Annotated in this window: 49 protein-coding genes and 2 pseudogenes (1 of these 51 only partly in view); 33 read left to right on the top strand and 18 right to left on the bottom strand. The window is 73.4% G+C overall.

All coding sequences use genetic code 11. The features are described 5' to 3' along the window. Positions 1 to 632, top strand: the final stretch of a protein-coding gene (locus tag ACVUH9_RS19275) for an MDR family MFS transporter (protein WP_475759887.1). 988 nt of this gene lie to the left of the window's left edge; 632 of the gene's 1620 nt are visible here — the last part of the coding sequence; its start codon lies beyond the left edge, outside the window; the stop codon is at positions 630 to 632. Between the two features lie 214 nt (positions 633 to 846). After that, positions 847 to 3129 (top strand): WD40/YVTN/BNR-like repeat-containing protein, encoded by a 2283-nt coding sequence (locus ACVUH9_RS19270; RefSeq protein WP_475759885.1) that lies wholly within the window; start codon positions 847 to 849, stop codon positions 3127 to 3129. A gap of 132 nt (positions 3130 to 3261) precedes the next feature. On the opposite strand, the gene ACVUH9_RS19265 is transcribed toward ACVUH9_RS19270, so the two are convergent. Then, complete coding sequence (locus tag ACVUH9_RS19265) at positions 3262 to 5175, bottom strand: hypothetical protein (RefSeq protein WP_475759883.1); 1914 nt, start codon at positions 5173 to 5175, stop codon at positions 3262 to 3264. A 449-nt stretch (positions 5176 to 5624) separates the two neighbouring features. On the opposite strand from ACVUH9_RS19265, the gene groES reads away from it, so the two are divergent. After that, positions 5625 to 5924, top strand: coding sequence for a co-chaperone GroES (groES, locus tag ACVUH9_RS19260; protein ID WP_475759881.1), 300 nt, complete (start codon positions 5625 to 5627; stop codon positions 5922 to 5924). Positions 5925 to 5962: 38 nt separating this feature from the next. Beyond that, positions 5963 to 7588: a chaperonin GroEL gene (groL, locus tag ACVUH9_RS19255; protein ID WP_475759879.1), complete on the top strand. Its 1626-nt coding sequence runs from the start codon at positions 5963 to 5965 to the stop codon at positions 7586 to 7588. Between the two features lie 175 nt (positions 7589 to 7763). On the opposite strand, the gene ACVUH9_RS19250 is transcribed toward groL, so the two are convergent. Then, positions 7764 to 8651: a LysR family transcriptional regulator gene (locus ACVUH9_RS19250; RefSeq protein ID WP_475759877.1), complete on the bottom strand. Its 888-nt coding sequence runs from the start codon at positions 8649 to 8651 to the stop codon at positions 7764 to 7766. Positions 8652 to 8722: 71 nt separating this feature from the next. Between ACVUH9_RS19250 and ACVUH9_RS19245 the strand changes: the two genes are divergently transcribed. Then, entirely contained in the window at positions 8723 to 10300 is a 1578-nt protein-coding gene (locus ACVUH9_RS19245; protein ID WP_475759875.1) for an MFS transporter, read from the top strand. A gap of 9 nt (positions 10301 to 10309) precedes the next feature. On the opposite strand, the gene ACVUH9_RS19240 is transcribed toward ACVUH9_RS19245, so the two are convergent. The 4 genes and pseudogenes from ACVUH9_RS19240 to ACVUH9_RS19225 form a co-directional block, all read right to left on the bottom strand. Next, on the bottom strand, positions 10310 to 12025 hold the full coding sequence (locus ACVUH9_RS19240; RefSeq protein ID WP_475759873.1) for an ATP-binding cassette domain-containing protein: 1716 nt from the start codon (positions 12023 to 12025) through the stop codon (positions 10310 to 10312). A gap of 60 nt (positions 12026 to 12085) precedes the next feature. Then, a pseudogene (locus ACVUH9_RS19235) lies at positions 12086 to 12185 on the bottom strand (recombinase family protein); the annotation flags it as partial. 53 nt (positions 12186 to 12238) lie between these two features. Further along, entirely contained in the window at positions 12239 to 13195 is a 957-nt protein-coding gene (locus ACVUH9_RS19230; protein ID WP_475759871.1) for a hypothetical protein, read from the bottom strand. Further along, positions 13192 to 13743: an RNA polymerase sigma factor gene (locus tag ACVUH9_RS19225; protein ID WP_475759869.1), complete on the bottom strand. Its 552-nt coding sequence runs from the start codon at positions 13741 to 13743 to the stop codon at positions 13192 to 13194. Before ACVUH9_RS19225 ends, ACVUH9_RS19230 begins: the two co-directional genes overlap by 4 nt. 195 nt (positions 13744 to 13938) lie before the next feature. Between ACVUH9_RS19225 and ACVUH9_RS19220 the strand changes: the two genes are divergently transcribed. From ACVUH9_RS19220 to ACVUH9_RS19200, 5 genes are read left to right on the top strand one after another with little or no spacing between them, the layout of a single operon-like run. Then, positions 13939 to 14619, top strand: a complete 681-nt coding sequence (locus ACVUH9_RS19220; protein WP_475759867.1) for a FadR/GntR family transcriptional regulator — start codon at positions 13939 to 13941, stop codon at positions 14617 to 14619. After that, positions 14616 to 15077 (top strand): hypothetical protein, encoded by a 462-nt coding sequence (locus tag ACVUH9_RS19215; RefSeq protein WP_475759865.1) that lies wholly within the window; start codon positions 14616 to 14618, stop codon positions 15075 to 15077. The genes ACVUH9_RS19220 and ACVUH9_RS19215 overlap by 4 nt, the downstream gene beginning before the upstream one ends. Further along, positions 15074 to 16645, top strand: coding sequence for a GMC family oxidoreductase N-terminal domain-containing protein (locus ACVUH9_RS19210; protein ID WP_475759863.1), 1572 nt, complete (start codon positions 15074 to 15076; stop codon positions 16643 to 16645). The genes ACVUH9_RS19215 and ACVUH9_RS19210 overlap by 4 nt, the downstream gene beginning before the upstream one ends. Positions 16646 to 16655: 10 nt before the next feature. Then, positions 16656 to 16985, top strand: coding sequence for a hypothetical protein (locus tag ACVUH9_RS19205; RefSeq protein ID WP_475759861.1), 330 nt, complete (start codon positions 16656 to 16658; stop codon positions 16983 to 16985). Positions 16986 to 16989: 4 nt separating this feature from the next. Further along, complete coding sequence (locus tag ACVUH9_RS19200; RefSeq protein ID WP_475759859.1) at positions 16990 to 18024, top strand: hypothetical protein; 1035 nt, start codon at positions 16990 to 16992, stop codon at positions 18022 to 18024. A gap of 116 nt (positions 18025 to 18140) precedes the next feature. Here ACVUH9_RS19200 and ACVUH9_RS19195 read toward each other — a convergent pair whose 3' ends face one another. Next, on the bottom strand, positions 18141 to 18494 hold the full coding sequence (locus ACVUH9_RS19195; protein ID WP_475759857.1) for a nuclear transport factor 2 family protein: 354 nt from the start codon (positions 18492 to 18494) through the stop codon (positions 18141 to 18143). Positions 18495 to 18720: 226 nt separating this feature from the next. Here ACVUH9_RS19195 and ACVUH9_RS19190 point away from each other — a divergent pair, with 226 nt between their 5' ends. Further along, positions 18721 to 19521, top strand: a complete 801-nt coding sequence (locus ACVUH9_RS19190) for a helix-turn-helix domain-containing protein (protein WP_475759855.1) — start codon at positions 18721 to 18723, stop codon at positions 19519 to 19521. A 213-nt stretch (positions 19522 to 19734) separates the two neighbouring features. Beyond that, a complete protein-coding gene (locus ACVUH9_RS19185) occupies positions 19735 to 21168 on the top strand; it encodes a gamma-aminobutyraldehyde dehydrogenase (RefSeq protein WP_475759853.1) in 1434 nt (477 codons plus the stop codon). 535 nt (positions 21169 to 21703) lie between these two features. On the opposite strand, the gene ACVUH9_RS19180 is transcribed toward ACVUH9_RS19185, so the two are convergent. Continuing rightward, positions 21704 to 22786 carry a citrate synthase 2 gene (locus tag ACVUH9_RS19180; protein WP_475759944.1) on the bottom strand — a complete coding sequence of 361 codons (1083 nt, stop codon included), beginning with the start codon at positions 22784 to 22786 and terminating at the stop codon, positions 21704 to 21706. A 99-nt stretch (positions 22787 to 22885) separates the two neighbouring features. On the opposite strand from ACVUH9_RS19180, the gene ACVUH9_RS19175 reads away from it, so the two are divergent. Both ACVUH9_RS19175 and ACVUH9_RS19170 read left to right on the top strand, forming a co-directional pair. Next, the gene (locus ACVUH9_RS19175; protein WP_475759851.1) at positions 22886 to 24355 is read left to right on the top strand and encodes an amidase; all 1470 of its coding nucleotides are present in this window, start codon (positions 22886 to 22888) and stop codon (positions 24353 to 24355) included. 208 nt (positions 24356 to 24563) lie between these two features. Further along, a complete protein-coding gene (locus ACVUH9_RS19170; RefSeq protein ID WP_475759848.1) occupies positions 24564 to 24953 on the top strand; it encodes a VOC family protein in 390 nt (129 codons plus the stop codon). 105 nt (positions 24954 to 25058) lie between these two features. On the opposite strand, the gene ACVUH9_RS19165 is transcribed toward ACVUH9_RS19170, so the two are convergent. The 5 genes from ACVUH9_RS19165 to ACVUH9_RS19145 all read right to left on the bottom strand — a co-directional run bounded on the left by ACVUH9_RS19165 (position 25059) and on the right by ACVUH9_RS19145 (position 30045). Next, a complete protein-coding gene (locus ACVUH9_RS19165) occupies positions 25059 to 25940 on the bottom strand; it encodes an NAD(P)H-binding protein (protein WP_475759846.1) in 882 nt (293 codons plus the stop codon). A 9-nt stretch (positions 25941 to 25949) separates the two neighbouring features. Next, the gene (locus tag ACVUH9_RS19160) at positions 25950 to 26993 is read right to left on the bottom strand and encodes a LacI family DNA-binding transcriptional regulator (RefSeq protein ID WP_475759844.1); all 1044 of its coding nucleotides are present in this window, start codon (positions 26991 to 26993) and stop codon (positions 25950 to 25952) included. Between the two features lie 134 nt (positions 26994 to 27127). After that, positions 27128 to 28105, bottom strand: coding sequence for a C-terminal binding protein (locus tag ACVUH9_RS19155; RefSeq protein ID WP_475759842.1), 978 nt, complete (start codon positions 28103 to 28105; stop codon positions 27128 to 27130). After that, positions 28102 to 29148: a LacI family DNA-binding transcriptional regulator gene (locus tag ACVUH9_RS19150; protein WP_475759840.1), complete on the bottom strand. Its 1047-nt coding sequence runs from the start codon at positions 29146 to 29148 to the stop codon at positions 28102 to 28104. Before ACVUH9_RS19150 ends, ACVUH9_RS19155 begins: the two co-directional genes overlap by 4 nt. Positions 29149 to 29178: 30 nt before the next feature. Further along, positions 29179 to 30045: a sugar phosphate isomerase/epimerase family protein gene (locus ACVUH9_RS19145; protein WP_475759838.1), complete on the bottom strand. Its 867-nt coding sequence runs from the start codon at positions 30043 to 30045 to the stop codon at positions 29179 to 29181. A 214-nt stretch (positions 30046 to 30259) separates the two neighbouring features. Between ACVUH9_RS19145 and ACVUH9_RS19140 the strand changes: the two genes are divergently transcribed. The 4 genes from ACVUH9_RS19140 to ACVUH9_RS19125 are packed head-to-tail and all read left to right on the top strand — an operon-like array spanning position 30260 to position 34960. Then, positions 30260 to 31336 (top strand): sugar ABC transporter substrate-binding protein, encoded by a 1077-nt coding sequence (locus ACVUH9_RS19140; RefSeq protein ID WP_475759836.1) that lies wholly within the window; start codon positions 30260 to 30262, stop codon positions 31334 to 31336. A 28-nt stretch (positions 31337 to 31364) separates the two neighbouring features. Beyond that, positions 31365 to 32849, top strand: coding sequence for a sugar ABC transporter ATP-binding protein (locus ACVUH9_RS19135; RefSeq protein ID WP_475759834.1), 1485 nt, complete (start codon positions 31365 to 31367; stop codon positions 32847 to 32849). 28 nt (positions 32850 to 32877) lie between these two features. Further along, entirely contained in the window at positions 32878 to 33855 is a 978-nt protein-coding gene (locus ACVUH9_RS19130) for an ABC transporter permease (protein WP_475759832.1), read from the top strand. Positions 33856 to 33859: 4 nt separating this feature from the next. Next, on the top strand, positions 33860 to 34960 hold the full coding sequence (locus tag ACVUH9_RS19125) for a Gfo/Idh/MocA family protein (RefSeq protein ID WP_475759830.1): 1101 nt from the start codon (positions 33860 to 33862) through the stop codon (positions 34958 to 34960). Here ACVUH9_RS19125 and ACVUH9_RS19120 read toward each other — a convergent pair. Next, the gene (locus ACVUH9_RS19120) at positions 34957 to 35880 is read right to left on the bottom strand and encodes an HpcH/HpaI aldolase/citrate lyase family protein (protein WP_475759828.1); all 924 of its coding nucleotides are present in this window, start codon (positions 35878 to 35880) and stop codon (positions 34957 to 34959) included. The genes ACVUH9_RS19125 and ACVUH9_RS19120 overlap by 4 nt on opposite strands. Before the next feature lie 58 nt (positions 35881 to 35938). On the opposite strand from ACVUH9_RS19120, the gene ACVUH9_RS19115 reads away from it, so the two are divergent. The 7 genes from ACVUH9_RS19115 to ACVUH9_RS19085 are packed head-to-tail and all read left to right on the top strand — an operon-like array spanning position 35939 to position 42889. Then, positions 35939 to 37084, top strand: coding sequence for a mandelate racemase/muconate lactonizing enzyme family protein (locus ACVUH9_RS19115; RefSeq protein WP_475759826.1), 1146 nt, complete (start codon positions 35939 to 35941; stop codon positions 37082 to 37084). Continuing rightward, on the top strand, positions 37081 to 37839 hold the full coding sequence (locus ACVUH9_RS19110; RefSeq protein ID WP_475759824.1) for an SDR family NAD(P)-dependent oxidoreductase: 759 nt from the start codon (positions 37081 to 37083) through the stop codon (positions 37837 to 37839). The genes ACVUH9_RS19115 and ACVUH9_RS19110 overlap by 4 nt, the downstream gene beginning before the upstream one ends. 12 nt (positions 37840 to 37851) lie before the next feature. Further along, the gene (locus tag ACVUH9_RS19105; protein WP_475759822.1) at positions 37852 to 38589 is read left to right on the top strand and encodes an SDR family NAD(P)-dependent oxidoreductase; all 738 of its coding nucleotides are present in this window, start codon (positions 37852 to 37854) and stop codon (positions 38587 to 38589) included. Between the two features lie 53 nt (positions 38590 to 38642). Then, a complete protein-coding gene (locus ACVUH9_RS19100; protein WP_475759820.1) occupies positions 38643 to 39611 on the top strand; it encodes an alpha-ketoacid dehydrogenase subunit beta in 969 nt (322 codons plus the stop codon). Beyond that, on the top strand, positions 39608 to 40813 hold the full coding sequence (locus ACVUH9_RS19095; protein ID WP_475759818.1) for a dihydrolipoamide acetyltransferase family protein: 1206 nt from the start codon (positions 39608 to 39610) through the stop codon (positions 40811 to 40813). Before ACVUH9_RS19100 ends, ACVUH9_RS19095 begins: the two co-directional genes overlap by 4 nt. A gap of 7 nt (positions 40814 to 40820) precedes the next feature. After that, positions 40821 to 41834 (top strand): thiamine pyrophosphate-dependent dehydrogenase E1 component subunit alpha, encoded by a 1014-nt coding sequence (locus tag ACVUH9_RS19090; RefSeq protein WP_475759816.1) that lies wholly within the window; start codon positions 40821 to 40823, stop codon positions 41832 to 41834. A gap of 2 nt (positions 41835 to 41836) precedes the next feature. Continuing rightward, positions 41837 to 42889 carry an alcohol dehydrogenase catalytic domain-containing protein gene (locus ACVUH9_RS19085; RefSeq protein WP_475759814.1) on the top strand — a complete coding sequence of 351 codons (1053 nt, stop codon included), beginning with the start codon at positions 41837 to 41839 and terminating at the stop codon, positions 42887 to 42889. A 51-nt stretch (positions 42890 to 42940) separates the two neighbouring features. Here ACVUH9_RS19085 and ACVUH9_RS19080 read toward each other — a convergent pair whose 3' ends face one another. Beyond that, positions 42941 to 44356: a hypothetical protein gene (locus ACVUH9_RS19080; RefSeq protein WP_475759812.1), complete on the bottom strand. Its 1416-nt coding sequence runs from the start codon at positions 44354 to 44356 to the stop codon at positions 42941 to 42943. A gap of 87 nt (positions 44357 to 44443) precedes the next feature. Between ACVUH9_RS19080 and ACVUH9_RS19075 the strand changes: the two genes are divergently transcribed. The 8 genes from ACVUH9_RS19075 to lhgO all read left to right on the top strand — a co-directional run bounded on the left by ACVUH9_RS19075 (position 44444) and on the right by lhgO (position 53398). Beyond that, complete coding sequence (locus ACVUH9_RS19075) at positions 44444 to 45556, top strand: hypothetical protein (RefSeq protein WP_475759810.1); 1113 nt, start codon at positions 44444 to 44446, stop codon at positions 45554 to 45556. A 2-nt stretch (positions 45557 to 45558) separates the two neighbouring features. After that, a complete protein-coding gene (locus ACVUH9_RS19070; protein WP_475759808.1) occupies positions 45559 to 46791 on the top strand; it encodes a CaiB/BaiF CoA transferase family protein in 1233 nt (410 codons plus the stop codon). Then, positions 46788 to 47351 (top strand): MaoC family dehydratase, encoded by a 564-nt coding sequence (locus ACVUH9_RS19065; protein WP_475759806.1) that lies wholly within the window; start codon positions 46788 to 46790, stop codon positions 47349 to 47351. The genes ACVUH9_RS19070 and ACVUH9_RS19065 overlap by 4 nt, the downstream gene beginning before the upstream one ends. Beyond that, the gene (gene lpdA, locus ACVUH9_RS19060; protein WP_475759804.1) at positions 47348 to 48730 is read left to right on the top strand and encodes a dihydrolipoyl dehydrogenase; all 1383 of its coding nucleotides are present in this window, start codon (positions 47348 to 47350) and stop codon (positions 48728 to 48730) included. The genes ACVUH9_RS19065 and lpdA overlap by 4 nt, the downstream gene beginning before the upstream one ends. Continuing rightward, complete coding sequence (locus ACVUH9_RS19055; RefSeq protein WP_475759802.1) at positions 48727 to 49767, top strand: phosphotransferase family protein; 1041 nt, start codon at positions 48727 to 48729, stop codon at positions 49765 to 49767. The genes lpdA and ACVUH9_RS19055 overlap by 4 nt, the downstream gene beginning before the upstream one ends. Beyond that, a complete protein-coding gene (eno, locus tag ACVUH9_RS19050) occupies positions 49764 to 51071 on the top strand; it encodes a phosphopyruvate hydratase (RefSeq protein ID WP_475759800.1) in 1308 nt (435 codons plus the stop codon). Before ACVUH9_RS19055 ends, eno begins: the two co-directional genes overlap by 4 nt. 197 nt (positions 51072 to 51268) lie before the next feature. Further along, a complete protein-coding gene (locus ACVUH9_RS19045) occupies positions 51269 to 51532 on the top strand; it encodes a 4Fe-4S dicluster domain-containing protein (protein WP_475759798.1) in 264 nt (87 codons plus the stop codon). Between the two features lie 615 nt (positions 51533 to 52147). Beyond that, the gene (lhgO, locus tag ACVUH9_RS19040) at positions 52148 to 53398 is read left to right on the top strand and encodes an L-2-hydroxyglutarate oxidase (RefSeq protein WP_475759796.1); all 1251 of its coding nucleotides are present in this window, start codon (positions 52148 to 52150) and stop codon (positions 53396 to 53398) included. Between the two features lie 183 nt (positions 53399 to 53581). Here the strand turns inward: lhgO and ACVUH9_RS19035 are convergent, their stop codons facing one another. From ACVUH9_RS19035 to ACVUH9_RS19025, 3 genes and pseudogenes are all read right to left on the bottom strand, one after another. After that, on the bottom strand, positions 53582 to 54091 hold the full coding sequence (locus tag ACVUH9_RS19035; RefSeq protein ID WP_475759794.1) for a beta-class carbonic anhydrase: 510 nt from the start codon (positions 54089 to 54091) through the stop codon (positions 53582 to 53584). Positions 54092 to 54293: 202 nt separating this feature from the next. Further along, positions 54294 to 54791 (bottom strand): beta-class carbonic anhydrase, encoded by a 498-nt coding sequence (locus ACVUH9_RS19030; protein ID WP_475759792.1) that lies wholly within the window; start codon positions 54789 to 54791, stop codon positions 54294 to 54296. A gap of 341 nt (positions 54792 to 55132) precedes the next feature. Beyond that, positions 55133 to 55617 (bottom strand): annotated as a pseudogene (locus ACVUH9_RS19025) (hypothetical protein); the annotation flags it as partial.

Raw genomic sequence — 55617 nt, 5'->3', positions numbered from 1 at the left:
CGATCTCGGGTCGGCGGATCTCGGTCCACGGCCACTACAAGCGCTTCATGCTCGCCGGCACGGTCGCCTTGACCGTCGGCCTGGTCCTGATGGGCACGATCGACGAGCGCACCAGCCTGGTCGAGGTCGGTCTCTTCATGCTCGTGCTCGGCGCCGGGATCGGGATGGTCATGCAGAACCTGATCCTCGCCGTCCAGAACGTGATCCCGGCCAGCGAGATCGGCGCCGGCTCGGCCCTGATCGCCTTCTTCCGCAGCCTCGGCGGCGCGATCGGCGTCTCCGCGCTCGGGGCGATCCTCGGCAGCAAGGTCGGCTCCTCGGTCAGCGAGGGCCTGGCGGCCCGTGGCATCGACGGCGCGGCGGCGGGCGGCGGCAGCAACATCCCCGACCTCGCGACCCTCCCCGAGCCCGTCCGCGCGGTCGTCGAGCACGCCTACGGCACCGGCGTGGCCGAGATCTTCCTGGTCGCGGCCCCGCTCGGGCTGGTCGCCTTCGCCGCAGTCTGGTTCCTCCAGGAGCACGCGCTGGGGACCAAGAGCGGCGTCGAGCTGGCGCTCGAGGAGCAGGAGCGCGAGCGGGTCGCCACCGGCGACGAAGCTCGCCCGGGCGAGCGCCAGCCGGTCGCCACCTAGCCGCTTCGGGCACGCCGGTCGAGGCCGCTCGGGACGCGGCCGGCCGGACGCTCGCTCCCCCTCTCGAACCGGTCGCCCGCCGCCCGTGCCGCAACTTCGGCCCGGGCCGTGGGTTCTCCAAGGCATCGGTCGTGTCCCGCGACCGTGAGCCAGGAGATGACCTATGAGGTCGAGAAGCGTGTTCTCGGCTGCCGCAGTCCTGTGCGGCAGTCTCGTGTTGTTCCCAGCCGTGGCCGGAGCGGTCCCGTCCGCCGCCACGACCTGGTCCGGGTGGGAGGCCCCCGGGCCGATCGGGGTCGGGAAGCCGGCCCACGTCGCCGCCGCCGGATCGACCACCGCGGTGCTCGGTCGCGGCGACCGGGGCGAGGGGATCCCGATCGCCGTCACCAGCGCGGCAGGGTCGCGGGTCGGGCTCGTCACCGTCAACAAGGACGACGCCGGGTGGACGCGCCTCGCCCTCGCCGGGCCCGACCAGCTGCTGCTGGCCGACGACTGCCGGATCCGGCGCTCGACCGACCGTGGCCTGACCTGGGCCGGCGAGCCGCTCGCCGGGTGCTCCGGCAACACGCCGCAGCTGACCGTGCTCGACGATCGGGTCGTCTTCGCCTCGATCCCGACCCGGACCTGGCGTTCGCTCGACGGTGGCACGACCTGGACGGTCGTCAACGCGGGCGAAACGGGGCCGCAGGCGGCCCTCGACGTCAACACCGGCTTCCGGATCGTGGCCGCTGGTCCCGCAGCGGCAGCGCTCCAGCGGACGACCGACGGCGGAGTCTCGTGGCAGGGCCTGAAGCTGCCCGGCCCGACCCCGCCGGCGGACCCTGCCGCACCGGCCGTGCCGCCCGCGGAGACCGCGCCAGCCCCGCCGGCGACCCCCGGTGAGACCGTTCCGGCCCCGCCGACCACCCCGACCGTCCCGGCGCCGACGGCCAACCCGCTGCTCGACAGCCTGCCGCTGCTGGCCGGCCTCGCGCGGCGGGCCGACGGTGCCCTGCTCGTCGGGGCGGGCGACGCGCTGCTGGTCTCGACAGACCGCGGCGAGACGTTCGTCCGCCACGCCGTGCCCGTGCCCGACGATCTGCCGGGGGCGGGCGCGGTCGCGATCGACGCGATCGTCTGCGACCCGGCCGGGAGCTGCGTCGTCGGCGTGCACGCGGCCAAGGACGCCAACCGCCGCAGCGCGCTGCGGTTCGACGGTGCGGCCTTCGGGGCGCGCGTCGCCGCGTTGCCGCGGACCGAGGCCCAGGCGCCGGCCGCCGCCACGATCGTCGGGATGGAACCCACCGGCGACGGCAGGAGCGACGCGGTCCGGACGGCCGACCTCGGGGCGACGCGCTACCAGCCGATCGCCTCCGGGGGCGACCGTCCCGGTTCGCTCGGCGCCCACGGGCTGCTGGCGATCCCCAGCGTCGGTCGCCTGCACGTCTCGTCCGACCACGGTGCGAGCTGGCGGGACGTCCCGCTGCCCGAGGCGCCGGCCTTCCGCCGGGTCGTCTCCGTCGACGGGGCGCTGGTCGCGCTGGCCGACGACGGCACGCTGCGACGCTTCGCCGACGGCGCCTGGACCGTCTGGGCGGACCTCTCGGCGATCCGGCCTTCGGCGATCGCCGTCTCCGGCAACGTCCCGATCGTCGTCGGCCAGCGCGGCGTCGTCCGGCTTGCCGACCCGGCGAAGACCGAACCGGTCAGCGCCGGCGTGCTCCAGGGCCGCGGCTTCTCCGAGGTCGTCGCCCAGGGCCGGACCGTGATCGCGTCGAGCGGCAAGCTCGCGGTCCGCTCGACCGACGGCGGCCAGCACTGGGGACGGGCGACGCTGCCGCGGGGCACCGACGACCTGCAGCTGGTCACGGCCAAGGCCGGCTTCGCGCTGGTCGGCTCGACGCTCTACCGGACCACCGACGGGGGCAAGCGGTTCCAGCGGCGGGTGACGGTCCCGGCGCTCGGCGACGGCGGTCCCGGCGTCTCGGACGCGTCCGGCGAGGGAATCGAGTTCAGCAACGCCCAGGCCGGCGTGCTGCTGACCCGCTCGGGTGGCTTCGTCACCCGCGACGGTGGCCGGACGGTCGCCGTGCTGCCGACCCCGGGGGCCACGACCCCGGCGGTCGCCGCCCTGTTCGGCGGCGGCGCCGCCCTCCAGGATCCTGATCTGGGGGCGGTCTTCCGCTCGCCGCGGCTGCTGACCGGGCCGGCACCGTCGCTCCAGCTGCGGGCCGCCGGGCGCGTCAAGCGGCGCGCCGGGACCCGGACGCTGACGGTGGTCGGGGTGCTGCGCAAGGCGATCGCCGACGAGCCCGTCGCGATCGTCGCGACCCGGGGCTCCGGCGCCGCGCAGACGACCAGGCTCAAGCGGGTTGTGACCCCCAACGCCGACGGCAGCTTCCGGGTCTCGGTCAAGCTGGCCCGCGGTGAGCGGGGCGTCCAGGCGTGGTACCGCGGGGCGGTCCGGGGGGACCGAACGGTCCGCGGCGCCTCGAGCACGGTGTTGCCGGTTCGCTAGCCGCAGGCCGGCCGGGCGCGCGACAGATCGTCGCTCGCCCCGGCCGTCCCGCGGGTCATCCGCGGGCCGCCTGCGGCCGTCCGTCAGGCCGCGCCGCTCTCGCGACGCGGCCTGACGGCAACCGTCGCTGGTTCAGGAGCGGCGGGGCGGCTTCGGATCGGCCTTGATCCGGAACCCGACCGTCTGGCCCTTGCCGGCGCCGCCGACGCGGATCGTGGCCTTCAGGCTGCGCGGGGAGCGCCGCAGCGAGCGCACCGCGGAGGGCCGCAGGCGGACGCGAGCCTCGACCCAGCCCTGGCCGTCGCCGCGGACCGTGCCGATGATCCGCGAGCGCAGGCCGAGCCGCTTGGCGGTCGCGCGGCTCACCATCAGGTTGCCGCGCAGCTGGCAGCGCTCGGGGCAGCGCACGCGAATCGCGGCGCGACCGGCGAGCACGGTCTCGATTCGGCGGACCTGGCTCGAGCCGAGGTTGGCGCGCTCGACCGGGCTCGGGGCCGGGGCCGGGGCCGGAACGGGCTTCCGCGGCGGATCGGGGTTCGGCTGCGGGACCAGGATCGGCGGGACCGCGACCGGACCGGGCGTCGGAACGTAGGCGCCGGTGGCGGCGAGCAGACTCGCGCCCTTGTCGCCGCGGGGGCGGTAGGTCGCGGTGACCTCCGTGCCGGCGGCCAGCGACCCGGCGGGGGCGACCGCGTGGCCGGTGGCGTCGACCGGGACGACGGCCAGGGGCTTGTCGGGGGCGGAGGTGGCGGTCGTGAAGACGACGTCACCGCCGGTGGGCAGGCCGTCGCGACGCGTCACGTGGGCGTCGAGATCGCCGTTGGTGTCGAACGCGATCGTGGCCTGGTCGATCACCGAGACGGTGCCGTTGCCCGCGTTCGGCACGTAGATCGTGCCGGTGTTCTCGCGGGCGTCGATGGCGAGCGAGAACGGGAGGTCCCCGACCGCGATCTCCCGCGGCAGGTCGCTGCGGTCGTAGGCGACGGCCGGGTCGACGACGAGCAGCGAGCCGGGCGCGTCGCCACGCTCGAAGCTGACGTAGACCGTCCCGTCGGCGGCGACCGAGACGTCGCTCAGGTGGTCGTTCTTGGTCCGCGGGTCGCTGTCGGTCGGCTGCGACTGCACCGGGACGCTGGGCACCGGGGTCTGCGCGCGGAGCGCGACGCGAGCCGTCCGGGCGGCGTTCGATGCCCGCCCGACGCTCGGGGTGAGGTCGATCCGCGACAGCGTGTGGTCGCCGTCGTTGGTCACGTAGGCGACCTTGCGCGGGCGGTCGACGGCGATGCTCGAGGGCCCCGCGCCGACGGTGATCCGCGACGGGGTCGCGTTCAGCGGCGCGTTCGGCTCGATCACCGAGACGGTGCCCTCGCCCTCGTTGGTGACCAGGATCCGGCCGTCGGGGGCGATCGCGATGCCGCTCGGGCGGGAGCCGACCGCGATCGTCGGCGGTTCGCTGGCCGTGTACGACACCCCGGGGCTGATGACCGAGACGGTGTTGCTGCCGTGGTTGGCGACGTAGGCGGTGCCGTTGGCCGCGACGGCGATCGCGATCGGGCCGGCGTCGACCGGGATCGTGCGGGGGCGGTGCGCGTCGCTGTAGGTCTCGCCGGGCTCGATCACCGAGACGGCGCTGCTCGAACCGGCGTTGTGCGTGACGTAGGTCGTTCCGTCGGGCGCGATGCCGATCGCGCCGGGGTACCGCAGCTCGAGCGCGATCGCTCCGCTGGGTTCGCTCGCGCCGCGGGGGACGCGCATCAGGTTGCCACCGCGTACGGCGCCATCGACGGTCAGCAGCAGGTCGCCGGTGGCCGGGTCGACGGCGCTGTCCTGGAACCAGTAGAGGTCGAGGTTCGACCAGGGAGCGAGCGAGGGCCGGGCGACGACGCCCAGGTCGGTGCTCGGCAGCGGGGCGGGTGCCGCGCTGGCGCTGCTGGTGGCGATGGCGGTGGTCGCGGTGGCGACGAGCAGCGTCGCGGCGACGCGGGCGGCACGCCGACGCAGCTGGGTGGCTGGGCGGCTCCGCACGGGCGAGTGGGGCGTGGGCATAGGGCCTCTTCTGACGGGCGACCGGGAACCGCGGCCGGTCGGTTTGGGGGACTCGCGGACACCGTACCGAGCGCCGGTCGCTGACCTCGGCCAAACGCCCGTTCGGCTGGACGCATTTTGGACACTTGCTCTGTCAAGGCTTGTCCTCGGCGTGCGGGAGATGCCCGTGAAGGGCCCGGGGGACCGCGCTGCGCCCCTCGCGGAGCGCTGCGACGCTCGCTCACGGGGGCGCCGCCGGTCGCTCGTCGCCGCCGTGGCGATCGCCGCGGCCGGCGGGAACCGGCCGCGAGCAGGCAGTTCCCGGAGCCGTGTTGGCACTCACAGTGCAAGAGTGCCAACGAGGGTTGACGAGTGCACTCGAACCGTTAGACTCCGCTGCGGGTTGGCACTCTCGCGGTGAGAGTGCCGACGAGTTCTTGTTCGCAACACCGCCCGACGGAGGGACCCATATGTCCATCTCGCTTCAGCCGCTCGGCGATCGCCTGATCGTTCGCGCCATCGACGAGGAGCAGACCACGGCCAGCGGCCTGGTGCTCCCCGACACCGCCAAGGAGAAGCCCCAGAAGGGCGAGGTCCTCGCCGCCGGCAACGGCCGTTGGGACGAGGACGGCGAGAAGCGGATTCCGCTCGACGTCGCGGTCGGGGACAAGGTCCTCTACAGCAAGTACGGCGGCACCGAGATCAAGGTGGACGGCGAGGAGCTCCTCGTTCTCCGCGAGAGCGACGTCCTGGCCAAGGTCATCGGCTAACGCCGATACCTCCGAGACTGAGAAGAAGGAACACTCACATGGCTAAGCAGCTCAAGTTCGGTACGGAAGCGCGTCAGGCCCTCGAGGCCGGCGTCGACGCCGTCGCCAACGCCGTCAAGGTGACCCTGGGGCCGAAGGGCCGCTACGTCGTCCTCGACAAGAAGTTCGGCGCTCCGACGATCACGAACGACGGTGTCACGATCGCTCGTGAGATCGAGGTCGAGGACGTCTTCGAGAACCAGGGCGCGCAGCTCGTCCGCGAGGTCGCCACGGCGACCAACGACGTCGCCGGCGACGGCACGACGACGGCCACGGTGCTCGCCCAGGCGATCGTCAAGCAGGGCCTGAAGAACGTCACGGCCGGCGCCAACCCGCTCGCCCTCAAGCGCGGCATCGAGAAGGCCGTCGAGCAGATCGTCACCGCGATCGCCGAGCAGTCGACCGAGATCGCCGGCAAGGACGAGATCGCCCGCGTGGCGACCATCTCCTCGCGCGACTCGGAGATCGGTGACGTCATCGCCGACGCCATCGACAAGGTCGGCAAGGACGGCGTCGTCAACGTCGAAGAGGGCCAGACGTTCGGCATCGACCTCGAGTTCACCGAGGGCATGCAGTTCGACAAGGGCTACGTCTCGCCCTACATGGTCACGGATCAGGACCGCATGGAGGCCGTGCTGGAGGATCCCTACATCCTCATCGCGAACTCCAAGATCGGCGCCGTCCGCGACGTGCTGCCCGTCCTGGAGCAGGTCATCCAGGCCGGCAAGCCGATCCTGATCATCGCCGAGGACGTCGAGGGCGAGGCCCTGGCGACCCTGGTCGTCAACAAGCTCCGTGGCACCTTCACCGGCGTCGCGGTCAAGGCCCCGGGCTTCGGCGACCGCCGCAAGCGGATCCTCGAGGACATCGCGATCCTCACGGGCGCCGAGGTCATCACCGAGGATCTCGGGCTGAAGCTCGAGAACACCCAGATCAACCAGCTGGGTCGCGCTCGCCGCGTCGTCGTCGCCAAGGACAACACGACGATCGTCGACGGCAACGGTGACGCGGAGGCCATCAAGGGCCGCATCAGCCAGATCAAGTCCGAGGTCGAGAACACCGACTCCGACTTCGATCGCGAGAAGCTCCAGGAGCGCCTCGCCAAGCTCTCCGGCGGCGTCGCCGTCGTCAAGGTCGGCGCGGCCACCGAGACGGAGCTCAAGGAGAAGAAGCACCGTGTCGAGGACGCCCTCCAGGCGACCCGCGCAGCGCTCGAAGAGGGCATCGTCCCCGGCGGCGGCGTGGCGCTGCTGCAGGCCGGCCTGAAGGTCGACGTCTCCGACCTCGAGGACGACGAGAAGACCGGCGCGAAGATCGTGCTGCGCTCGCTCGAGGAGCCGCTCCGCCAGATCTCGTTCAACGCCGGGCTCGAGGGCTCCGTCGTGATCAACGAGGTCCGCAACGCGAAGCCGGGTGTCGGCCTCAACGCCTCCACCGGTGAGCTCGAGGACCTGGTCAAGGCCGGCGTCGTCGATCCGGCCAAGGTCACCCGCTCGGCGCTGCAGAACGCGGCCTCGATCGCCAAGAACATCCTGACCACCGAGGCCGTCGTCGCGGACCTGCCCGAGCCGGCCGGTGCCGGTGGTGGCATGCCCGACATGGGCGGCATGGGCGGCATGATGTAGCCAGCCCTCGGTCCCGCTCCGGGACCGTGGTTGGACCCGGTCGGTCGCCGCGCGCGATCGACCGGAGCAGTTCGAACGGCGGCCGTCCCTCGGGACGGCCGCCGTCGTTGGTGGTGGTGGCTCCGCGGGGCCGGTCGAGAGCTCGGCGGCCCGCCCGTCTTCTTCGACGGGCCTCCTAGGCCGGGACGCCGCCGACCGGGGAAGTCGACGGCGCGGGCGCGTCGGTCAGGAGCTGGCCGAGCTCGGCGGCCGCGGCGGTCCGCTCCCGGTCCGCCCAGAGCAACACGAAGGTCGCCTCGGGCAGCGGCGGCAGGCTCAGGCGCTCGCCGACGTCGACGATCCCCGGCCGCAGCTCGTCGTGCGGGATCGCGGTCACGCCGAGGCCGGCCTCCGTCGCCGCCCGCACGCCCTCCGCGTTGAGCGAGGTGAAGGCGATCCGCCACTGGATGCCCGCGTCGACCAGGGCGTCGAGGGCGACGGTGCGATGGACGCACGGCGCCGGCTGGAAGGCCAGCGACAGCGGCCCCTCGTCGGGACGCCGGAAGCCCGCGGTCGCCGCCCACACGAACTGGGTCCGGCGCAAGGCGACCTCGCCCGCCGCGATCACCGTCGAGAGCGTGACCGCGAGGTCCAGCTCGCCGGCGTGGACCATCGTCCGCAGGTCGAAGTAGCCGGCCACGGTCGCCTCCAGCCGCACCGCCGGATGGGTGCGGGCGAACCGGGCCAGCAGCCCGGGCAGCCGGTCGCCGAGGTAGTTGTCCGGCACGCCGAACCGCACGACGCCGGAGACGAGCGAGGGATTGAAGCGGCCGAGGAGCGCCTCGTGGGCGGCCAGCACGTGCTCGGCGTGGCAGAGGAACTCCTCGCCGTCCTCGGTCAACGAGAGCGTGCGCGTCGTCCGCGCCAGCAGCGGCCGCCCCGCCTGCTCCTCCAGCCGGCGGATCTGGTGGCTGACCGCCGACTGACTCAGGTGCAGCCGTTCGGCGGCGCGGGTGAAGCCGCCGTGCTCCACGACGGCGGCGAACGTCCGCAGGAGCGCCGGGTCGAAGTCTCGTTGATTCATGAGGCCGATCGATGGATGTTCGCCAATTGAATCATTTCCGTCTTGGATGGCCGGGCGGCACAATCCGTTCGATGAGTGAGCTCTCCCGCCGCGACGTCGTGGCTCTCCTCGGAATCTGCCTCGCGTCGCTCATGTTCGGGCTGGAGATCTCGAGCGTGCCGGTGTCGCTGTCGGCGATCGAGGACGACCTCGGCAGCGGGTTCTCCTCCCTGCAGTGGGTGATGAACGCGTACACCATCGCGGTGGTCTCGGTCCTGATGGCTGCCGGCACGATCGCCGACCGCTACGGCCGCCGTCGTACGCTCGTCGTCGCCGTGGTGGCGTTCGGCGCCGCGTCGCTGCTCTGCGGGCTGGCGTCCGACATGGCCGTGCTGATCGGCGCCCGGGCGCTGCAGGGCGCGAGTGGCGGGGTGATGCTGATCGGCCTGCTCGCCAACCTCTCGCAGCGGTTCCCCGACGGCCGGCCGCGGCGGACGGCGTTCGCCGCCTGGGGCGTCGTCTTCGGCGTCGGCCTCGGCTTCGGCCCGATCGTCGGGGCGGGGATCATCGCGCTGCTCGACTGGCGCTGGGTCTTCCTCGTCCACCTGCCGATCGCGATCCTGACCGTGCTCCTGGTCCGCGGGGGCGTCGAGGAGTCCCGCGACCCGGGGCGCATGCGGCTCGACCTGCCCGGCATGGCGCTGCTGTCGCTCGGCGTGCTCGGCGCGGCGTTCTTCATCACCCGCGCGCCGGCGGCCGGCGTCGACGACCCCCAGGCGCTGGTCGGGGCGCTCGCCGCGCTGCTCTGCCTGCCCGCCTTCGTCGTCGTCGAGCGCCGCAGCGCGGACCCGATGGTCGACTTCTCGGTCTTCCGCGTGCCGGCGTTCTCCGGCGCCCTGCTCGGCGCCGTCGGCATGAACTTCAGCTTCTGGCCGCTGATGATCTACCTGCCGCTGTTCTTCGAGCAGGGCCTGGGCTACAGCGGGCTCGCGGCCGGGGCCGCGCTGCTGTCGTACACCCTGCCGACGCTGCTGGTGCCGCCGCTGGCGGAGCGGCTGACGAACCGCTACCGGCCCGGCGTCGTGATCCCGCTCGGCCTCTTCACGATCGGGCTCGGATTCGTGCTGATGGCGATCGGCACCCAGGTCGACGGCGCGGGCTGGCTGACGCTGCTCCCCGGCTGCGTGATCGCCGGGACCGGGCTGGGGCTGACCAACACCCCGGTCTCGAACGCCACCACCGGCGCGCTGCCGGCCGCGCGGGCCGGGATGGCCTCGGGCATCGACATGAGCGCCCGCATGATCAGCCTGGCGGTCAACATCGCGCTGGTCGGCGCGGTCTTCGTCGCGGGCGTGACGTCGTCGCTGAAGGGCGCGCTGCCGGCCTCGTCGAGCGACGCGGAGCTGCACCGCCTGGCCGAGCGCCTGGCGGCCGGCGACACCGCGTTCCGGGCGGGCGGCTCGCCCGAAGCCGTCGCGCTGCGGGAGGGGACGACGGTCCGCGACGCGCTCTCCAGCGGCATCGACCTGGCCCTGGCCTACGGCACCGTGACGGTCTGGCTGCTGGCGCTCGGGGCCCTGCTGGTCTTCCGCCTTCCGAGCGCGCGAGCGCTGGCGGTCGTCCCCGTCCCGTTGCCGGCGACGGCCTGCGACGCCGCCGGCAGCCGCTGACGCCCGGCCCTACCGGGCCCCGACGCCGGCGGCCAGCGCCTCGATCGCCCGCTCGGGATCGGGGTAGCGTCGAACCGAGCCGTCGTGGGCGAGCAGCAGGAAGCGGTCGAGCCGGCGCAGGAACGCGCGGTCGTGCGAGACCGCGACGATCGTGCCCTCGAAGCCGTCGAGCGCCATCTCCAGCGCCTCGCACGAGTCGATGTCGAGGTTGTCGGTCGGCTCGTCGAGCAGCAGCAGGTTGCAGCCCTCGAGCTCCAGGCAGAGGATCTCCAGCCGCGCCTTCTGGCCGCCGGAGAGCGTCGCGTGGGTGCGGTCGCAGGCGGCGACCAGGCCGTAGCGGGCGAGCGCGCCCATCGCCTTGGCGCGATCGGGCAGTCGCCGCATGACGACGTCGAGCAGCGTGCCGTCGGCCAGCTCGGGGCGGGCGTTGGTCTGGGTGAAGACGCCGGTCACGACCCGCGGGCCGACGACCAGCTGGCCCTCGTAGGGCACCGGTGGGCCGCCGAGCGTGGCCGCGTGGCTGCTCGTCTCGCCGTTCGCCGCGGCCGCTCCGACCAGCTCGTCGCCGCGGCGCCCGTCCTCGTCGCTGGCCGAGGCCAACAGCCGCAGCAGGTGGGTCTTGCCCGAGCCGTTGGGGCCGACCAGACCGAGCCGCTCGCCGGCGTGGATCTCGTCGCTGATCGCCTCGGTCAGGTCGGGGATCCGCAGCGCCCGCAGGTCGAGCACCCGGCGGGCGGAGTCGCCCCCGCTGAGGCGCACGGTGATCGCGTGGTCGAGGACCGGTGGGGGCGGCGGGCCGGCGGCGACGAACCGCTCCCAGCGGGCCTCGGCGACGTCCGCCTTGCGGGCCATCACCTCGCTGACGCGGGCCTTGACCTTGAGGTCCTTGAAGTAGCGGAACAGCCGCCGCTCCTCCTCCTGCCAGCGCTTGAGCGCGTCGCCGAGGCGAGCGTTGCGGTCGTCGCGGGCCTGCGGGTAGTCGGCGTAGGAGCGTCCGTGGACCCAGGCCCCGGAGCCCTCGAGGGTGACGACGGTGTCCGAGGCACGGGCCAGCAGCTCGCGGTCGTGGCTGACGAACAGGATCGTCTTGCGGCTGGCGCGGATCGCGTCCTCCAGCCGGTGCTTGGCCGGCAGGTCGAGGAAGTTGTCCGGCTCGTCGAGCAGCACCACCGGGGCGTCGCCGGCCAGCAGCAGGTCGAGCACCAGGCCCTTGCGCTCGCCGCCGGAGAGCGAGGCCGCCGCACGGTCGCCGACCTCGCCGAGGCCGAGTCCGAGGACCCGGCGGCAGGCCGCGTCCCAGGTCCCCTCCAGCTGGTAGCCCCCGCCCGACGACCAGGCCTCGATCTCGTTCGCGAACGCCATCCCGGCCGCGGCGGCGCGCTCCGGGTCGGGATCGGTGGTGTCGAGCTCGGCGACCGCCATCCGCCGGCCGACCGCGGCCAGCGCGGGCGGGGCGACCGACAGCAGCAGCTCGCGGACGGTCTGCTCGTCGTCGCCGAGGCCGACGTCCTGGGCCATGTAGGCGATCTCGGCGTCGGTGCGGGCGTCGCCCTGGTCGGCCTCGAGCAACCCGGCGAGGACCTTGAGCAACGTGCTCTTGCCGACTCCGTTGGCGCCGACGAGCGCGGCGTGACGGCCGGCGGGAACGCGGAAGCCGACCTGCGAGAAGAGCAGGTCACCGCCGGGGTGGGCGTAGGCGAGGTCGTTGACGACGATCGTGGACACGGACCGTCGAGCGTGACACAGCTGGCGTGGTCGGCGCCCTGCGGGACCACCACGGTTTGGCGGTGCGGCCCTTGGCCTTGGCGACCTTCATGCCCTCCCGGGTGCGGGCACTGATGAGGTCGGGCTCGACCTCGGCGACGATCGCGAGGACGTTGAAGACCCGACGAGGCCCGGACGCGACCCGTCTGGGCCGCGTCCGGGTCGGGCCGTGGGTCAGTTGCCGGGAGCAGCGGCGTTGGCGGCCGAATCGTCGAACGGCGGCTCGATCGTCCGGGTGGCGCCCGGGTGGTCGCCGAGCTTCAGCAGCGGCCGCGTCGAGGCGTCGAGCGTGAGCTTCTGCACGTCGTCGTAGTCGGTCGTGAAGCCCGGGTCGTAGCCCGGCTGCTGGACGAGGCGGACCGGGAGGGCGTTGTCGTGGCGGACGTAGACGTCGCGAACGATCGTGATCGTCTTGGTGGGGGCGTCGCGCCACTCCTTCAGCGTGGGTCGGGTGCCGGACCCCGAGAGGTCGGTGACCTGGTCTCGGTCCTTCACCTGGATGTGCTCCACGTCGATGCCGCGGACCGTCGTACGACCCAGGTGCCGGACGTCGGGGTCGCTGCCGTCGAGGGCCAGTCGCAGCAACGTGGCCAGGTTGCCGACCTGGGACTTGCTGCCGTTGGCGACCGTGCCGAACGGGTCGCGCCGGTCCGCGAAGGTCTCCGGGTAGTTCTCCTTGGTCTGGACCAGGATCTCGTTGCGCTCCTTCGCGTAGTTCTCGAACGTTCCGCCGGCCTGGTCGTAGGCGCTCTCGGCCCCGGCACCGATGCCTTCGCGGTCGATCACGCGGGTGAGACGGCCGTCGGGCGTCTGCCACGTCTCGGTGCTCGACGTGGCTCCACCCTCGTAGGTGGTGCTCGCGGTGAAGTGCAGCAGCACGCCGGGCTGGGCGAGCTCGGCGGCCGCGCGAGCGAGACCGACGGGGCCGCTATCGGACGACGGCGCGAGCGCGATCGCGCCGGTGGCGACCATCGCGGTGACCCCGACGGCGACCAGCGGCCGGCGGTAGCGGTAGGCGCGGGAGGGGGCCGGCACGGGGCGGGCGAGGAGGATCCGCTCGAGCGTCAGTCCGTCGTCGGGGGTGGTGTCGAGCGGCGGGCGCAGCTCGGTCAGGAGATCGGTGGCCTTCATGAGGAGGTCCTTTCGGAGAGCGTGGGGCTGGTGGGGTGGGACGGGATGTCGAGCTCGGTGCGCAGCGCGGATTCGAGGCGTCGGCGGGCGCGCGAGAGACGGGCGCGAGCAGCGACCGGGGTGATGCCCAGGACGACGGCGACCTCGCCGGTCCTCAGGCCGTCCCAGACCGAGAGCAGCATCAGCTCGCGGTCGCCCGGACGCAGCTCGGCGAGGGCGTGGAGCACGGCGAGATGCTCGGCGCGCCGCTCGGCCTCGAGCGCCGCGGAAGTCGTCTCGAACTGGCTCACCTGCGTCAGGCGCCGGACGAGCTCGCCGGTGCTCTCGGTCTTCCGCCGGTCGTTGGCGAGCACCTTGGCGGCGACGTTCAGGAGCCAGGGAAGCGTGTGCGCCCTGCCTTCGCCGGCTCTCCGCCACGCCACCAGGAACGTCTCCGAGGTCAAGTCGTCGATCTGACTCGGGGGTGCGCGGGTGGCGAAGTAGCGCCTGATCGTCGGGCGATGCTCGTGGTAGAGGGCGCGAAACGCGTTCGGGTCTCGTCGGTCCATATAAGAGAGATGTTGCGTCGCCGGAATCTGTGACCCACCATGCTCGATCGCGCGACGCGACATCACGAGACTGCGGGTTCCGGGTCGGTCGCGGAGCGCTTCGTCGACGAGCAATCGCAGGATGACGCCGCGATCGACCGCGGCGGGGCGGGCGACCTCCTGGACAAGAGTTCGGAACTCTGGAACACTGGCGGCGTGGCCCGCCCCGACCCCCTGCCCGATCAGGTCTTCCGCGAGCTGGTGGAGTCGATCCTCGGCGGCCGCTACGCCCCGGGCGAGGCGCTGCCCGGTCAGCGGGCGCTGGCCGAGTCGTTCGGCGTCAATCTCGCCTCGCTGCGGACCGCGATCACCCGCCTGGAGTCGCTGGGCCTGGTCACGGTCCGTCACGGCGAGGGCACGGTCGTACGCGACTGGCGCGAGGCGGGCGTCGAGATCCTGGTCCACGCGGTCGTCCGACCGGAGGGCCCGGACCCCGAGCTGCTGCTCGGCCTGCTCGAGGCCCGCCGCCTGCTCCTGACCGACGCCGCCCGGCTGGCCGCCGAACGCGGCACCGCGGTGGCGATCGCGCGCGTCGTCGACCTGGCCGCACGGGTCCCGCGGGAGCAGGACGACCGCGAGGCGCAACGGCTCGACTTCGCCTTCTGGTCGGCGGTGGTCGAGGCCAGCGGCAACCTGGTCCTGGTCCTGATCCTCAACACGATCCGCCAGCTCTACCTGGCCCGCGGCGAGCTCTTCACCGGGATCGTCGCCGTCCGGGAGGAGCAGGCGGAGGGCTACGCCGCGGTCGCCGCGGCCCTGGAGCAGGGCGACGGCGACGCGGCCGCCGCCGCGGCCCGTGCGCTGGCGGTCGCGCAGGAGCAGGGGCTCTGGCGATGAGTCGCTTCGGCCGTCCCGGGGCTCCGATCCACCCGCTGGCGGGCGGCCATCCCGCTGCGCTCGGTCGCCACAGCGGCGCGGTGCTCGAGGCGCTGGCCGACGCCTTCGCGGCCCCGGCCGCACCGCTGCCGGCGCCGGTCGTCACGGGGATGCGGCGAGACGCCGGACGCTGGCTGGGGGCGACCCCGGTCGGGCAGCGGCTCGCGATCCGCGCGGCGCTCGCCGGCCTCGATCTCGTCGCCCGGGTCGCGCGCCCGCGGATCGGCTTCGCGGCGCGCTCGCGCTCGGCGCGGCTCGCGCTGCTGGAACGGCTGGCCCGGGTCGCTCCGCCGCTCGAGGCCGCGGTCGACGCGCTCGGCCGGATCGCCGTGCTCGCGTACTGGAGCGACGCCGGGGTCCGCTCGGCCCTCGCCCGGATCGACGCCGACGACGCGGCCCGGCCGGGGAGCGAACGATGACGAGCACGATCGACGCCGACGTCTGCGTGATCGGGACCGGACCCGGGGGCGCGCCGGTGGCCTGCCGGCTCGCGCAGGCCGGCCTCGACGTGGTGATCCTCGAGGAGGGCGCACGGGTCGACCTGGCGACCGCTGCCCCGCGACCGATCGACGCCTTCACCGACCTCTACCGTGACGGCGGGCAGACGCTGGCGGTCGGCACGCCGGCGATCCCGGTCCCGCTCGGCCGGGTCGTCGGCGGCACCAGCGCGATCAACTCCGGGACCTGCCTGCGCCCGGCCGACGCGGTGCTCGACGGTTGGGCCGACCGGCTCGGCCTCGAGCAGCTGCGCCCGCGGGAGCTGGCGCCCTACCTCGACGAGGCCGCCGCCGTGCTCGGCGTCGGGCGGGTGCCTCCGGAGATCGCCGGACGTAACGCGCACCTGGCCAAGCGCGGCGCCGACCGACTCGGCTGGGAAGGGCAGTGGCTGCCGCGCAACGCGCCCGGTTGCCAGGGGAGCGGACGCTGCGTCTTCGGCTGCCCGACCGGAGCCAAGCGCCACGCCGGCCTGGCCTGGATCGACGACGCGCTGGAGGCGGGAGCACGGCTGCTCGACCGCACCCGGGTCGTCCGGATCGAGGCCGCTGGACCGGGAACCCGCCGGACGCACGGTCGCGCCCGGCCAGGCGCCCCGCGCGGCGGACGTGGGGCCGCGGGCCCGGCCGTCGTCCACGCCCGCGGGGCCGACGGCGAGCGGCTGCGGATCCGGGCCAGCCGGGTGGTCGTCGGCGCCGGTGCGCTGCTGACGCCGGGCCTGCTGCGGCGGAGTGGCCTCGCCGCCGGGAACCCGCACCTCGGGCGGCACCTGGCGATCCACCCGGCAACGGCCGTCGCGGCCCGCTTCGACGACGAGCTGGTCGACGTCCACGACGGCGTCCCGCAGTCCTACGGGATCGAGCGCTTCGCCGATCGCGGAGTGGTCCTGGAGGGGATCGCGGGGCCGCCCGAGTACCTGGCCTTCACCCTGCCGCTGCGGGGCGAGGCCCACCACGCGGCGATGCGCGACCACCGCCACTGGGCGCAGTTCGGGCTGATGATCAGCGACCGCCCGGTCGGCCGCGTGCTCGACGTCGGTGCCGGTCCGCTGCGCCGCACGCTCGTCCGCTACGACCTCCACCCCGCCGACGTCGAGGCGGTTCGGTTCGGGATCGAACGGCTCGCCGAGCTGTGGTTCGCCGCCGGTGCCCGCGAGGTCGTGCTGCCCGTCGCCGGGCTGGCGCCGCTGCGGGACGGGGACCTGGAGCCGTTCCGCCGGCACCCGCTGACGGCGGCCGACCTGCGGCTGATGGCCTTCCACCCGCACGGCAGCGCGCGGCCCTCGGCGTCGCCCGCCGACGGCGTGCTCGACCCCGACCTGCGGATCCGCGGGACCGACGGGATCTACGTCTCCGACGCGAGCGCGCTCCCCGCGACGCTCGGGGTCAACCCGCAGCTCACGATCACCGCGCTCGCCCTGCGGCTGGCGCGCCACCTGCTCGACCAGCCGGCGCCGCGGGTTCCGGCTCCCACGACCACCACCACCTCCTGAGGAGCACACCGTGTCCTTCCTGATCGACGGTCCCGCCCTGTACCTCGCCGGTCGCCGCCTCACGCAGGCGACCGACGACGCCGATCTCGCGGAGGGCCTGGCGACCGTGACGGCCGCGGGCTTCCTCGCCATCAGCATCCCGCTCTACCTGAACCGCCCGTGGACGCGGCCGATCTGGCGGCTCTGCCGGGCCCGCAGCGGCCGCGACTGGATGATCAACTCCGGGGTCCTGCGGGTCGACGAGACCGCGGTCGGGCGGGTCGGTCACGGCCTGGCGGGGATCGCCTTCGCGACCTATCCGCTCTGGATCTGGCTCGGCCTCCGCCACGGCCGGCGGTGAGCGGGTGACCGCCGAGATCCTGCGCGTCCGCTGGCCGGAGGGGCCGGTCGGTCGCGCCCGCTACGAGTCGCTGTTCCTGCGCGCGGTCGACCCGGACGGCGGCGGCGCGGTCTGGCTGCGGCACACCGTCCAGCACCGTGCCGACGAGCGGCCGGCCGACGACCACGGGGCCGCCTGGTGCGTGGTCTGGGATGCCGACGGACGCCCGCACGCGGCCAAGCAGACCTGGAACGACCCGCAGCCGGGAGGCCCGGACGGTGCCTGGATCGGGGTCGGGGACGGGGGAGCCGGGGACGCCGGCTCGCGGCTCGGGCCGATCGGCTCACGCGGGGTGATCGCGACCCCGGTCGCGGCGGCCTGGGACCTGCGGTTCGCCGGCGGCGACCGGGACGGTCTCCGGCACCTGCCGTTCGAGCGGCTCTACACGGCACCGTTGCCGAAGACCAAGGTGACGTCGCCGCTGACCGGGCTGCGGGTCACCGGGACGGTCCGCGTCGGCGACACGGAGCTGGTGCTCGACGACGCGCCCGCGGTGCTCGGTCACAACTGGGGCGCGGAGCACGCGCACCGTTGGCTGTGGCTCAACGGGCTCGGCTTCGCCGGCCGCCCCGACAGCTGGTTCGACGTCGCGATGGCCCGGATCGCGGTCGGCCCGGCGGTCCTGCCGTGGGTCGGGATCGGCGCGCTGCAGCTCGACGGCCGCCGGATCCCGCTCGGGCTCTCGGCCCGCCGCGGTCCGGGACGGATCCGGGTCGACGTGCCCGGGCGCCTGGTCGCCGAGCTGCCCGCCCGCGACGGCCACCTGACCGTCGAGCTCGACGCACCGACGGCGTCGATGGTCGCCTGGCCCTACGCCCAGCCCGACGGAGGGCCGCTGCACCACGCGCTGAACTGCTCGCGGGCGGCGGTCCGGCTGACCTGGCGGCCACGGTCCGGCAGCCCGCTGGTGCTCGAGTCGCCGGTCGGCGGCGTGCTCGAGCAGGGCGTGCCGGCGAGCGAGGAGCACCCCGTCGCCGTGCTGCCCTTCACGGACGGCTGACGGGCGGGTCCGGTCGGTTGAGGTTGAGCGCGCTCAACGCACTCCACCTCAACCGGTCCCTGGCGTCCGGCGACCTCCGGCCGTCCCAATCGGCCGGCAGTCCAGCGCCTCGTGTCCTAGGGCTGCTCGAGGAAGCCGGTCACCGCCCGCAGGCGACCGTCCTCGGCGACGGTCGCGAAGTCGATCCCGACCGCGACCGGGCCGCTCTCGCCGACCAGGTTCCAGGAGAACCGGACCCGGTCGTTGTGGCTGTCCGGGCCGCTGGCGAGCACGAACCGGTGCCCGGGGAACTGCGCCTGGACGGCGCCGATCAGGCCGCTGATGCCCTCGTGGCCGGCGGCGCTGGCGAGCGGGTCGACGTAGTCGCCGTCCTCGGTCCAGGTTCGCGCCACCAGCGTCCGGCGCTCGCCGGCGTCGGTCGCGTTCCAGGCGGCCAGGTAGTCGTTGACGGTGGTGTCGATGGTGCTCATGCGGTGCTCCTCGTTCGGATGGCTCGGTGCGGGGGCGGTGGGCCGTGGTGGCCGCCGTCTCCCGATCCGGTTCCCGGAGCCTGCTCCACGTTCGGGGGCAGATCGATGACCTCGGAGGTCAAGGCGGCGCCGCGGCGCCGGCCTCCGTCGGGGCTCGGGAACGGCACGGCGGCCATGACCTCCGAGGTCATGGAGCTCGTTCCCGGGGGCGCTAGGGTCGGACGCGATGAGCGAGGTCGCCGCAGCCCCCACCGTCGGTGCCCTGCTCCGCGACTGGCGTCAGCGCCGGCGGATGAGCCAGATGGACCTGGCGCTGGAGGCGGAGGTCTCGACCCGCCACCTGAGCTTCGTCGAGACCGGCCGCAGCCGTCCGAGCGCCGAGATGGTGATCCACTTGTCCGAGCATCTCGACGTCCCGCTGCGCGACCGCAACGTGCTGCTGCTGGCCGCGGGGCACGCGCCGGTCTACGGCCAGCGCGGGCTCGACGAGCCGGAGATGGGCCCCGTCCGCGAGGCGCTCGACCAGGTCCTGCGTGGCCACGAGCCGTACCCGGCGGCGGTCGTCGACCGGCACTGGGGGCTGGTCGCCGGCAACCGCGCGATCGGCCTGCTGACCGCGGGCGTGGCCGCCGAGCTGCTGGAGCCGCCGGTCAACGTCCTGCGGCTGAGCCTCCACCCCGACGGGATGGCCCCACGGATCCTCAACCTCGGCGAGTGGCGCGCGCACCTGCTGGAGCGGCTCGGCCGCCAGGCGGTCACCAGCGGCGACCCTGCGCTTGCCGCGCTCCACGCCGAGCTGGCCGCGTACCCGGGGGCGGAGCCGGCGGCGGCGCGCGAGGACCGCTTCGGCACGATCGCCGTCCCGCTGCGGCTGCGGGTCGGGGACGACGAGCTGCGCTTCATCAGCACGGTCACGACCTTCGACACGGCGATCGACGTGACCGTCGCCGAGCTGGCGATCGAGTCGTTCTTCCCCGCCGATGCCCGCACCGCGGCGGCGGTCCGGGAGTACGTGCCGGACGCCTAGGACGCGGCTCGGGGCGGCTCGGGGCGGCTCGCGAGACCCCGGCGGGGATCCGGATCGCGCCTAGGACACAGGTGATTCGGCCGTTTCGCGAAGTCCTGGTGGGAACACCGAGAGCAGAGGCGTAGTGTGGTGCGGGGCACAGTTGATGGCCCCAGCACTTATGTGATCTAGTCGGCAGCACGTCGGCTGTACCCCCTGCGACCAAGAGGACCCATGAGCACGATCAAGCCTGTCCAGAACTTCATCGACGGCGAGCTCGTCGACGCCGCCAGCGGGGAGACCTCGTCGGTCGTCGATCCCTCGACCGGCCAGGAGATCGGTCGCGCTGCGGTCTCCGGGAAGGAGGACGTCGACCGCGCCGTCGCCGCCGCGACCCGGGCCTTCGAGACCTGGTCCAAGACGACCCCGGCCGAGCGCGCCGAGGTCCTGCTGGGGATGGCCGCCGTGCTCGAGGAGCACGGTGACGAGATCGCCGAGCTCGAGTCGCGCAACGCCGGCAAGCCGCTGCAGTCGGTCAAGGACGACGAGCTGCCGCCGATCATCGACGCCTTCCGGTTCTTCGCCGGCGCCGCCCGCAACCTCGAGGGCAAGGCGTCGGCCGAGTACCTGCCCGGCATGACCTCGATCATCCGCCGCGAGCCGATCGGCGTCGTCGGCCAGATCGCGCCCTGGAACTACCCGCTGATGATGGCCGCGTGGAAGCTCGGCCCGGCGCTCGCCGCCGGCTGCACCACCGTCCTCAAGCCGGCCCCGTCGACCCCGGTCTCGGTCGTCCGCTTCCTCGAGCTGGCCGCCGAGGTCGTGCCCAAGGGCGTCGTCAACATCATCGTCGGCGGCAACGAGGCCGGCCAGGCGATCGTCGAGCACGACGACATCGCGCTCGTCTCGCTGACCGGCTCGGTCGGCACCGGCCGCTGGATCGCCGAGCACGCCGGCCAGCGCCTCAAGCGGACCCATCTCGAGCTGGGTGGCAAGGCGCCGGTCGTGGTCTTCGACGACGTCGATCTCCAGGACGCGATCGAGAACATCGCCGGGTTCGGCTACTTCAACGCCGGCCAGGACTGCACCGCGGCGACCCGCGTGCTCGCCTCCCCGAAGGTCTACGACGACCTCGTCGCGGGCCTCGCCGACCAGGCCAAGAGCCTCGTGATCGGCGACACCACCGACCCGAACACGACCCTCGGCCCGGTCAACAACCCGAACCAGCTCGAGCGCGTGACCGGCTTCTTCGACCGGCTGCCGTCGCACGCCGAGACCGTCACGGGTGGCCGCAAGGCCGATCGCCCCGGGTTCTACGTCGAGCCGACCGTGATCGCCAACGTCAAGCAGGACGACGAGGTGATCCAGAGCGAGATCTTCGGTCCCGCGATCACCGTCCAGCGGTTCACGGACGAGGCGGAGGCGATCAAGTGGGCCAACGGCACCCCGTACGGCCTCTCCTCCAGCGTCTGGACCCGTGACGTCGGCCGCGCCCACCGCGTCGCCAACGCGCTCCGGTTCGGCTGCGTCTGGGTCAACACCCACGGCGGCCTTGCCAACGAGATGCCGCACGGCGGGATCAAGGACTCCGGCCACGGCAAGGACCTCTCCGCGTACTCGCTGGAGGACTACACGTACGTGAAGCACGTGATGGTCTCGCTGGACTAGGCGGTTGGTCTGCGGCGGCCGTATGCCGTCGCATCTCGGCCCGCGTGGACCTCGGCAGGCCTGGCGGCCAGCTCTCGATCCACGCGAGCCGACCTGCTTGGCCTACGACCACCTCAGACGCAACCGCTGCGGTTGGTCTGCGGCGGCCGTGGACGCGGCGCATCTCGGGCCCGTTGGCGCTCGGCAGGCCTGGCGGCCAGCTCTCGCACCACCCGACCCGACCTGCTTGGTCAGACGCAACCGCTGCGGTTCTGGGGTGAATTCGCGTCGGGCCGGCGGGCTGGGGTCGATCCGCGTCGCATAGCGGGGCGGAATGACCCCAGAGGCTGAGGGCCGGGGTGAAATGACCCAGGCCCTCCTCAACCCAAGACCTCGGCCCGCGATCCCCCCCCCAGACCTGCGACCCCGGGCCCTCGACCTCGGACCACGACCCCAGGCCCTCCTCAACCCAAGACCGCGACCTCGAGGCGCGCGACCTCGAGGCGCGCGACCTCGAGGCGCGCGACCTCGAGGCCCGCGACCTCCAGGCCCGCGACTACTGGACGGCCGAGACCGGCCGCGGGGCCTCGCCGACGTACTTCGCCGACGGGCGGATCAGGCGGGCCTCGCGCTTCTGCTCGAGGATGTGCGCCGACCAGCCGGCGACCCGGGCGGCGGTGAACATCGGCGTGAACAGCTGGGCCGGGACGTTGGCGCTGTCGAGGATCACCGCCGACCAGAACTCGACGTTGGTGGCCAGCACGCGGTCCGGCTTGCGCGCGTGCAGCTCGGCCAGCGCGGCCTTCTCGAGGGCCTCGGCGGCCTCGTAGCGGGACGCGCCGATCTCCTTCGCGGTCCGCCGCAGGACGCGGGCCCGCGGGTCCTCGGCGCGGTACACGCGGTGGCCGAAGCCCATCAGGCGCTCGCCCTTGTCGAGCGCGTCCTTGACCCACTTCTCGGCGTTGCCGGACTGCTCGACGCCGTCGAGCATCGCCAGCACGCGCGAGGGCGCACCGCCGTGGAGCGGGCCGGAGAGCGCACCGACCGCGCTCGACAGCGCGGCGGCGACGTCAGCACCGGTCGAGGTGACGACGCGAGCCGTGAACGTGGAGGCGTTCATCCCGTGCTCGGCCGCCGAGATCCAGTAGGCGTCGATCGCCTTCGCGTCGAGCGGGTTCAGCTCGCCGCGCCAGCGGATCAGGAACCGCTCGGCGACCGTCCTGCCTTGGGCGACCTCGGCCTGGGGCACGGGCGGCTGGCCGCCACCGCGGGCCGACTGGGCGACGAACGAGAGCGCCATCACCGAGGCACGGGCGAGCTGCTCGCGCGCCTCGTCGTCGGTGGTGTCGATGATCGGCTTGAAGCCCCACTCGGGGGCGAGCATCGCCAGCGCCGCCTGCACGTCGACGCGGGGGTCGCCGGAGCGGACCGCCAGCGGGTGCGGCTCGGCGAACGGCAGGCCGGGATCGAACGATCCGTCGACGAGCAGGCCCCAGACCTTCTCGTAGGGGACGTGGCCGACCAGATCCTCGATGTCGACGCCCCGGTAGCGCAGCGCGCCACCTTCCTTGTCGGGCTCCGCGATCGTGGTCGCGAAGGCTACGACGCCCTCAAGTCCGGAACGTACCTCGTCGGTCATCTGCTCGTCCTCGTTCGCATCGGTCTTGAACGTCACCACCATACGAGAGCCGAGCCGCATGGTGGTGGGGTGCAAGCGATCAGGCGCTACCGTCGTCGAATGCCCCCCACCGACCCCGCGCTCCTCCGGCGCCCCGCCACCGAGCTCGCCGCCCTGATCCACCGCGGCGAGCTGGCCGCCGTCGACCTGGTCGAGGCTGCGCTGGACCGGATCGGGGCGCTCGACGGACGGGTCAACGCGTTCGTCGACCTCTGGGCCGAGGAGGCGCTGGAGACGGCCGCCCGGATCGGCCCCGGCGACCGGCGGCCGTTCGCCGGCGTGCCGACCGCGATCAAGAACAACCGCGGGGTCGCCGGCAAGCGGTTGAGCTACGCGTCGGGCTTCGCCGGCGAGGCGACGGCGCAGGAGGACGCGCACGTGACTCGGCGCCTGCGCGACGCCGGCTTCGTGCTGCTCGGGGCGACCAACCTGCCGGAGTGGGGGATCACGCCGGTCACCGAGCCGCGCCGGTTCGGTCCGACCCGCAACCCGTGGGATCTGGAGCGGACCCCGGGCGGCTCCTCGGGCGGGGCGGGGGCGGCGGTCGCCGCCGGCATGCTGCCGGTCGCCCACGGCAACGACGGTGGCGGCTCGATCCGGATCCCCGCCGCCTGTTGCGGCCTGGTCGGCCTCAAGCCCCAGCGCGGCCGGATCTCGCTGGCCCCGGGGCTCGGCTTCCACCTGCTGGTCAGCGACGGGATGCTGACCCGGACGGTCGGCGACGCCGCGGCGACCCTCGACGTGCTCGCCGGACCGGTGGTGGGGGACTTCGCGTCGCCGCCGCCGCCCGCGCTGCCGTTCGCCTCGGCGGCGGCCCACGGGGCCCGCGGCGACCTCCGCGCGCTGCGGGTCGGACTGGTCCTCGACCCGCCGATCGGGGAGCCGCCGTCCGCGGTCGACGCGGACGCCGCGCGTCGCGCCGCGTCGCTGCTCGCCGAGCTCGGCCACGAGGTCGAGGAGGTCCACGCCCCGTGGCGGATCCCGTTCGACCTGCTCGGGGCATCGTTTGGGCCGGCGACCGTCTCGGGGATCCGCGAGGTCGAGCGGTCGACCGGGCGGGCCTGCACGCCGGACGACGTCGAGTCGCTCTCGTGGGCGCTGTGGGAGCAGGGGACCGCGGTCCGGGCGATCGACTACCTGGTCGCCGACGGGGAGCTCCAGCGCCTCGCCCGCGAGGTGCTGGCCTGGGCCGACGGCTACGACCTGCTGGTCACGCCGGCGCTCGGCTCGGCCCCGGTCGCGATCGGGGCGCTCGATCCCGACGGCGCCGATCCGCTCGACGGGTTCGCCCGCGGCGGCGACTTCACCCCCTACACCGCGATCAGCAACGTGACCGGCTGCCCGGCGATCGCGCTGCCGCTGTTCGAGCGCCCGGCCGGCGACCCGGCGGCGGGGATGCCGCTCGGCGTCCAGCTGATCGGCCGTCCGGCGGGCGAGGAGGAGCTGCTCGCCGTCTCAGCGCAGCTGGAGGCGGCGCTGCCGTGGGCCGACCGCGTCGCGCCGTTGGCGACGGAGGGGGACGCGGGCTGAGCGCGGCGGCCGGGCCGCGTTGGGTCGGCGGCGCCTGCCCGGCCGGTCGGGGCGGTCGTCCGTTTCGTTCAAGACCGGCACCCCAACGCGGCGTAGCGTGTGGTCGTGACGTGGCCCTGCGAGCGGCTGGGCGTGCCCCGCGCTCGTAGGAGACCACCCCGACACCCCCGATCGCGGCGCCGAAGCCGCACGAAGGAGCACGCCGCTCATGACCGTACGCCTCGACCTCATCGGCATCATCACCGCCGACCTCGGACGCTCGCTCGACTTCTACCGGGTGCTGGGCCTCGAGATCCCGGCCGACGCCGTGGACCAGCCGCACGTGGAGCTGACCCTGCCCAACGGCCTGCGGCTGGCCTGGGACACGCTCGCCACGATCCAGTCGTTCGATCCCGGCTTCCGGATCGGCGAGGGGCGCGCACCGGTCGCCCTCGCGTTCGCCTTCGACAGCCCGGCCGACGTCGACGACGCCTACCGTCGGCTGGCCGAGCACGGGGCCGGCCACCTGCCGCCCTGGGACGCCTTCTGGGGCCAGCGCTACGCGATCGTCCACGACCCGGACGGCAACACCGTCGATCTGTTCGCCGCGTCGGCCTGACCGAGGTCGGCCTCGGCACGGGGAGCCGCCGCGGTCCCGGTCGAGCGAGTCGTCACCGCCAGCGAGGGTCGAGGGCGAGCCGCCCCCGACCGCGTCGCGCCTCGATCAGCCGGTCAGGGCCTCGAGGATCCCGCGCGGGCGGACGCCGAGCGCCTCGAGGTCGGCGGTGCCGTGGCGGCCGGCGGTGTTGCAGGTCAGCACCGCCAGCTCCTCGCGGTCGGCGGCACCGGGGCGCTCGAAGACGGCGGTGGCCGCGTTCAGCAGCGATGCGGGCAGCGGCAGCACCGGCCGGCGGCGGGCGACGGCGGCCTGGAGCGCGGGCAGCAGGTCGTGGACGGCCAGCTCCTCGGGGCCGCCGATCTCGTGCCGGGCGGGGCCGTCGGTCGGGGCGCCGCGCTCGACGACCGCCACGATCGCGTCGGCCAGGTCGCTGACCGCGACCGGTCGCGAGCGTCCCGCGGAGCCCGCCGGGACGGGCGCCACCGGCAGCAGCGAGAGCGCCTGCGCCCAGGCGGCCCAGCGCTGGCCGCGGGCGAGGACCAGCGACGGGGAGACGATCGAGACGGGCATCGCGCCGACGTCGCCGGCCCCGGTCACGACCCGCTCGGCGACCTGCTTGGCGCGCAGGAAGCGGCAGCCGGCCGCCTCGCCCGCACCGAGCGCCGAGGCGAAGACGAAGTGTCCGACGCCCGCCTGGGCCGCGGCGTCGGCGAGTCGCCAGCTGGCGGTCGCGTTGAGCTCCTCGAGCGTGCCGATCGCCTGGTCGTGGAGCGGCCCGGCGAGGTGGATGACCGTGTCAACCCCCCGCAGGGCGCCGCCGGGCAGGCGGATGTCGGTCAGGTTCCACAGCGCCAGCTGCACGTCGACACGGCGGGTCCCGAGCCGAGCCGGGTTGCGCAGCAGGCAGCGGACCGGGTGGCCCCGTTGCAACAGGCGGTCGAGCACGCGCCGGCCGGTCGCGCCCGTTGCTCCGGTCAGCAGGATCATGGCTGGAGCCTACGGCGTCGGGACGGCGACGCAGCTGGCACGCGGGACGAACGTCGTAGGCAGCAGCACCCGCTCGGCGCTGCCGGGCTCCTGCAACGTGGCGAGGACCAGCTTCCCCGCCTGCCGCCCGATCTCGCGGTTGTCGCGGGCGATCACGGCGATCGGGGGGTCGTAGATCTCGGTCACGTCGATCGCGTCGCAGCTCACGAGCGAGATGTCGCGGCCGACGCGCAGGCCACGCGCGCGGAACTCGCGCAGCGCGCCGATCAGGAAGCGGTTGGCGCCGGTGATGACGGCGGTCGGCGGCTCCGGGGCGTCGAGCATCTCGCGCGTGGCCTCCTGGCCCTGCTCCGGCGTCAGGGGGCCGGCGATCACCCGGAACGTCGGCTCCAGGCGCCGCGCCGCGTAGGCGTCCTCGAGCCCGGCGAGCCGCTCGCGCGTGGGGCGGATGTCCTCGCCGTTGATCAGGCCGATCCGCCGGTGTCCGAGGTCGAGGAGGTGCTCGACCGCGGCGGTCATGCCCTGGCGGTGGTCGGACAGCACCGTGCTGACGCCGAGGTCGGCGGGCAGCTCGCGGTCGATCACGACCACCGGGGTCTCCAGACCGCGGAGCAGCGCCAGCAGCTGCGGGTCGGTCTCCGAGGCGAGCGAGAGCAGCATGCCGTCGACCCGTCGCTGCGAGAACAGCTTGACGTGCTCGACATCCATCGCCGGATCGCCCTCCGAGTTGGTGATCATCATCGAGTAGCCGCGCTGGCGGAGCGTCGACTCGGCGCCCTGGGCGATCTCGCCGAACAGCGGGTTGGAGATGTCTCCCATGACGAACCCGATCGACCGCGTCGACTGACGACGCAGGCTCTGGGCTACGAAGTCGGGAACGTACCCGAGCTCCTCGACCGCCTTGTTGACGCGCTGGCGCATCGGCTCGCTGACGTCCGGATGCTGGGAGAGCACGCGGGAGACGGACGAGATCGCGACCCCGGCTCGGTCGGCGACCTCGCGCATGCTGGCCCGACCGATCACGCGGTGGTTGGGCTGCTCGGCGTCAGACATAGGCCTGGCCGATCCTAGGCATTCGCGAGGCGGCACGTCGCCGGCACGAACCCGCGAGGGGCCGGGTCGTGCCGCCCGTCGCGGGTTTCGGGGTACCCCTCGTGTACCGAAGCGCGGCCGCGGGTCGCGCCGGGTCAGTCCCCGCTCAGGGCCGCGGCGTTGACCACCGCGTCGGTCGCCTGCCCCTCGAGCACCGCCACCAGGTTCTCGGTCGCCCGGCGCTTGAGCTCGATCAGCGACTCCTCGCTGTAGAACGCGATGTGTGGGGTCACGACCACGTTCGGCTGCCGCAGCAGCGGGTGGTCGGCGGCAGGCGGCTCGGCTTCCAGCACGTCGAGCCCGGCGCCGGCGATCTGCCGTTCGGCGAGCGCGTCGGCGAGCGCGTGCTCGTCGATCAGCGGGCCGCGGGCGGTGTTGATCAGGATCGCGTCGGAGCGCATCCGGGCCAGGCGCGCGGCGTCGATCAGGTGGTGGGTGTCGTCGGTCAGGGGCACGTGCAGCGAGACCACGTCGGCCCCGGCGAGCAGGGCGTTGAGGGTGCGCGGCGTGGCCCCGCCGTCGGAGATCTGCTGGTCGCTGAGGTAGGGGTCGTGGGCGACGACGTGCATCCCCAGCGCGGTCGCCTTGGCCGCCACCGCCCGCGCGATCCGGCCGAAGCCGACCACTCCGAGCGTGCGCCCGGCCAGGCGCCGGATCGGCTTCAGCTCGGCGTTCGGCCAGCCGCCGGCGCGCACGGCCCGGTCCGCCTCGGCGGTCTTGCGGGCGACGGTGAACAGGAGCGCGAGCGCGTGCTCGGAGACCTCGTCCACGCAGTACTCGCGGACGTTGGTGACGGGCAGCCCGCGGTCGCTGGCCGCCGCGACGTCGATGTTGTCGACGCCGACCCCGTAGCGGCCGACCGCGCGCAGGTCGGCGGCGCCCTCGATCGCCGCGCGGGAGACCGGCGCGAAGCAGGTCAGGATGCCGACGGCGGCCGCCGCGCGGCGCGCGATCTCGTCCGGATCGCGCAGCTCGCCGGCGTAGTCCAGCTCGTAGCCGAGGGGCTCGAGGATCGCGCGCTCGGTGGCGAAATCCGGGAACACCATGTCGGTGACGAAGACGCTTCCCGTCATCGTTGCTCCTTCTCGTTGGTCGGTTGGGGGGCGGCGGTCGCGCAACTGGCGGTCGGCCGGTAGGACGTCGGCAGCAGCACGCGGGAGGGGGCGGCGATGGTGCCGCCCATCGCCGCGAGCAGGATCTCGGCGGCGCTGCGTCCGAGCAGGGCGTTGTCGCGCGAGATCGAGGCGATCGGCGGGTCGAGCAGTCGCGTCAACGGCGTGTCGTCGCAGGTGACGAGCGAGATGTCGCGACCGGGGCGCCGCCCGAGGTCGCGGAGCATCCCGAGCACGCCGATCAGGATCTGGTTGCCGCCGACGACGATCGCCGTCGGGGCATCGGCGCCGGCCAGCAGCATCCGTGTCGACTCGGCACCGTGGTCCGAGCTGTAGGGCCCGGCGACGACGGTCGAGTCGTCGGGGACGTCGTGCTCGCGGAACGCCTGCCGCAGGCCCTCGGCGCGCTCGCGTGAGGCCCGGAGCTCCATCAGCCCGGTGATCAGGGCGATCCGGCGGTGGCCGAGGGCGATCAGGTGGGTGACGGCCTCGCGCATGCCGCTGCGGTGGTCGGAGAGCGCGGCGCGGGCCGCCTCCAGGCCCTCGATCTCGCGGTCGACGAGCACGAACGGGGTGGTCGTCGCCCGCAGGAAGTCCGCCGTCGGCGCGTGCTGCTCGCTGGCCAGCAGCAGCACGAGCCCGTCGACCCGTCGGCGCTCGAACAGGTGCAGGTAGGTCTCGTCGAGCTGCGGGTCGGACTCGGAGTCCGACAGCAGCAACGAGTAGCCGGCACCGCGCAGGACCGACTCGGCGCCCTTGGCGATCTCGGCCAGCAGCGGGTTGGCGATGTTGGCCGCGACCAGCCCGACGGTCAGCGTCTGCCCGCTGCGGAGGCTCTGCGCCAGCAGGTCGGGGGTGTAGCCGAGCTCGGCGACCGAGGCCCAGACCCGCGCCTTCATCCGCTCGCTGACGTCGGGGTGGCCGGAGAGCACGCGCGAGACCGAGGACATCGCCACCTTGGCGTGCTCCGCGACCTGGCGCATGCTGGCGCGGCGGTCAACCACGGCTGGCTCTCCGGCGCACGCCCAACGTCCTCAGATCGCCTTCTCGGCTTCGACGTACGCGTCGCCGGCGAGCGTCGCCCGCGCCATGTCGCGCATCCGGATCGTCTCGCAGGTGTTCTCGGTCCGGTTGCAGTCGCCCCAGTCGGTCCAGACGTACTCGATCGCGAACCAGCCGTCGTAGCCGATCTCCTGCATCCGCTTGATGATCCGCGGGTAGTCGATCGTGTTCTCCTCGAACACGGTCTGGAGCTTCCCGGGGGCACCGCCGCGGCAGTGGAAGTGGCGGGCGTGGGCGAGCAGCGGCTCGATCTCGTCGTCGCTGATCCCCTGGTAGGTGAAGTGCCCGTAGTCGAGCGCGAGCTCGAGGCCGGGGGTTAGCTCGAGCAGCCGGCCGACCTTGGCGGGGGTGTCGACGTTGCTGCCGAGGTGGGCCTCGATCGACAGCCGCATCCCGGACTGGGCGGCGAGCTCGACCCGCGCCGAGAGCTCCTCGGCCGAGCGGGCGATCGCGGCCTCCGGCGACTCGTCCGCGAAGACGGTGCCGGGCAGGATCGTCATGCCCGAGGCGCCCAGCCGCTTCGCCAGCTCCAGCATCTCGGCGAAGTAGGTCCGCGACTCGGCGCGGACGGCGGCGTCGGGGTGGTTGGGGGCGAGCGTCTCGAAGTCGGTCCAGGGCAGGAAGAAGAAGTCGGCGAGCTCGAGGTTGCGGGCGCGCAGCCGCTCGCCGATCACGCCGGCCCAGTAGGGGAGGTCGCCGCGGACGTCCTCCGGGCGGATCTGGGACCGGTTGCCGGCCAGGCACACGTCGAGCCCGTCGAACCCGAGCATGCTGACGAGGTCGAGGGCCTGCTCGTTGCTGAGCAGGGGCCATGAGAAGTCGCCGCTGGCAAGCTTCATCGAGGAGCTCCTTTGGGTGGTGGCGCTTCCGACTGGAAGCGTTTCCGGGAACGTAGTGCATGATCGCCTCGGCTGCAAGCTGCGAGCGGGTTCCCGTTCGCCGCCGGACGCTCGGCGAGTGCGCTTGACAGTGCTTCTCGGGCCGTGGTAGGAATCGATTCCGGAATGGTTTGCAGGAATGGTTTCGGATCAGTCGGACCGTGAGGAGAACGTCGTGTCGAAGGTGATGAGGTGGGGTCTGGTGCCCGTGCTGGTCTGCGGCTTGGCCGTGACCGGGTGCGGGGGCGGAGACGCCGACGAGGGATCGAGCGCGGCGACGACCACCGCGGCCAAGCCCGCCAAGCAGGCGGCCGCCGTGACGGTCCCGAAGGACCCCGAGGCGACGAGCTTCGGGCCGGTCGAGCCCGGAAGCGGCAAGGGCGTGACGCTGGGCTACATCTCGATCGGGGAATCGCTGCCGTTCGCCAAGCTGCTGAGCGACGGGATCAAGCAGGCCGCCGAGACCGCGGGAGCGAAGCTGGTCTTCTGCGACGCGGCGTTCGACGCGGCCAAGGCGCTCGACTGCGCCAAGAACTTCAAGACCCAGGGCGTCGCCGGCTACGCGAGCAGCAACTCCGACGCGAAGGCCGCGGAGCGGATCTGCGCCGCCGGTCCCGACGCGCCGGTGATGTCGGTGGCGATCCGCCAGGACCCGTGCGGCAAGACCTTCATGGGCGGCAACGACCGGATCTCGGGCGAGATCGCCGGGACCGGGATGGGCGAGTTCATCAAGCGCGAGCTCGACTGCGAGTACGACGCCGTCGTCTCGCTCGAGTCGCCGACGGTCGGTGAGGTCAACACCCTGCGGGCGAACGGCTGGCGCCACGGCTTCGAGCAGGTCTGCGGACCGCTGAAGCAGGCGAAGACGTTCGACACGGACTCGACGATCGACGGCGGGCGGAAGGTCTTCACCGACGTCCTGACCGGGCTGCCGGGCGCCAAGCGGATCGTCCTGTTCACGCTCAACGACGACCTCGCGCTCGGCGCCAAGGCGGCGGCCAAGGCCCAGGGCCGGGCCGACCAGGTCTTCATCGCCGGGCAGGGCGCGGACACCAGCGCGATCTGCGAGCTGAAGAACAACCCGCAGTGGGTCGGGGACACCGCCTACTTCCCCGAGAAGTGGGGCAGCTCGATCGTGCCGAACCTGATCAAGCTGGTCCAGGGCAAGGACGTCCCGCCGAACCTGTTCGTTCCGCACAAGTTCGTCGACGCCAGCAACGTCGACGAGTTCTACGACACGAGCAAGTGCTGAGCCGGTGCTCCGGGACGGCGGAGAGCAGATGAGCAGCTTCGCCCTGCGCGCCCGGGGCCTGCGGAAGTCGTTCGCGGGCGTCGAGGTCCTCCACGGGGTCGACCTCGACGTCCACGGGGGCTCGGTCGTCGCGCTGCTGGGCGAGAACGGCGCCGGCAAGTCGACCCTGGTGCGGATGCTGGCCGGGGACCACGCGCCCGACGCCGGGGAGATCCGGATCGGCGACGAGGTGGTCGCCGCGCTCGATCCGGTCTCGGCGATCGACGCCGGGATCCGGATGATCTACCAGGAGCTCAACGACGCGCCGCCTCTCAGCGTGGCGGAGAACGTCGCGCTCGGCCGCTGGCCGGGCCGGCGGGGGTTCGTCTCGTGGTCGGCGATGCGCCGGCACGCCCGGCGGATGCTCGACGAGCTGGGGATCGACATCGACGTCGACCGCCCGGTCTCGTCGTTGCGGATCGGCGAGCGGCAGATCGTCGAGATCGCCCGCGCGCTCTCCGGCGAGGCCCGCTGCCTGATCCTCGACGAGCCGACGGCGGCGCTCTCCGACCACGAGGTCGAAGCGCTCTTCGGCTTCGTCCGCACGCTGCGGGAGCGTGGCGTGGCGATCATCTACATCACCCACCGGCTCGACGAGGTCTTCGAGCTGGCGGACGAGGTGCGGGTGCTGCGCGACGGCGAGGTCGCGCTCGCCGCCGCGACGGCGACGGTCGACCGCCCGGCGCTGGTCGCCGCGATGGTCGGCCGCGAGCTGGGCGAGGTCCGCCGGCCGGCGGACGCCGGCCCGCCGGGGGCCTCGGCCCTGCGGCTGGTCGACGCGACCGTCGCGGGCTCGTTCGCGAACCTCGACCTCGACGTGGCGGCCGGCGAGATCGTCGCGCTCTACGGCAAGCTCGGATCCGGAGCGTTCGACGTCGGCGAGGCGGTCTTCGGTCTCCGGCGGCTGGACGCCGGCCAGATCGAGGTCGACGGAAGCGCGGTGCGCCTGCGCGGCCCGGCGGAGGCGATCGCCTGCGGGATCGGCCTGCTGCCCGCCGACCGCAAGCGCGAGGGCGCGTTCCTCGGCCGCTCGGTCGCGGAGAACGTCGCCGTGAGCTCCTGGAGCCGGCTCGCCCGCCGCGGCTGGATCACCCGCGAGCGCGAGGCCGAGACCTACCGCCGGTGGCACGACCGGCTCGCCGTCCGCTCGCGCAACGATCCGCAGCAGCCGATCGGCACGCTCTCGGGCGGCAACCAGCAGAAGGTCCTGCTCGCCCGCTGGCTCGAGCGGGGCTCCCGGATCCTGGTCCTGATCGAGCCCACGCGCGGCGTCGACGTCGGCGCCCGCGCGGAGATCTACGCGGCGATCCGCTCGCTCTCGGCTGAGGGCGTGGCGGTGCTCGTGTGCACCTCCGACAACGAAGAGGTCGTCCAGCTCGCCGACCGCGCCGTGGTCCTGAGCCGCGGTGCGGCGACGGCGGCGATGACCAGCAACGAGATCTCCACCCAGCGGCTCGTCTCGGCGGCCGCGTGAAAGACCGATGACGATGGCGAACGACGCGTTGATCTCAACCAGCACGACCCCAGCGGGGGCGACGGCGGCACGACCGTGGCGGGAGCGAGTTCCGGAGACGGCGGCGCTGCTCGTCTTCCTCGTCCTGCTCTGCGCCTTCTTCGCCATCAAGTCGCCGTACTTCCTGGCCTGGGGCAACTTCCTCAACATCCTCTCCGCGCTCGCGGTCGCCGGCATCATCGCCGCGCCCGCCACGCTGCTGCTGATCGCGGGGCAGTTCGACCTCTCGGTCGGTTCCGGCGCGGCCTTCGTGGGCGCGGTCGCGGCCTACGTCGCGGCCCAGAGCGGTCTGGCCGTGGCGATCCCGGTCGCGATCGGCGCCGGGCTGGTCGTCGGCCTGATGAACGGGTTCCTGGTCACGGTGGTCGGGATCAACGCCCTGATCGCGACCCTCGGCACGCTGGCGATCTTCCGCGGGCTGACCCAGATCGTCGTCGACGGGCAGTCGCTGCCGATCGACGGCTTCAGCGGCCTCGGCACCGCCCGGCCGGCGTTCGACATCCCGCTGCCGGTGATCATCCTGCTGGTCATCGCCGCGGTCTTCTGGGTCGTGATGCGGTACACGACCTACGGCCGCCGGATGTACACGATCGGCAGCAACCCGGTCGCCGCGCGACTCGCGGGGATCCGCTCGAAGCGGGCGATCTTCCTCGGCTTCGCGCTCTCCGGCCTCTGCATCGGGCTGGCCGGGCTGATCCTCGTCTCGCAGTTGGGAGCGGCGTCCCCGACCGCCGCCCAGGGCCTCGAGCTCTCGGTCGTGACCGCGGTGATCCTCGGCGGCGCGAGCCTCGCCGGAGGCCGCGGGACGATCGTCGGGACGATGATCGGCCTGCTGATCATCGGCGTCCTCAACAACGGGCTGATCCTGCTCAACGTGTCGTCGTTCTGGCAGGAGGTCGCTCGCGGCACCCTGCTGATCCTCGCCGTCGGGTTCGATCGGCTGCGCGTTCGATTCACGGAGCGGTAAGCAGATGACCAGCACCAGCACCAGCACCAGCAACACCAACGGCCGCGTCCGCGTCGGCATGATCGGCGCGGGCTCGATGGCGGTCGCCCATCACCTGCCGAACCTCGTCGCCCGCGGGGACGAGGTCGAGATGGTCGGGGTCTGCCGCAAGGGCCGTCCCCTGCTCGACCAGATCCAGCGGGAGTTCGGGTTCGCGGTCGCGAGCGAGGACTATCGCGACGTGCTGGACGCGGGCGTCGACGTCTGCGTCGTCGCCTCGCCGACGGCGATGCACCACGAGCACGCCAAGGCGGCCCTCGAGGCCGGCGCCCACGTGCTCTGCGAGAAGCCGATGACGATGGCGCCCGCGGAGGCGTGGGACCTGGTCGCCACCGCCGAGGCCCACGACCGCCACCTGGTCCTGAGCTTCGGCTGGAACTACGAGCGGATCGTGCGCGAGGCGAAGCAGCTGGTCCGCGAGGTCGGGATCGGCGAGGTCGAGCACTGCTCGATCCACATGGCGTCGGCCACCCGCGAGCTGCTGACCAACTCCGGCTCGTACCCGGGAGCGTCTGAGGCGACCATCCCCGAGCAGGCGACCTGGACCGACCCGCGGCTGTCCGGCGGCGGCTACGCCCAGGCCCAGCTCAGTCACGCGCTCGGCCTTGCCCTGTGGCTGTCGGACCTCGACGGGGAGCGGGCCTTCGCCTTCATGGGCGCCCCGGGCGACGCGCCCGTCGAGCTGCACGACGCGCTGGCGCTGCGGTTCGCGAACGGGGCCGTCGGATCGGTGGCGGGGGGCTCCTGCCACCTCGGATCCGGGGGCGACAAGCACCAGCTCGAGGTGCGCCTGATCGGGAGCGAGGGGCAGCTGCACGTCGACCTCGAGCGCGAGCTGGTCTGGCTCTACGACGCGGCCGGGAACGACCACCGCCCCGACGTGGCGCCGGGAGACGGCCTCTACGGGGCGACCGGTCCGCCGAACGCGCTGATCGACCTGGCGCTCGGGCGTGACGTCGAGAACTGCTCGCCCGGCGAGCTGGGCGCGCGGACGGTCGAGATCCTCGAGGCCGCGTACCGCAGTGCGGCGAGCGGGCTGCCCGAGGACGTGCAGGCCCGCTCCTAGTCCGCCATGGCGAGGACCCGCAGCGCGTGTCGGCGGGAGGCCTCGTCGATCATCGCGCCGTCGAGCGCCGCCGCGCCGCCGCCGCGGGCGGCGGCCGCCTCGACCGCGGCGACCAGCTTGCGGGCGCGCCGGACCTCGTCCGCCGAGGGACTGAACGCCGTGGACGCCCACGGGACCTGGGCCGGGTGGATGCAGTGACGCCCCTGGAAGCCGAGCATCCGGCCGATCTCGCAGTCGCGGACGAACGCGGCCTCGTCGCGGTAGTCCGCGAGCGGCCCGGCCAGCGCCTGGACCCCGGCCGCGCGGGCGTGGTGGGCGATCTGGCTCATCACCCACTGCCACTGGTAGCCGGGGAAGCCGGGATCGGCGACGCCGATCGGGTGCTGCGGGAGGCCGAGGTCGGCGGCGTAGTCGCCGGGGCCGAACGCGACGGCGACGGTCCGGCCGCTCGCGGCCAGCAGCTCGGGGAGGGCGAGCACGCCGACCGCGGACTCGATCTGGAGCACCAGCCCGACCGGCCGTGGGCGACCGGAGTCGCGCTCGAGGCAGGTGAGCAGGCCGTCGAGGAAGTGGAGCATCTCCGGCTCCTCGGCCTTCGGGACCATCACCGCGTCGAGGCAGGAGTCGGCGTCGGCCAGGATCTCGGTCACGTCGCGGAAGCCGTAGGACGACGCCAGGGGGTTGATCCGGACGGCGACGCTGGGGGCCGCGAAGCCGCCGCGTCGCAGCGCCTCGCGGCAGGCCCGGCGGGCCGTGTCCTTGCTCTCGGGCACCACCGAGTCCTCGAGGTCGATGACGATCTCGTCGGCCGCGATCGTCGTCGCGCCGGCCAGCATCCGCGGCGCGCTGGCCGGAACCACCAGCGACGAGCGACGGGCCGCGACGGCGCCCTCGAAAAACCTTGTCCTCTGCTCTCCCATGCCGCTATGGTATCGATACCGGAAACGATTGCGAACTCCGTCGAAACGATCTGAGCCCATGAGCGCCGCCCCGTCCGTCCCCACCTCCCTGACCATCGAACGGATCGAGACGATCCCGATCCGGGTCCCGTTGCCCACGGTCTTCCGTGGCAGCAAGTACAAGATGACCCACCGGTCCACGATCGTCACGAGGATCCACACGGCCGAGGGCGTGATCGGCGAGGCCTACGCCGGCGACGAAGACGCCGAGCTGCTCGACATCGAGGCCGTGATCCAGGGTGAGATCGCCCCGGCCCTGATCGGCCAGGACGCGTTCGCCGTCGAGCGCTGCTGGGAGCTGGCCCGACCCGCGACCTTCGACATCCTCCGCGACCGCCGGATCGGGCTCGTCGCCTGCGCGTCGGTCGACCTGGCGATCTGGGACGCGATCGGCCGCGCGGTCGGCCAGCCGCTCTGGCGGCTCTGGGGCGGCTACCGCCGGCGGGTGCCGATCATCACCGTCGGCGGCTACTACAGCAGCGACGCGGACGTCGGTGCGGAGGCGGCTGCGGTCCGCGCGCAGGGCTACGCGGGGATGAAGTTCAAGGTCGGCGGGCTGACGCCCGAGGCGGACGCCGAGCGGTTCCGGCGCGTCCGCGAGGCGGTCGGCCCCGAGTTCGTGCTGCTCGCCGACGCGAACCAGGCGTGGACCCCGCGCGAGGCCCTCGAGTTCGTGCGGCTGGTCGCCGACGAGGACCTGCACTGGTTCGAGGAGCCGTGCGCCTGGCACAACGACCGCCGCGCGATGCGCGACGTGCGGCTCGGCGGCGGCGTCAGCGTCTGCGCGGGCCAGAGCGAGTTCACCGCCGGAGGCTGCCGCGACCTGATGGTCGAGGGCGCGATCGACGTCTGCAACTTCGACGCCTCGTGGTCCGGCGGGCCGACGGAGTGGCGACGGGTCGCCGGGATGGCGCTCTCGTTCGACGTCCGGATGGGCCACCACGAGGAGCCGCAGGTCGCGTCGCACCTGCTCTGCTCGATCCCCCACGGCGCGTTCGTCGAGTGCTTCCAGCCCGATCGCGATCCGATCTGGTGGAACCTGGTCGTCAACCGCCCGGAGATCCGCGACGGCCACATCGAGCTGAGCGATCGTCCCGGCCTCGGCTGGGAGCTCGACGAGGAGTTCATCGCCCGCCACCGGATCCCGTCGGCGGTCCCGGCATGAGCTGGGACCTCGGAGCCGGGCTCGACGGCAAGCAGGTCCTGATCACGGGCGCGGCCGGGGGCATCGGTCGTGAGATCTGCGCCGCGTTCGCCTCCGCGGGGGCGCACGTGATCGCCGTCGACACCAACGAGCAGCGGCTGCGGGAGCTGACGGCCGGGCTGCCCGAGCCCGACCACCACCGTGCCGTGACCGCGGATCTGGCCGACCTCGGCGGGCACGCTGCGCTGCTCGACGCGGCTCCCGAGCTCTACGCGCTGGTGCACGTGGCGGCGCTCGCCGTCCGTCGCGCGGACATCGCCGACGTGACCGAGGCCGACTGGGACCGCCAGCACGACGTCAACCTCAAGGCGACGTTCTTCCTCTGCCGCGCCGCCGCCGACCGGATGCGCGAGCGCGGGCTCGGCGGGCGGATCGTGACCTTCGCCTCGCAGGCGTTCTGGACGGGCGGCTACGGCGGCTCGGTCGTCTACGCCGCGAGCAAGGGCGGGGTCGTCTCGCTGACCCGCGGCCTGGCGCGGACCTACGGGCCGCTCGGGATCACGGTCAATGCGATCTCCCCGGGCCTGGTCGACACGCCGATGCTGATGGACGACCTCGAGCCCGAGGTGCTCGAGGGCCTGCTCGCCGCGACCCCGCTCGGCCGCGTGGCCGACACCGAGGAGATGGCCGGCGCGGCCGTCTTCCTCGCCTCGCAGCACGCCTCCTACGTCTCCGGAGCCACGCTGAACGTCAGCGGCGGCTTCCTCATGTACTGATCGGAAGATGACGTGAACGACGCAACTCCCCCCGCATCCGCCCTCCGCCTCGGCGGCCTCGAAGGCCGCGTCGCGGTCGTCACCGGGGCCCGCCAGGGCATCGGCCAGCGGATCGCCCAGACGCTCCAGGAGCAGGGCGCCCGCGTGGCCGCGATCGACCTCCAGGCCCCGGAGCACCCCGGCATCCTCGGCGTCGCCGCCGACGTCCGCTCGGAGGACCAGGTCGACGCCGCCTTCGCCGAGATCGAGGCCCGGCTCGGCCCGGCGGAGGTCCTGGTCCTGAACGCCGGGATCCTCGTGATCGAGCCGTTCGAGACCACGACGCTGGCCTCGTGGCAGCGGACGATCGACGTCAACCTGACGGGTGCGTTCCTGTGCGCCCGGCGGGTCCTGCCGCAGATGCGGGAGGCCGGCTACGGCCGGGTCGTCGCGATCGGCTCGAGCGCGGGCACGACCGGCGGCTCGAGCAACGCCGCTGCCTACGCGGCCTCGAAGGCGGGCGTCATGACGCTCGCGAAGTCGATCGCGGGCGAGTACGCGCGACACGGCGTCACCGCCAACGCGCTCGCTCCGGCGCTGATCGACACCGAGATGCTCGGGGCGATGCCCGACATGCACGACAAGGTGCCGATCGGGCGCCTCGGCGCCCCGCAGGAGGTCGCCGACCTCGTCGCCTTCCTGGCCTCTTCCCACGCCGCCTTCATCACCGGGGAGGTCGTCGACATCAACGGCGGCTTCCTCATCGACTGACCCCAGAGGACTCCATGGCCGTCACCGAACAGCAGAAAACCGCGACGCTCACGATGAGCCAAGCGATCAACCGGGCGATCACCGACGCCCTCGAGTCCGAGGAGGCGATGGTCCTGCTGGGCCAGGACATCGGGGCCTACGGCGGCACCTTCGGCGTCTACCGAGGGCTCTACGAGCGCTTCGGACCGGAGGTGGTGCGCGACGGGCCGCTGTGCGAGTCCGCGACCGTCGGCGTCGGCGTCGGGCTGGCCGTCGCCGGGGTGCGCACGATCGTCGAGGTCGAGTTCATGGACTTCCTGGGGGTGGCGATGGACCAGATCGTCAACCAGGCGGCGAAGATGCACTCGACGACCAACGGCAAGCTGAACGTCCCGCTGGTGATCCGCGCGCCCGTCGTGTCGCGGATGGGGATGGGCTCGCAGCACTCGCAGAGCCTCGAGTCGTGGTTCATGCACGTGCCGGGCCTCAAGGTCGTGATGCCGTCCAACGCCGACGACGCCTACGGGCTGATGCGGACCGCGCTCGCCGACCAGAACCCCGTCCTGTTCATCGAGAACGGGCGGCTCTACGGTCGCCGCGGCGAGGTCGACCTCGCCGCCGATCCGATCCCGTTCGGCAAGGTCCGGGTCGCCCGCGAGGGGACCGACGCGACCGTGGTGGCGCTCGGCGGGATGGTCGACGACGCACTCGCCGCGGCGGAGACGCTGCAGGCCGAGGGGATCTCGGTCGAGGTCATCGACCCGCGCACGATCAGCCCGCTCGACGTCGACGGGATCATCGCCTCGCTCGCCAAGACGATGCGGCTGGCGGTGACCCACGAGGCACACAAGACGGCGGGCTTCGGGGCCGAGGTCGCGGCGCTCTGCGTCGAGCACGGCTTCGAGTACCTCGACGCGCCGATCGAGCGCGTCGCCGCGCTCGACGTGCCGATCCCGTGCGGGCCCGAGTGGTCGGCGGTCTACCCGAACGCGGACTCGATCGCCGCCGCCGTTCGCCGGATGTGCGGGGAGGGCCCGGCATGATCCCGCTGACGCTCGCCCGGCTGTCGATGACGATGGAGGAGGCCACCGTCAGCTCGTGGCTGGTGGCCGACGGTGCCACGGTCGAGGAGGGCCAGGTCGTCGTCGAGGTCGAGACCGACAAGGCCCAGTCCGAGCTGCCGGCACCGGCCGCCGGCATCCTCCGGATCGCGGCCGCCGAGGGCACCCAGGTGCTCGTCGACGGCCTGCTGGGCCGGATCCTCGCCCCGGGCGAGGAGCTCGCGGACGACGCTCCCGCCGGGGCCGGGAGCCCCGCTCCTGAGGTGCCCGCCGCGGCCCCCGCGGCTGTCCCCGCAGCCGCCCCCGGGGCCGCGAACGGGGCCCCCGCCGTCCGGGCCGGCGTCGCCTCCCCCGCCGCCAAGCAGGCGGCGCGCCGGCTCGGGGTCGACCTCGCCAGCGTGACCGGCAGCGGCCCCCGCGGGCGGATCACGATCGCCGACGTCGAGGCCGCGGCGGCCATCCCCGCCCCGGCCGTGGCCGCGCCGACGGCTGCGCCCGCCGCCCCTGCGCCGGCGGCCCCCCGGCCCGCGCCGGTCGACCTCCGTCGCGCCGTCGTCTCCAACATCGTCGCCAGCTGGCAGGCGATCCCCCACATCCACATCAGCGGCGAGCTCGACGTCGAAGGGCTGGTCGAGGCCCGGCGACGGCAGGCGGGCCGCGCGGCCCGGGCCACGGTCACCGACCTGCTGCTGCTGGCGATCTCCCGCGCGCTGGTCGACGTGCCCGCGCTCAACGGGACCGTCGAGGGCGGGGAGCCCCGGCGCGCGGCGGCGACCAACCTGAGCATCGCCGTGGCCACCGACCAGGGCGTCGTCGCCCCGGTCCTCGCGGGCTGCTCCGACCTCTCGCTGACGGGGATCTCGAAGCGCCGCGCCGAGCTGGTCTCCGCCGCCCGGTCCGGGGCGCTGGCGCCCCGCGATCTCGGCGGCGGGACCTGCACCCTCTCGAACCTCGGCCTCTACCCCGTCGACCACTTCGCTCCGGTCGTCTCCGGTCCCCAGATCGCGATGGTCGCGGTCGGCCGGGTCGCCGCCAAGCCGGTCGCCGTCGGCGGCCTGATCGGCATCGGCCAGCGGATGACCGTCAACGTCGCGATCGACCACCGCGGTGCCGACGGCGAGGCCGGAGGACGGTTCCTCGCGGCCCTCCAGGAGCGACTCGCCGAGCTGCCCACCCATGTCTAAGGAAGCCATGACCACTCTGCCCGTTCCCGTCGACGAAGCCGTCGCCGGTCCCCGCCCCGAGATCGACGACGCCACGCTGCTCGGCACCTACCGGATGATGGTCCGGATCCGTGCGCTCGAGGAGGAGGTGGTGCGCGCGTTCGCCGCCGGCCTGATCCCCGGCTCGACCCACCCGTGCATCGGCCAGGAGGCCGCGAAGGCCGGCTCGATCGGGGCGATCGAGCCCGGCGACCAGGTCCTCGCCACCTACCGCGGCCACGGCGAGGCCCTCGCCAAGGGGGTCGACGCGACGTCGATCATGGCCGAGCTGATGACCCGCACCACTGGCCTCTGCGGCGGCAAGGGCGGAACCCTGCACCTGTCGGCCCCAGAGCTCGGGCTGGTCGCGACCAACGGCATCGTCGGCGGCCACATCCCGATGGCGGGTGGGGTCGCCCTGGCCCAGCGGTTCAAGCCGGGCAACGCGATCGTCCTCTGCTACTTCGGCGACGGCGCGTCGTGCGAGGGCGAGATGTTCGAGACGCTGAACATGGCGATGATCTGGAAGCTGCCGCTGGTCTTCATCTGCGAGAACAACGGCTGGGCGATCAGCGTGCCGACCAGCCTCAGCCAGGCGACCCCCGACATCGCCGACCGCGCGGCCGGGTTCGGCATGCCGACCCACATCATCGACGGCAACGACCCGCTGGCGATGCGGGCCGCGGTCCAGGACGCCGCCGTGCGGGCGCGGGCGGGAGACGGCCCGACGTTCATCGAGGCCAAGACCGTCCGCTGGGAGCGCCACTCGGCCTTCTCGGCCGGCGGCAGCGACCCCGAGGCGCAGCGGGTGGCCTGGCAGCGCGTCGACCCGATCCCGCGGTTCCGCAACGCCCTGACCGAGTGGGGCGTGGCCGACGACGCCACGCTCGACGCGATCGTGACGGAGGCCGAGAGCGAGGCCGCGGCCGCCCGCGCCGAGGCGGAGCAGGGGCCGTTCCCGAGCGCGGAGTCGGTCCACGAGCACGTCTTCGCGGGGGCCTGAGGGTGGCCGCGACCACGATGCGCGCGGTCGAGCTTCCCGGGGTCGGGAAGCGGCTGCGCGTCGTCGAGCGCCCGGTCCCGGAGCCCGGGCCGGGCGAGGTCCGGGTCCGGGTCGACGCCTGTGGCGTCTGCGGATCGGACGTATTCCTCCAGGACGGCGGCTTCGCGCTCCAGTGTCGCGACGGTGACCACGGCTCGGGCTTCCCGGTGGTGCCCGGGCACGAGGCGGCGGGGACGGTCGACGCGCTCGGGCCGGGCGTCAGCGGGCTCGAGCTCGGGCAGCAGGTGGCGGTCTACTACGTCGATCCCGACCCCGAAGGGGCCTACGCCGCCCAGGGCCGGGAGAACGTCGATCCCGCTGTCACCCGGATGGGGGTCGAGATCGACGGAGCGTTCGCCGAGTACGTGGTGCGACCGGCGCACACGCTGATCGTGCCGCCGCAGCGGATCGATCCGGCGGCGCTCGCGGTCCTCACCGACGCGGTCGCCACGCCCTACCACGCGCTCGTCCGCCGGGCCCGCCTGCAACCGGGCGAGACCGTGGTCGTGCTCGGGATCGGCGGGCTCGGCTCGAACGCCGTCCAGATCGCTCGCTCGCTGGGCGGGCGGGTCGTCGCGGTCTCGCGGCAGCCGTCGCGGCTGGAGCTGGCGACTCGGCTCGGGGCCGACGTGGTGGTCCGCAGCGAGGACGACGTCGTGGACCGGGTCCGGGCGGCGACCGGCGGTGGCGCGGACGTGGTCCTCCAGTGCGCGAGCGCCCCGCAGCTCGACGCCCAGGCGGTCGAGATGGTGCGGGCGGGGGGTCGCGTGGTCTACGTCGGCGTCTCCAAGCGGCCGTTCGAGGTGCTTGCCGCCGATCTGATCTGGCGCGAGATCTCGTTGCTGGGCTCGTGCCGCTTCACCCGCCAGGACATCCGCGACGTGATCGACCTGTACCTGGCCGGCGAGATCGTCGTCGACCACCTGCTGCACGGTCGGCGCCCGCTCGAGGAGGCCAACGAGGCGCTCGAGGACCTGCGGACCGGGGCCGTGCTCCGGAGCGTGCTGATCCCCTGAGCCGCGGGTTCGCGTGCCCCGGTCCCCTCCCGGGGCACGCGAACCGACCGCTCAGACCCGCTGGACCTCGACGCCGAGATGCCGCCCGACCCGCTCCAGCGCGTCGCCGTAGGCCCCGGGGGTCGCCGCCGAGTGGTGACTGACGCCGGTCCGGCACCAGGCGGTCCAGGCGTCGATCGCCGGGCTGCGGTCGAAGCGGAACGCGGCGTTGGGGGTGCCGACGCCCGGAAACTGGCGTTCGCTGAAGCTGCCCTCGCCGACGACGAACCGGAAGCGACGGTCGGGGACGTCGAGCTGGGTGAACCCGAGCAACGTCGCGGGCCCGGCGGGCGGGCCGAAGCAGGCGCAGGTCCCGCAGACCGCGTCGCCCGTGAACCACTGGTTGCGCTGCAGGCGGGGCGTGCCCGGGCCGGCGAAGGCGAGGTCGTGCTCGCCGGTGTTGGCGACCACGAACTCGCCGGTCGCGGGGTCGAAGGTCTCCAGCTCGTGGTAGACGGCCGCCCCGCCCAGCAGCTTGAGCGCGAGCATCGCGACCGGCGTGACGCGGTCGCCCGCGCAGCTCCACGGGATCCCCAGCGAGGTCAGGCGGCCGAGCCCGAGGCAGGGGGCGATCCCGATCCCGTCGAAGCGGATCTCGGGCACGTGGCAGTTGAGCGCGCCGGCGTCGAGCCGGTGCCGCCGTACGAGGTCCTCGAGCGCGCAGGCCGCGCGCAGCGAGCGCTCGTGCCCGTCGGGGTCGATGTCGGGATCGAGGACGAAGTCGGCCGCGAGCTCGGCGCGCAGGGCCTCGACCCGGTCGGCGGGCAGCGCGCGGTAGAGCTCGAGCAGCTCGGCCGGCTCGAGCTCGACGAGCTCCGGGCCGACCTGCTCGCGGAGGGCCGCGGCGTCGGCCGTCACGCAGTCGTAGCCGTCGATCGGGGGGCCGACGAGGCCGATCCGGGCGGTCCGCAGGCGGTGCGCCGCGACCGCGGCGCGGACGGCCGGCTCCAGCCGTCGGCTGGCTTCGGGGCCGTCGGCCGGGGCGACGACCAGGTCGAACGGGCGGTCGCCGCGCACCAGCACGCTGGTCAGCATCGGCACGCCGACGGTGCCGCCCTGGGTGGTGATCCCGGCGTGGTCGAAGTCGGCGGGGACCGGGGCGCCGTCGTGGACCGCCCAGACGATCAGGGGCCGGTCCGCGACCGGGGCGAGCGCGGCCAGCGTGTAGGCGGGCATGACCGCCATCGCCTGGAGGACGATCACCGCGTCGACGCCGGCCTCGGCGAGCTGCCGCCCGGCGGCCGCGCCGTCCTCGCGCGAGCCGACGACGAGGCAGGGGCCGACCTCCGCGAGCGCGGAGAGGGCGGCGGCAGCGCGGCCCGCGATCTCCTCCAGCGCCTGCCGGGCGCTGAACGGCACGGCGTTCTCCCAGAGGTCGGTGTACGGCACGACGAGGCCGACTCGCCCGCGCCGCGGCAACGCTTGCATCCGAGAACGAGTGCCTGGTATGTTCACGCCGGAAACGATACCGGAATCGTATGTCAACCGGTACCCACTGGCGAAAAGGCTGGTCTCATGAATCACACCAAGGTCGCGTTCTCGGACATGCTGGGGCGACGCACGCGTACGGGAGACCTCGCGGATCAGTCGATCGCGACGCACCGCAAGATCGAGGAGGCGCTCGACGACGGGCGCTGGGCCGACGCCGCCCGGCTCGGCAACTTCCTGATCGACGAGGCGACGGTCTGCTTCACCCTCTACCGGCAGTGGATCACCGATCTCAAGGGCTTCCTCGTCGACAACGGGGTTCCCGCGGTCGAGGTCGAGCTGGCCGAGGAGGGGATCATCGCCCTGATCGCGCTCCCCGACGGGACGCCGTGGCACGCGCGCCGCCAGTGGGACGAGTACCTGACCCGGATCGAGGAGTTCGCCGGGCTCGCCCACCGCGAGCAGCTCGCCGAGGCCAAGGAGAAGCTGGCCGAGGCCCGCGAGACCTGGCGCCGGATCCACGACCGCGACGTCGACCACTGCTACGGCCTGATGTCCGAGATCGTGGCGCGGCTCGGCGAGCGCTCGATCGGCGACATGTACGAGCGGGTCCTGATGCCGCTGTTCGTCTGGCGCTACGAGAAGTTCGACATCGACAAGCACCAGTGGGACGAAGCGCTCCAGGTGCTGGTGCTGGTCGCGCTCGAGGCCGCCCGCGGGCACCTCTTCGGCCCGGGCCGGATGGGCGACATCGAGTTCGAGGAGACCGACGACCGCTACATCCTGCGCTTCGACCCCTGCGGATCGGGCGGGCGCACCGTCATCGGCGACGCGATCGAGGGCACGCCGCCGCGGATGGAGGAGCCCTACAACTGGTCGGTCAGCCAGGAGGAGCACTCCTGGAACCACTTCCAGAAGGGTGTCTGCCACTACTGCGCCCACTGCGTGGTGCTGATGGAGGAGATGCCGATCGACCGCTTCGGCTACCCCGTGCGGGTCGTCGATCCGCCGATCTACGACCCGGAGCACCCGGAGAAGGCCCGCTGGTGCCAGTACCAGATGTTCAAGGACCCGACGGCCGTGCCCGAGGAGTACTACACGCGGGTCGGCCGCGAGAAGCCGAAGGTCTTCGGCTCCAACGCGATCGGGGCGCCGGACATCTCCGGCACCGGCACCGCCGGCCTGCCCGGGGCGGGCTAGGCATGCGGCCGCTCCAGGGCGTGCGCGTGCTCGCCGTCGAGCAGTTCGGCGCCGGGCCGTTCTCGACGCTCCAGCTCGCGGACCTCGGCGCCGAGGTGATCAAGATCGAGGACCCGTCGGTCGGCGGTGACGTCGGCCGCTACGTCCCGCCGTTCCAGGAGGCGGAGCGCTCGCTCTACTTCGAGTCGCTCAACCGCAACAAGAAGAGCGTCTCGCTGGACCTGCGCACCGCGGCGGGCCGTGAGGTCTTCGAGCAGCTGGTCGCCGGTGCCGACGCCGTCTTCTCGAACCTGCGCGGGGACCAGCCCCGCAAGCTCGGGCTGACCTACGACGCGCTCGGCGCGATCAACCCGCGGATCGTCTGCTGCTCGCTGTCGGGCTTCGGGATGACGGGCCCGCGCGAGGCCCAGGGCGGATACGACTACATGATGCAGGGGCTCGCCGGGTGGATGAGCCTGACCGGGGACCCGGACGGTCCGCCGACCAAGAGCGGCCTCTCGCTGGTCGACCTCTCCGCCGGCTACGTCGCGGCGATCGCGCTGCTCGGCGGGCTCGCCCGCGCCGGCCGCGACGGGCTCGGCTGCGACTGCGACATCTCCCTGTTCGAGACCGCGCTCGGCCTGCTGTCCTACATCGGGACCTGGTCGGCGACCGCCGGCCACGTGCCCCAGCGGATGCCGGAGTCGGCGCACCCGTCGATCGTGCCCTTCCAGGCGCTCCCGACCGCCGACGGCTGGATCGTCGTCGCCTGCGCCAAGGAGAAGTTCTGGCGCCTGCTGTGCGACGCGATCGAGCGGCCCGAGCTGGCGGTCGACCCGCGGTTCGCGGACTTCGCCGCCCGCAGCGCCCACCGCGACGAGCTGCTGACGATCCTGCGCGAGACGTTCCGGGCCGCCCCGACCGGCGACTGGGTCGACCGGCTCCGCGAGGCCGGGGTCCCGAGCGCGCCGATCAACAGCGTCGGCGAGGCGCTCGAGGACCCGCAGGTCGTGGCCCGCGACGGGATCCTCGAGCTCGACCACCCGGACTTCGGCCGCGTGCGCCACGTCGCCTCGCCGCTGCGGATCGACCAGGAGCCGCGGATGGAGCCCGTCCGGGCGCCGTACCGCGGCGAGCACACGCTCGAGACGCTGCGCGGGGCCGGCTACTCGGCCGAGCGGATCGCGGCGCTGGCCGACGACGGGGCCTTCGGCGACGTCGGCGTGCAGGTCCACGAGCAGCTGGCCCGCGCATGAGCGATACGCACGACGAGGCCCCGCCCGCCTCGCCCACCTCGGCCGTCGCGCCCAAGCGCTGGGACGGCCGCTTCTTCGAGGACCTCGCCGTCGGCGACGTCTACGCCAGCCGGCTCGGCCGGACGATCAGCGAGACCGACAACGTCTGGTTCACGTGCCTGACGATGAACACCAACCAGACGCACTTCAACGCGGCGTTCGCCGAGCAGACCGAGTTCGGGCGGCCGCTGGTCAACAGCACGCTGACCGTGGCGCTGGTCAGCGGGCTGAGCGTCCCCGACACCAGCGAGAACGCGATCGCGAACCTGGCCTGGACCGACATCAGCCTGCCGGCCCCGGTCTTCGTCGGCGACACGCTGTGGGCGGAGAGCGAGATCCTCTCCACCCGGGGCTCCTCGTCGCGGCCCGAAGCCGGGATCGTCTCGATGCGGACCCGCGGGGTCAACCAGCGACGCGAGGTCGTGATCGAGTTCCTGCGGACGTTCCTGCTCGCCCGGCGCCCGAGTGAGCCCACGCCCGGCCGGTTCCCGGGCACCGACGAGGGGTGGCGGGTCGGATGAGCGGCGCCTACGACGTCGTGGTCCTCGGATCGGGCCCCGGCGGCTACGTCACCGCGATCCGGGCCGCGCAGCTGGGGCTGCGGACGGCGGTGGTCGAGCGGGACGCCGTTGGTGGACGCTGCCTCAACTACGCGTGCATCCCGGCCAAGGCCGTGCTGCGCGTCGCCGACGCGCTCTCCGAGATCCGCGGTGCCGCCGAGCTCGGGATCGGGGTCGGGGAGCCGACGGTCGACTACGCCGCGGTCGGGCGCCGCCGCCAGCAGGTGATCGGCACCCTGACGGGGGGCGTCTCCGGCCTCCTGCGCAAGCACGAGATCGCCCTGATCGAGGGCCACGGACGGCTCGCCGGAGCGGGCGAGGTCGTGGTCGCCGGCGGGGCCGGCGAGCAGCGGATCACGGCCGCCAGGGGCATCGTGCTCGCGACCGGCTCGGTCAAGCGCGCGATCCCCGGGACCGCGTTCGGCGGTCGGGTGATCGGGACCGAGGAGGCGTGGGCGCTACCGGAGCTTCCGCGGTCGCTGGCGGTCGTCGGCGCCGGCGCCTCGGGGGCCGAGATCGCCTCGGCCTACGCGCGACTGGGGGTCGCGGTCCAGCTCTTCGAAGGCCTCGACCGGGTGCTGCCGTCCGAGGACCCCGACATCTCCGCGCTCGCCGAGCGGGGCTTCCGCAAGCAGGGCATCGACGTCCACGTCGGCACGCACGTCACGCAGGTCGCGTCGGGGCCCGACGCCGTGGGCTTCGCCTACGGCGACCGCGAGGGCACGGCCGAGTGGCTCGTGATCGCCGCGGGCCGCGGGCCGGACGTGGAGGGCCTCGGCCTCGACGTCGCCGGGGTCGCGCTGACCCCGGCCGGGCTGATCGAGGTCGACCCCGCGCAGCGGACCAGCGTCGCGGGGGTCTGGGCGATCGGCGACCTGGTTCCCGGTCCCGCCCTGGCCCACAAGGCGTCGGACGAGGGGATCGTCGCCGCCGAGCAGATCACGGGTCGGGAGACGCATCCGCTCGTCCACCGCGACCTGCCGCGCGCGACGTTCTGCGCGCCCAACGTCGCCTCGTTCGGGCTGACCGAGCCGCAGGCCCGCGAGCTGGGTCACGACGTCGTGGTCGGCAAGGTGCCGTACGGCGCCGTCGGTGCCGGGACCGTCCACGGCGACCGCGGCGGGCTGATCAAGGTCGTCGGCGACCGCCGTCACGGCGAGCTGCTCGGCGGCCACGTGATCGGCGCCAAGGCGACCGAGCTGATCCAGGAGCTGGTGACCGCGAGAGCGCTCGAGGGCGGCTACCCGGACGTGGCCCGGATCGTCCACGGCCACCCGACGATGTCGGAGGGCGTGATGGAGGCGGCACGGGCCGCCGACGGCTGGGTGATCCACGGATGAGCACCGAGAGGACACCGACGATGCTCGCGCTGGACGCCGAGAACCTGAGCGGGTACCTGCACCGTCACGGGGTGACGCCCTCCGCGGACGGGGTCCGGGTCGACGCGCTCTCCGGGGGGATCTCGAACGTCGTTCTGCGGGCGCGGTGGGCGGACGGGTGCGTGGTCGTCAAGCAGTCGTTGCCGCGGCTGCGGGTGGCGGCGGACTGGGAGTTCGACCGGCGGCGGATCTTCGTCGAGCGCGACTGCATGCAGACGCTCGCCTCGATCCTTCCGGGCAGCGCGCCGGCCGTCGTCTTCTCCGACGATCCGCAGTTCGCGTTCGGCATGACCTGCGCGCCGTCCGGCGGCGTGGTCTGGAAGGACGCCCTGCTGGCCGGCGACGTCCAGGCCGGGCGGACCGAGGCGGCCGCCGCGCTGCTCGGCGCGCTCCAGCGGACGAGCTGCGGGGACGCGGCGATCGCGGAGCGCTTCGACGACCAGATGCCGCTGCTCCAGGGGCGGATCGATCCGTACCACCGGACCGCGGCGCTGGCGCACCCCGACCTCGCCGAGCGGATCGACGACGAGGTCCGGAGGACGCTGGGGACGCGGTCGGTGCTCGTCCACGGGGACTTCTCGCCGAAGAACCTGATCGCGTACCCGGACCGGATGCTGATGCTCGACTTCGAGGTCGCCCACTGGGGCGACCCGGCGTTCGATCCCGCGTTCCTCCTGAGCCACCTCGTGCTCAAGGCCTGGCGCGACGAGCGGACCGCCGACCGGTTCGTCAACGAGGCGCTGCGCTTCTGGCGGGTCTACCGGGACGCGGTCGGCCCGGCCGTCGCGGTCGACGAGCGCGACGTGGTCAGCGAGCTCGGCTGCCTGCTGCTTGCCCGGGTCGACGGCAAGTCGCCGATCGAGTACCTCACCGATCCGGTCCAGACGACGTCGCTCGTCCGCCTGGCCCACACGCTCCTGCTGGACGCCGACTCCGAGGGCGTCGAGGACGCCCTCGGACGAGCGCGCCGGCTCTCCCACCAGAAGGACCACCGATGACGACCACGACGATCGCCGCTCTCGGCGCCCGCCAGATCCTCGATTCCCGGGGGCGCCCGACGGTCGAGGCGGAGATGCTGCTCTCGGACGGCACCCGCCGCCGGGCCAGCGTGCCTTCCGGCGCGTCGACCGGCCGCCACGAGGCCGTCGAGCGCCGGGACGGGGACGCGACGCGCTACGGCGGTCGCGGCGTGCTCGGCGCGGTCGCCGCGATCGAGGGTGAGATCGCGGCCGCGCTGGTCGGACGAGCGCCGGTCCAGCGAGAGATCGACGAGGCGCTGCTCGCCCTCGACGGCACGCCCGACAAGGCCCGGCTCGGGGCGAACGCGACCCTCGCCGTCTCGCTGGTCACGGCCCGGGCGGTCGCGGCCTCGAACGGCGTGCCGCTCTGGCGCCAGCTCGCCGGCGGCGACGACGTCACGCTGCCGCTGCCGATGGTCAACATCATCAGCGGCGGCCTCCACGCCGGGCGGCAGCTCGACTTCCAGGACTTCCTCGCGGTGCCGGTCGGTGCGGACAGCTACTCGCGGGCGCTCGAGATGGTGGTGGCCCTGCACGAGGCGACCGGAGCGTTGCTGAGCGAGCGGGGCCTGAGCACGCTGAAGGCCGACGAGGGCGGGTACGGACCGCCGCTGAGCGGGCATCGCGCCGCGCTCGAGCTGCTCGACCAGGCGGTCGAGCGGGCGGGTCTGCGGCTGGGCGACGACGTCGTCTACGCGCTCGACGTCGCCGCGACCCACTTCTTCGATCCCGAGCGGGGCGACTACCACCTGCGCTCGGAGGGCGAGAGGCTCGACGCCGAGGGCATGACCGCGTACCTCGAGGCGCTGGTCGACGACCATCCGATCGCGTCGATCGAGGATCCGTTGGCGGAGGACGACTGGGACGGCTGGGTCCGCCTGACCGAGCGCCTCGGGCACCGGATCCAGGTGATCGGCGACGACCTCTTCACCACCAACGGCGAGCGGGTCGCCCGCGGCATCGAGCGGGGCGCCGCCAACGCGGTGCTGGTCAAGATGAACCAGATCGGCACGATCAGCGAGACGCTCGACGTCGTCGCGCAGGCGAAGGCGGCCGGGTTCGCGACCGTGATCTCGGCGCGGTCGGGGGAGACGGAGGATCCGGCGCTGGCCGATCTCGCCGTCGGCAGCCGGGGCGGCCAGATCAAGGTCGGCTCGGTCACGCAGTCCGAGCGGCTGGCGAAGTACAACCAGCTGCTGCGGATCGAGCAGGCGCTGGGCCCGAACGCGGTCTTCGCCGGCGATGCGCTGCGCCCGGGACGCGCGGCGAGGTCGGCGTCGTGACGCTGGTTCCGTGCCCCGCCTCCCGCTCGTCGTGCACGGACGACGCGGCGTGAAGATTAGGGCCACCGTCATTCCTGCCGGGCATCTGGTGAGTCCCGATCGGCATGTGGGCGGCGGCGAATCGACGTTTGTCCCCGCTATCATCGGGGACCTTCGCCCCGGCGGTCACCGCCGTACGACCCTGGAAGGACAGGTCCATGGCCTACGTCATCGCCGAGCCCTGCATCGGCACGAAGGACAACTCGTGCACCGAGGTCTGTCCGGTCGACTGCATTCATCCGACGCCGGACGAGCCGGACTACGACACGGTCACGCAGCTCTACATCGATCCTGAAGAGTGCATCGACTGCGACGCCTGCGTTGAGGCCTGCCCGGTCGACGCGATCTTCGCCGAGGATCAGATCCCGGACGAGTGGACCTCGTTCGTGGACATCAACATCAAGTACTTCGAGAACGCCTGAGCGTTCCGCGCCCTCGGGCGCGACCCGTCCTGCGCCCCGGCTTCGTCCGGGGCGCAGTGCGTTCTGGGGTCGGTGGGCGGGAGTGGCCGGCGGGAGTAGCCGGCGGGGGTGGCCGGCGGGGCCGAGGGCGGCGCCGGGTGGCGCGGGTGGCGACGCCGCGGGTGGCGCCGGGTGGCGCGGGGTGGCGCGGGTGGCCTAGCGAGGCGTGGGTGGGGCGGGTGGCGCGGGTGGCGACGCCGCGGGTGGCGGGGCGGTGCGGGTGGCCTAAGGTGGCGCGGGTGGCGCGCCACGGGTGCCGCGGGCGGCGCGGGCGGCCGAGGCGAGCCCGGTGTTCTGATTGAGGTTGACCACCGTAGGGGTGGCAAACCTCATGGAGAAGGGCGAGTCCGGCCCTCGTCGGTGGTTCCGTCCGCCGTGCCGGCCCCCCCACGCCCCGTTCGGCGGCTGTGCCTGCCCGCCTCCCGCACCCCGTTCGCGGCCGTGCCCGGCTGCCCGGCCCGGCCCCGGCCCGCCTGCCGCGCCTCGTTCGCGGCCGCGCCCGGCGCCCCGCCCCGCCCTCCGGTCGGGCGGTTCGCCGCCTCGCGGTGAGCACGGGCCACCGCTAGCATCAGTGACATGTCACACGGCGCCGTGTCCCGCGAAGATCCCGACGCCCCTGGCATGACCTACGACGTGGCGATCGTCGGCGCGGGGATCGTCGGGCTCGCCACGGCCCGCGAGATCCTCGCCCGCAATCCGGACCTGAGCGTGATCGTCATCGACAAGGCCGATCGCGTCGGGGCCCACCAGAGCAGCCACAACAGCGGCGTGATCCACGCCGGGATCTACTACAAGCCCGGCTCGCTGAAGGCCGAGCTGTGCGTCGACGGTGCCCGCCGGATGTACGAGTACTGCGAGCAGCGGGGGATCCCCGCGCCGCGGGTCGGCAAGCTCGTGGTCGCGATCGACGACGCCGAGCTGGGTCGGCTCGCCGAGCTCGAGCGCCGCTCGCAGCAGAACGGCGTCGGCGTTCGGCGGCTGACCGCCGGCGAGATCCGCGAGATCGAGCCGCACTGCGCCGGCATCGCCGGGCTGCACTCGCCGAACACCGGGATCGTCGACTTCGGGCTCGTCTCGCAGGCGCTGGCCGAGGACGTGATCGCGGCGGGCGGCACGATCGCGCTCGGCCGCGAGATCACCCGGATCGAGCGGCGGGCCGGCGAGCAGGTCCTGCACCATGCGCTCGGGGGGATCGTCACCCGCCGGTTGATCGGCTGCGCCGGCGGCTGGTCGGACCGCCTGGCGGTCGCCGACGGGGCGCCGGCCGACCCGCGGATCGTGCCCTTCCGCGGCGCCTACCTGCGGCTGATGCCGCACGCCGAGCACCTCGTCAACGGCCTGATCTACCCGGTCCCGGACCCCGATCTGCCGTTCCTCGGCGTCCACCTGACCCGCCACGCGTCCGGCGATGTGCTGCTCGGGCCGACGGCGCTGCTGGTCGGGGCGCGCGACGCCTACGACCTCCGCACCGTCCGCCGCCGCGACGTCGGGTCGACGGTCCGCTGGCCGGGAACCTGGCGGCTGATCCGTCGCTTCTGGCGGACGGGGGCCGGGGAGCTGTTCAACGCGGTCGACCGGCGTGCCCTGATCCGGGCCTGCGCCCAGTACGTGCCGGCGCTCGAGGCCGACGACGTGACCGCCGGCTGGGCTGGGGTCCGCGCCCAGGCGGTCGCTCGCGACGGGTCGATGGTCGACGACTTCGTCTTCAACGAGCAGGAGCGCAGCCTCCACGTGCGCAACGCCCCGTCCCCGGCGGCGACCTCCTCGCTGGCGATCGCGGCGACGATCGCCGACCGAGCGCGGGACACGCTCGGTCTGGCCGTCTAGTCAGGCATCTCGGGGAAACGGCGCCCCCGCCGGAAGGGCCGGCGGAGGTGTGGCCGGCGGAGGTGTGGCCCGGGCGCTGCGCGGTCGATCGTCCACCTCCACGGTGGAGAACGCATCGCGAAGTCGAGCGGTGGATTCCCTGGGGAAGAAGCGGCCCTGGGTCTCCTCGCGCCCGAAGCGGCCCTACAGCGCGACCTCGCGCAGCACGCCGGTCTCGACGGCGAAGACGAAGCCGCGGACACGATCCTTGTGGGGCAGGAACGGGCTGGCCAGGACGCGACGCAACGACTGCCGCAGATCGGCCTCGAGGTCGCTGAACGACTCCGGGGTCCACTGCGGCTTGTAGCCGGTCTCGGCGAGCAGCTCGTTGCGCATCTCGTCGTCGGTGTAGGTCAGCTGCCCGCAGTCGGTGTGGTGGACGAGCAGGATCTCGCGGGTCCCGAGCTTGCGCTGCGAGATCGCCAGCGAGCGGATCACGTCGTCGGTGACGACCCCACCGGCGTTGCGGATCAGGTGGGCGTCGCCGGTCTCGAGGCCGAACATCCCGAAGAGGTCGAGGCGGGCGTCCATGCAGGCGACGATCGCGACGCCGCGGCGGGGACGGGGCGTGTCGTACGGGGCGTACTTCTCGTGGAACCCGTCCGCGTGGCGGATGAGGTCGGGGATCTGTGGGGAGAGCGGCGAATCGGTCATGGGCGGACGTGTCTCCGGTTGGTGGCGAACCGCGGCGGATCCTAGTGGTCGGGTGCCCGCCGCCGGGGCCGGGCATCGACGGCGTCCGCCGATCGGCGGGGGTAGCCGGGCCAGATCGGCCGGGCGACCTCTGCGGCGTACGCCCGCCGGCGACGGCGCCGACCCTCCGCCGCGCGTGGGAGTGCGCACGGCGGCCGGGGCCTCAGGTCGGATCGACCTCGCGCAGAGCGCCGGTGTGAACGTCGTAGACGAAGCCGCGGACCTTGTCCTTGCGGGGGATGAACGGGCTGGCCTGGATCCGGGCCAGCGACTGGCGAACGTCGACGTCGAGGTCGGAGAAGGCCTCGGCCGCCCACTCGGGCTTGATTCCCGTGTCGTCGAGCACCGACTGCTTGAAGGCGTCGTCGGTGAAGGTCAGCATCCCGCAGTCGGTGTGGTGGATGAGGATGATCTCCTCGGTCCCCAGCAGCCGCTGCGAGATCGACAGCGAGCGGATCTCGTCGTCGGTGACGACCCCGCCGGCGTTGCGGATCACGTGGGCGTCGCCCTCGTTCAACCCGAGCAGACCGTAGGGGTTGAGGCGCGCGTCCATGCAGGCCAGGACGGCGATCTTGCGGCCGGGAGGCAGCGGCAGGTGGCCCTTGTCGAACGCGACCTCGTAGGCCCGGGCGTTGGCGAGGAGCTCGTCGGTAGTGCTCATGCCCGCACGATAGCTCGATAGTCGATCTGAATTCAATGAATAGGCGGTGACCGTGGCGGCGCGGGCCCCGCGGGGGTTGCGCTCCGGAACGGCGCGGCGTCGTGGCCTGGCGCTCGGCGCGGCGGCCCGGCCCCAGCGGTTCTCTTTGAGGTTTGTCCCCGTGGCGGGGGCAAACCTCAAAGAGAACGTCCCGGCCGCGCCTCCGGCCGCCCCTCCACCACGCCGCCCCGAAACCCAACAGGGCCCCGGCGTCTGCCGGGGCCCTGCGGGTCCTGCTGGGTCCTGCCTGCGCGGTCCGGGACGGCCCAGTCCGTGGGCCGTTCCCGGGATCCGGAGGGCGGCTACTTCTTGCTGCTGGCCTTCTTGCTCGCCTTGGTGGCGGTCTTCTTGGCCTTCGTGCCCGGGATGCAGGCCGTGGTGATCTTGTTGCTGGCCTTCGTCGCCGCGCCGTTCTGGCCGGCGAAGGTGACCTTGCCGGTCAGCTTGGCCCCGCAGAGCGGGGTCGTGGTGGCGATGATGCCGTGCTTGCCGCCGTTGATGTTCAGCGTGAACTTGCTGATCGGCTGGTCGGGGATCGCGGGGAACGTCGTGACCAGCTGGTTGCGAACGACCGAGGTCGTCGCGCGCAGGTTGATCGCGGTCTCGCCGCGCAGCGCGACGTAGAGGGTCGGGAGGGTCTTGATGACCCGACCGGTCTTGGGGTCCTTGCGCTCGCCCTTGACGAAGTAGACCGGACCCTTCAGCGCCTTGTCCAGGATCGGCGTCTCCGCGGTCGCGGAGCCGACGATCGAGGCCTTCGGGCACTTGTCCGTCAGCGCGTCAGCGG

The organism is Patulibacter ginsengiterrae, assembly GCF_056269115.1.
Note: the sequence above shows the minus strand (reverse complement) of the source record. Positions and strands in the feature narration are given on the sequence as shown.

Bases quoted from the DNA above. Each gene is read 5' to 3' on its own strand.
- ACVUH9_RS19265 (WP_475759883.1), bottom strand. From the start codon at position 5,175: ATGCCCACGCCCCACTCGCCCGTGCGGAGCCGCCCAGCCACCCAGCTG.
- groES (WP_475759881.1), top strand. From the start codon at position 5,625: ATGTCCATCTCGCTTCAGCCGCTCGGCGATCGCCTGATCGTTCGCGCC.
- groL (WP_475759879.1), top strand. From the start codon at position 5,963: ATGGCTAAGCAGCTCAAGTTCGGTACGGAAGCGCGTCAGGCCCTCGAG.
- ACVUH9_RS19250 (WP_475759877.1), bottom strand. From the start codon at position 8,651: ATGAATCAACGAGACTTCGACCCGGCGCTCCTGCGGACGTTCGCCGCC.
- ACVUH9_RS19245 (WP_475759875.1), top strand. From the start codon at position 8,723: ATGAGTGAGCTCTCCCGCCGCGACGTCGTGGCTCTCCTCGGAATCTGC.
- ACVUH9_RS19230 (WP_475759871.1), bottom strand. From the start codon at position 13,195: ATGAAGGCCACCGATCTCCTGACCGAGCTGCGCCCGCCGCTCGACACC.
- ACVUH9_RS19225 (WP_475759869.1), bottom strand. From the start codon at position 13,743: ATGGACCGACGAGACCCGAACGCGTTTCGCGCCCTCTACCACGAGCAT.
- ACVUH9_RS19215 (WP_475759865.1), top strand. From the start codon at position 14,616: ATGAGTCGCTTCGGCCGTCCCGGGGCTCCGATCCACCCGCTGGCGGGC.
- ACVUH9_RS19210 (WP_475759863.1), top strand. From the start codon at position 15,074: ATGACGAGCACGATCGACGCCGACGTCTGCGTGATCGGGACCGGACCC.
- ACVUH9_RS19195 (WP_475759857.1), bottom strand. From the start codon at position 18,494: ATGAGCACCATCGACACCACCGTCAACGACTACCTGGCCGCCTGGAAC.
- ACVUH9_RS19190 (WP_475759855.1), top strand. From the start codon at position 18,721: ATGAGCGAGGTCGCCGCAGCCCCCACCGTCGGTGCCCTGCTCCGCGAC.
- ACVUH9_RS19185 (WP_475759853.1), top strand. From the start codon at position 19,735: ATGAGCACGATCAAGCCTGTCCAGAACTTCATCGACGGCGAGCTCGTC.
- ACVUH9_RS19180 (WP_475759944.1), bottom strand. From the start codon at position 22,786: ATGACCGACGAGGTACGTTCCGGACTTGAGGGCGTCGTAGCCTTCGCG.
- ACVUH9_RS19175 (WP_475759851.1), top strand. From the start codon at position 22,886: ATGCCCCCCACCGACCCCGCGCTCCTCCGGCGCCCCGCCACCGAGCTC.
- ACVUH9_RS19170 (WP_475759848.1), top strand. From the start codon at position 24,564: ATGACCGTACGCCTCGACCTCATCGGCATCATCACCGCCGACCTCGGA.
- ACVUH9_RS19165 (WP_475759846.1), bottom strand. From the start codon at position 25,940: ATGATCCTGCTGACCGGAGCAACGGGCGCGACCGGCCGGCGCGTGCTC.
- ACVUH9_RS19160 (WP_475759844.1), bottom strand. From the start codon at position 26,993: ATGTCTGACGCCGAGCAGCCCAACCACCGCGTGATCGGTCGGGCCAGC.
- ACVUH9_RS19155 (WP_475759842.1), bottom strand. From the start codon at position 28,105: ATGACGGGAAGCGTCTTCGTCACCGACATGGTGTTCCCGGATTTCGCC.
- ACVUH9_RS19145 (WP_475759838.1), bottom strand. From the start codon at position 30,045: ATGAAGCTTGCCAGCGGCGACTTCTCATGGCCCCTGCTCAGCAACGAG.
- ACVUH9_RS19135 (WP_475759834.1), top strand. From the start codon at position 31,365: ATGAGCAGCTTCGCCCTGCGCGCCCGGGGCCTGCGGAAGTCGTTCGCG.
- ACVUH9_RS19125 (WP_475759830.1), top strand. From the start codon at position 33,860: ATGACCAGCACCAGCACCAGCACCAGCAACACCAACGGCCGCGTCCGC.
- ACVUH9_RS19120 (WP_475759828.1), bottom strand. From the start codon at position 35,880: ATGGGAGAGCAGAGGACAAGGTTTTTCGAGGGCGCCGTCGCGGCCCGT.
- ACVUH9_RS19115 (WP_475759826.1), top strand. From the start codon at position 35,939: ATGAGCGCCGCCCCGTCCGTCCCCACCTCCCTGACCATCGAACGGATC.
- ACVUH9_RS19110 (WP_475759824.1), top strand. From the start codon at position 37,081: ATGAGCTGGGACCTCGGAGCCGGGCTCGACGGCAAGCAGGTCCTGATC.
- ACVUH9_RS19100 (WP_475759820.1), top strand. From the start codon at position 38,643: ATGAGCCAAGCGATCAACCGGGCGATCACCGACGCCCTCGAGTCCGAG.
- ACVUH9_RS19095 (WP_475759818.1), top strand. From the start codon at position 39,608: ATGATCCCGCTGACGCTCGCCCGGCTGTCGATGACGATGGAGGAGGCC.
- ACVUH9_RS19090 (WP_475759816.1), top strand. From the start codon at position 40,821: ATGACCACTCTGCCCGTTCCCGTCGACGAAGCCGTCGCCGGTCCCCGC.
- ACVUH9_RS19080 (WP_475759812.1), bottom strand. From the start codon at position 44,356: ATGCAAGCGTTGCCGCGGCGCGGGCGAGTCGGCCTCGTCGTGCCGTAC.
- ACVUH9_RS19075 (WP_475759810.1), top strand. From the start codon at position 44,444: ATGAATCACACCAAGGTCGCGTTCTCGGACATGCTGGGGCGACGCACG.
- ACVUH9_RS19070 (WP_475759808.1), top strand. From the start codon at position 45,559: ATGCGGCCGCTCCAGGGCGTGCGCGTGCTCGCCGTCGAGCAGTTCGGC.
- ACVUH9_RS19065 (WP_475759806.1), top strand. From the start codon at position 46,788: ATGAGCGATACGCACGACGAGGCCCCGCCCGCCTCGCCCACCTCGGCC.
- lpdA (WP_475759804.1), top strand. From the start codon at position 47,348: ATGAGCGGCGCCTACGACGTCGTGGTCCTCGGATCGGGCCCCGGCGGC.
- ACVUH9_RS19055 (WP_475759802.1), top strand. From the start codon at position 48,727: ATGAGCACCGAGAGGACACCGACGATGCTCGCGCTGGACGCCGAGAAC.
- eno (WP_475759800.1), top strand. From the start codon at position 49,764: ATGACGACCACGACGATCGCCGCTCTCGGCGCCCGCCAGATCCTCGAT.
- ACVUH9_RS19045 (WP_475759798.1), top strand. From the start codon at position 51,269: ATGGCCTACGTCATCGCCGAGCCCTGCATCGGCACGAAGGACAACTCG.
- lhgO (WP_475759796.1), top strand. From the start codon at position 52,148: ATGTCACACGGCGCCGTGTCCCGCGAAGATCCCGACGCCCCTGGCATG.
- ACVUH9_RS19035 (WP_475759794.1), bottom strand. From the start codon at position 54,091: ATGACCGATTCGCCGCTCTCCCCACAGATCCCCGACCTCATCCGCCAC.
- ACVUH9_RS19030 (WP_475759792.1), bottom strand. From the start codon at position 54,791: ATGAGCACTACCGACGAGCTCCTCGCCAACGCCCGGGCCTACGAGGTC.